Below are 54,810 nucleotides of genomic sequence, written 5' to 3' on the forward strand. Positions count from 1 at the left end.
CGGCAACCAACCCGACGGCAGTGACCCTCGAACGCCCGCGAGCGCCGACGCGCCCTGCATCACCGCGTCTGGCGCGATACTCACCTTCACAGCAACGACCTCACAATCCTCGATGGGATGTTGTCCTCCACATCTCAGACTGCAATGTAGCGCGCGATCCAGGCGTGCCCTCCAATAGAGGCCATCGGTCGCGCGCCAAGATGTCGCCACTGACCCCGCCCCGCCGGGTACCGCCCCGGGCCCGGCGTGACGGGGCCGAGGACGATCAGGCGGCCGCGCGGCTGAAGTAGTGGCCCGCGGCCAGGTCGTCGAGGAGCCCCGCCTCGGTCGGCTCCCAGCCCAGACGCTCGCGAGTCAGTGCGCTGGATGCCGGGACGTCGAGGGCGAAGAACGCGCCGATCCAGCCGAAGTGCGCATCCACGTCGTCCGGGTCGATGGATGCGACCGGCACTCCGGAACCACGGCCGATGGCTTCGGCGATCGCCCGGGCGGGCACGCCCTCCTCCGCGATGGCGTGCACGACGCGAGCGGCGTCCGGGTTCTCCAGGGCGCGCACGACGAGTCGCGCGGCGTCGTCGCGGTGCACCGCCGGCCAGCGGTTCGCGCCGTCGCCGACGTATCCGGCCACGCCCTTCTCCCGGGCGATGCCGACCAGCGTCGCCAGGAAACCGTGGTCGCCTGTGCCGTGGACGGTGGGGGCGAAGCGTAGCGCGATCGGGCGGACGCCGCGATCCGCGAATCCGAGGGCCAGTGCTTCCGCCCCTCCGCGCGGCGCCTCGGACCCGGTGAAGGGGGAGGCGTCCTCTTCGGTCACCACCTGGCCGGGACGGACAAGGGCGACGCCGGAGGCGAACAGCAGCGGCTTGCCGGTGCCCGCGAGCGCCTCGCCGAAGGTCTCCATGGCCGCGCGCTCCGAGCGCCCGGACGCCGCGAAGTTGCTGAAGTCGTGCTTGAAGGCCAGGTGGATGACCGCGTCCGCGTTCTCCGCTCCCGACCGGAGACTGCCCAAGTCGTCGAGCCCGCCGGGCACGGGCTCCACTCCGGCCGCGCGCAGCCGCGCCGCCGACTGCTCCGACCGGGCGAGCCCGCGGACCTGGTGACCCGCGGCGACGAGTTCGGGCACGACGCCCGATCCGATCCATCCCGAGGCGCCTGTGACGAATACCTGCATGGTGTGCTCCTTCACGTGTCGTGCATCACCGTCGGATGGCAGTGATGTCAGAAACTGTCGTCAGCGTAGCACTCATGTCAGGATGTGTCATCACTATGATCGTCTTATGGGACGTTGGGAGCCGGGTGCGCGCGGGCGCCTGATGCGCGCTGCCCTCGAGCTGTACCTCGATCCCGGATACGAGCAGACGACGGTCGCCGACATCGCGGCCCGCGCGGGCGTGACGGAGCGCACGTTCTTCCGTCACTTCGCCGACAAGCGCGAGGTGCTGTTCGACGGCTCGGCCGAATTCCAGGCCACGGTGCTCGCGGCGATCGCGGCGGCCCCAGCGACGGCGTCGGTGCTCGCCGCGGCCGTGGCGGGGATGGATGCGGCGGCCGGTTACCTGCAGAGCAATCCCGACCGCGACTTCCCGCGCCGCCGCGCCGCGGTCATCGCCGCCAACCCCAGCCTGCAGGAGCGCGAGCTGCTGAAGCTCGCCTCCGTGACCTCGGCCTCCGCGCGGGCACTGACCGCCCGCGGCGCCGACCCGGCCGAGGCCGCCGTCGCTGCGGAGGTGGCGATGGCCGCCTTCCGGCTGGCTTTCGAGAGGTGGACCACCTCGGCGGAGCCCCTCGACCTGCGCGACCTCCTCGCGGACGCCATCGCCCGCTTCCGCGCCCTCTCCTGACCCGCCCCGACAGCCGCCGAGCGGTGAGTGGATGCGCGAATCCCTCCCGAATGGCGACAAGGTGTCACCACTCGGCACCTTGCTCCGCCGCGACCCGGTGGGAGGATGACGCTACACGCCCGGCTCGGGCGTCCGAGCGAGGGGACGACCGATGGCGGCAGACACCTGGGTGGACCGTCCTGACCTGGCGCCGCATCCCCACCACCATCACGGCTGGTGGTGGAAGACGCTGCTCGCCGGGCTCGCCCTGTGGATTCTCACGATCGTCGTCACGATCGCGACGTCCAACACCAACCTGATCCCCACGCTGATCCTGCTGGGCAGCTTCCTGGTGCCCTTCTGCGTCGTGCTGTTCGCGATCGAGCGGGTGACGGGCAGCGTCAGTTCGCTGCAGCTGGTCCTCGCGTTCTTCGTCGGCGGCATCTTCGGCGTGCTCGGCGCCTCGCTGCTGGAAGTCAACCTGCACCAGAGCTACTGGCTGTACCTACTTGTCGGCCTGATCGAGGAGCTCGTGAAGGGCATCCTGCTGGTCATCATCGGCTGGCGGGTGGTGCCGAAGACGGCGAAGCAGGGCGCCCTCCTTGGCGCCACGGTCGGTGCCGGGTTCGCCGCGTTCGAGTCGGCGGGCTATGCGTTCAACGCGGCCATCACCTCCCAGGGCATCGACCTGGTGTCGCTGCTGCAGACGGAGGTGCTGCGCGCCATCCTCGCGCCGGTCGGCCACGTGCTCTGGACGGCCGTGCTCGGCGCGGTGCTGTTCGGCGCCGCTCGGGGGCGCGACCGCTTCCGCTTCTCGATCTGGATCGTGGTCACCTACGTCGGCGTCGCGATCCTGCACGGGCTTTGGGATGCGGCGGGCGACCTGGCGGCCGTGCTCGCGCTGATCCTGAACGGCGGCGCGCTGGAGGAGCTCACGACCTCCGGCGGCCTCAGCACGCAGACCGCCTCGGCCGTGACCGCCCTGGCGGGCATCCTGTACATCGTCGTGCTGATCGTGGTCGCCGCCGGCGGCATCCTGACCCTGTGGCTCGTGCTGCGGCACTACCACCGTGCCGAACGGCGGAGGATGGCCGAGCAGCCGATCGTGTGAGGTGTCGGCGAGGGTTCAGGATGCGCTGCTCAGCACGACGCAGCACCGCCCAGCCTGAGGCGAGAGATGCGCGCGGTCGGGGTCGTCCTCGTGCCCGGCCAGCAGTCCGCGGAGCAGCGCGTGGTTGACGCCGCACACCAGGTCGGTGTGACGCTGGGCCAGCCGGTGGAACGGACAGTTGCGCAGCGTGGTCTCCGAGCCCTCCGAGCCCGCCTCGGATGCAGGCTCGTACCCGCGCTCGGCCAGGTCTTCCTCGAGTGAGCGGTCGGGTGACGCGCTCCGCCTGCCCTCCGCCTCCGCCGCCACCAGGAGCGCCTCTCGCAGCCGGCCGCTATCGTCGGCGGCGACCGCATCGGTCATCAACTCGGCGAGCAGCCGGTAGTCGCGGGGCGGGACGGACGCGGTCAGCTCGCGCGAACTGCGGATGTACCGCTTCGCAGGCCGTCCCGCTCCGGGGCCCCCGCGTCCCGCCTCGCGGGAGTACCCGGCATCGAGGAGGCCTGCCTCGGTCAGGCGGTCGAGGTGGTAGGCGGCCAGGGTGCGGCTCATCCCCGTCGCCGTCGCCGCCTCCTCCCTGCCGACCGGCGCGGTGCGGGAGGTCACATAGTCGTAGAGCCTCCGACGGGCAGGGTCCGACAGTGCGCTGAGCGCATCCAGGGCCGGATCGCGGCGGTGCTCGTCCATGCCCACACTCTAACAACAATGGATCTTGACAAAAAGCCCTGAGCGGTCGCACCCTGAGAGAAGATCGACGGCGAGAGGCTGAACGATGGGCGAGACGGTACTGGCACGCGGCGGGATCGACACGGTGGCGGCCGAAGTCGCGGCGGAGGCGTTCTTGGCGGCCCTCGGCGTGCCGCTCGACTCCGACCACTTGCGCGAGACGCCGGGCCGGATGGCGCGGGCCTGGGCCGAGATGCTGACGCCGCGGCCGTTCGAGCTGACTACGTTCCCCAATGACGAGGGCTACGACGAGCTGGTCGTGGCGCGCAACATCCCCGTGCGGTCGCTCTGCGAGCACCACCTGCTGCCGTTCACGGGAAGAGCCTGGGTCGCCTACCTGCCCGGCGACCGCATCCTCGGGCTCTCCAAGCTGGCACGCGTGGTGGAGCTGTTCGCCTGCCGTCCGCAGACGCAGGAGCGGCTGACGAAGCAGGTCGCCGACTGGCTGCAGGACCGCCTCCAGCCGCGCGCGGTCGGCGTCGTGATCGCCGCCGAACACTCCTGCATGACGCTGCGCGGGGTGAACGCGGTCGGATCGAGCACCGTCACCTCGACCCTGCTGGGCACCCTGCGCGACGACGCCCGCTCACGCGCCGAGTTCCTGGCCGTCACCGGCATCGCGCCCTGACGCCCGGAATCGAAGGAAGGACACCGATCATGACCGATCCCCTTGCCGCGCTGGCCGACGCCGGCGTCTCCATCTGGCTGGACGACCTCGGCCGGGGGATGCTGCGCTCGGGCCGCCTCGCATCCCTCGTCGAGAGCCGCTACGTGACCGGCGTCACCACCAACCCGACGATCTTCGCCGCCGCCATCGGAAAGCGCGAGTCGTATCAGGCGCAGCTCGACGACCTGGCCGCTCGCGGAGCGGAGGTCGGCGAGGCGTTGCGGGAGTTGACGGCTCACGACGTGCGCGACGCCTGCGACGTGCTCCGTCCCTGCTTCGACGCGACCGGCGGCGTCGACGGGCGCGTCTCCATCGAAGTGGATGCGCGGCTCGCGCACGACGCCGCTGGCATGATCGCGGAGGCGCGCTCACTGTGGTGGGCCGTCGACCGCCCTAACCTGTTCATCAAGATCCCGGCGACCCTCGAGGGGATCCCAGCGATCAGTGCGTGCCTGGCCGAGGGGATCAGCGTCAACGTGACGCTCATCTTCTCGCTCGCGCGGTACGGCCAGGTGATGGATGCGTTCCTCGACGGCATGCGGCAGGCCGTGCGCAACGGCCATGATCCGGCCGGCATCGCATCGGTCGCCTCGTTCTTCGTGTCCCGCGTCGACAGCGAGGTCGACAAGCGACTCGACGCGATCGGGACACCGGAGGCCGGGCTCCTGCGCGGCCGGGCGGCGGTCGCCAACGCCCGGCTCGCCTTCCAGGCCTACGAGAGGATGCTCGACGGAGACGAGTGGAGGCAGCTTCACGCCGCAGGCGCGCTCCCGCAGCGGCCGTTGTGGGCATCCACCTCCACGAAGGATCCGTCGTACCCGGACACCCGCTACGTCGTCGACCTCGTCACCCGCGGGGTCGTCAACACGATGACCGAGGTGACGCTCGACGCGATCGCCGATCACGGCGTCATCCCCGCCGACTCCGTGCGCGGGACGTACGACGAGGCACGCGCCGTGCTCGACGCGCTCGCCGTGGTCGGTGTCGACTACGACGATGTCGTCGCCGTGCTGGAGGGCGAGGGCATCGCGAAGTTCGCCGACGCCTGGAGCCGGCTGTCGGACGAACTCGCCGCGGCGCTCAGTCCTCGCTGAGCGCCTCCTGCGCTTCCTTCGGCAGCTTGCGGACCTTGGAGCGACGCTTGCGACGGTCCGGGATCATGGACCGCATCTCCTCCAGCCGGCCGAAGCACAGCAGGCGGTCGCCCGCCTCCAGCACGACGCCGTTCCGCGGGTTCGGGATGACGGACGCGCCGCGGTGCAGCGTGAGCACCGTGATGTCGCGCTCGCCCAGTCCGGAGTCGCGAAGAGACGTGCCGACGATGTCCGCATTGGTGTGCACGAGGAGCTCGGCCACCCCGTAGCCGGTGGAGACGCTGAGCCGCTGCCGTACGTCGATCTCGGGGAAGCCCACCTGATTGTCGATGAAGTCGATGATGGCGCCCGCTACATCCAGTCCCGTCGCCCGCTCGATGCCCTCGAGCCCCGGGGAGGAGTTGACCTCCATGACGAGCGGACCGTCGTTGCCTTCCAGCATGTCGACGCCGGCCACCCGCAATCCCATGATCTGCGCGGACCGCACCGCGGCCTCCTCGAACTCCGGTGTCAGCTCCACCTTCTCGACCGTGCCGCCGCGGTGCACGTTGGAGCGGAACTCGTCGCCGCTCGCCACCCGCCGCATCGCCGCGACGACCCGGTCGCCGACGACGAGGGCGCGGATATCGCGCCCGCGGCTCTCGGCGATGAAACTCTGGATGAGGACGTTCTGCTTCGTCGAGTGGAGCGTCTCGATGATCGACTCGGCGATCTTCGCCTCCGGGGCGAGGATGACACCGATGCCCTGGGTGCCCTCCAGCAGTTTGATGACTACCGGCGCACCGCCGACCCGCTCGATCGCCATGCGGACGTCCGCCCGGCTGTTCACGAAGGCCGTGCGCGGCATCCCGATGTTGTGGCGAGAGAGGATCTGCGTCGCGCGCAGCTTGTCGCGGGAGTTGGTGATGCCGTTGGCGGTGTTGGGCGTGTACACATCCATCTGCTCGAACTGTCGCACCACGGCCGTGCCGTAGTAGGTGATCGAGTTGCCGATGCGGGGCAGGACCGCGTCGTAGTCGGAGAGCAGGCGGCCCCGATATTGCAGGTCCGGTTCGTCGCCGGAGAGGTCGATCGCGAACCGCAGCGTGTTGAGCACCTTCACCGTGTGGCCTCGGTTCTCGGCGGCGGAGCGCAGCCGTTGCGTCGAGTACGCGTGCGGGGCGCGCGAGAGGATGGCGAGTTTCACGGGGGAGCTCCTGCGAAGATGGGGGGATGGCCGACACCCATCCAACCACCGACACGGTCGGCTGGCGCGAGTGGGCGAGCCTCCCCGGTGTCGGCGTGCCGTGGATCAAGGTGAAAGTGGATACCGGCGCACGCAGCTCCTCCCTCCACGCCTTCGATATCGAGGAGCTCCCCGGCGACCGGGTGCGGTTCCGGGTGCAGCCGTGGCAGGACTCCGAGCAGGATGCGGTGCTCACTGAGTGCGCCGTCCATGACCGCCGTGTGGTGCGCAGCTCCTCCGGGCACACCGAGGAGCGGATCGTCGTGCTCCTCGATCTGGTGCTCGGCGGCCGTCCGGTCCGCGCCGAGACGACGCTGACGAACCGCGACCAGATGGGCTTCCGCATGCTGGTGGGCCGTGAGGCGCTGCGCCAGGGGTTCGTGGTGGACCCGGCCCGCTCCTTCCTCGGCGGCCGGGCGCCCCGAGAGATCCGTCGCCGCAACCGCGGCCGGGAGCTCAGCTGAGGCCCAGCTCCCGCCGCGGTGTCCTCCGCATGGCCGCATTAAAGGCGTTCGAATCTCGACTCGCTTTGACGGTTGTTCCGCACAGCCAGAGCGATTTGGAGGGGTATCGCTCTGGGTGCGGTCGATGCACTTGCTGGGGTCATCAAGCGTCCTGGGAGCAGCCGGAGGGTGCCAGCGCTGTAGCTTTCGGGCAATCGGCTGGAGGGTTCGGAAACTCCTGGCGGGACGCCCATCCACCGGAAGGACGAAATTGCGAAGAACACCGATTACGAGCGGGCAGACCGCCTCCACCATGAGCGAACATCGGCTGACTCGAAGACAACGGGCGGGAATCCTTCTTACCGCTGCGGTCGTGGGCCTCTGCTCCATCCCGATTACCGCTCAGGCGGCCGAGTCGCAATTTTGGAGTGGCGCGACAGTCGGCGGCCAGAGCAAGAGTAGCGGCCAGGCGACCATGAATGGAGCGCGGGGTTTCGCAGTCACTGCACGCACTTTCTCCATCTTGAACGTCTACTCATGGCAGGGCCAAATTGCCGGGGCAACATCGACGAACGGCAACTGGGCCACGTTCTCGCATCCAAGGATCGCGGGCGCCTTCTCTGGTTGCCATTGGGGTTCGAGTTCCGATGGTTCCGTGAAGGTAGGGATGACATGCAAATACTCGTACTGAAACCGAACGGTCTGCGCGTAGCGGGCTACGGCGTCCTCGCGACCGTCTTGGCCGTGGCCATCGGCTCTCTCATTGGGGTGGCCGGCGCTAAGGGAAGCGTGGATCCCATACCGAGGGGTAGCGAGAGCCTCGCACCGGCGAAGGTGGTCTCGTTACTGGGAACGACAGTCGCTGCGAAAACGCGCACGGTTTCCGCTATTCCGTCGGATGCTGTTCTCGCCATGCATGGCGTCGACGGCGTTGACGCGTCGAGCGTGCGATTGCTCGGGACGGGCGACGGCACCGAGTTTTGGGCTGCCGCCGATAATGCTGGAAACATCTGCGTCATCACCCATCTGGTTGAGCAGGACGTCTACGCGTCCGCCTGCAATACCCCCGAGGCTGCGGAGAAGAACGGGGTTTCGGTCGGCGCATTCGACGATCCGACAAGGCCCGGATACCGGGGCATAACTGCCCTGCTCCTGCCCGATTCGGCAGCGACTAGTCCAAGAGCGTTGTCCCGCTCCGTCACTCCGTGGGCTGCGCTCTCACCCAATCTCGTCGTTTCGGATACTGCCGACATCCAGCCAGGCAAGGCGTACGAATTCGGCCGGGTCTCACGAAGTGACGAACCCGTCGAATTCGTGCTCGACTAGGTGCGGTTGCACGGATCGGTTTCTTGCAGGTCAGGAGCCGATCCGTGCAAGGAGATTGGGAGAGATCTTCACCCAGGGACGCTCGGGACTGCCACCGTATGACTCTGCGTAGTACCGCACGAGAAGCCCCGGAACGGACAACCCGAAGGTTGCGCCACTTCCGCATCCTTCAAGAAGGCGCTCACCGTCCTTCGATGCGACAACGCACGCCACGAGCTTGTGATCCAGCGGCTTGGCGGCGTAAAAACTGATGTTGTCGTGGCTCCCTACCAGCCGAGAACTGTCTCGCAGCACGGAGTCCGTCTGCACCGACTCCGGCAGTGCGTCCTTCTCCGAGCGTTCGACATCGAAGGGGCTGTAGCTCGACACGCACCCCGTCAGTAGTGCGGTCAACGCTCCGAAAACCACCGAGATCAGGACAATTCGTTGTGTTCCGCGAAGGAGCGTAGCCATGCGTCGACGATACTGTGGGGGCCAGCACGGCGGGACACACGTGACCTCAAGAGCTTAGCCCCAGCTCCCGCCGCCAGTGGGCGAGGAACTCGGCACCCGCGTCGTCGTGGATGGCGTCGCCGATGGTGATCACCTCGTAGGGGCGCTTCAGGACGCCGTCGGCCGGGCGCACGTCCACGTGGGCCACCTCGTAGCCGGCGTCGTGCACGAAGTCGGCCATTTTGTAGTCGCTGCGTGAGTCGCCGACCGAGCGCCAGCGCCGCGGGAGAGGCCCGCGCGCCGCGAAGTAGTCGAAGGCGCGCTGAGCGCCGCGGTCCTTGTCGAGGAGAACCGACTCGATGTCGGTGGAGATGATCGTCGGGTCGATGCGGAACGGTACCTGGTCGTCGGCGTCCGGCGCGACGCGCTCGCCGTAGCGGAGGCCGACGCCCAGGCCGGTGAGCAGGTCGAACGCCGCATCCTGGAACCGCGCCTGCGCCTCGGCGTACGTGTCCGCATCCACGTCGGTGCGCTGCTCGACCGAGATCATCGCGCGCTTCGTCTCGTCGAAGAACATCGTGTCGGCGAAGCGGTCGCGCACCAGCCCGCGGATGCCGTCGACCGCTTCGGGCGTGAAGGCGACCGTCTCATCCACGGTGACCTCGCCCATCCCGTCGCCCGTGATCGGAGCCCAGGCGCCGCCCTTCTCGAAGACGCCGAACATCCGCGCGCCGTGCTGGTCGAGCGCGTCACCGAGCCCGGCGTCGCAGAGCGGGTTCACCACCTGGTTGCGGATGAAATCGCCCGAGCGACCGGTGATGAACGCGATCGGCACGCCTGCCGCCGCCATGGAGACCAGGTCGGTGACGATGCTGCGGATGGCGATGGTACGCGTGACAGGACTGGCGATGGGACCGTCGACGTCGAAGAGGAGACCGAGATTGTGCACAGTCCATTCTCCCCACTGCGACAATGGACGCATGTCGCATCCCGTCCCCGCAGCTCGCCCGCTGTGGCACCCGGATGCACCTAGCACCGTCGCGCAGGCCGACAACCTGGAAGTGCTCGCGGCTCTGCCGGACGCCTCCTTCCGGCTGATCTACCTCGACCCGCCGTTCAACACCGGCCGCCCGCAGGCCCGGCAGACGCTCACTTCTGTGCGGTCGGAGGGCGGAGCGGGCAGCGTGATCGGCTTCAAGGGCCGCAGCTACGAGCGCATCAAAGGGGATCTGCTCAGCTACGACGACCGCTTCGAGGACTACTGGGGGTTCCTGGAGCCACGGCTGATCGAGGCGTGGCGGGTGCTCGCCGACGACGGCACCCTCTACCTGCACCTCGACTATCGCGAGGCGCACTACGCCAAGGTCCTGCTGGATGCGTTGTTCGGTCGCGAGTCGTTCCTCAACGAGATCATCTGGGCGTACGACTACGGCGCGAAGCCGAAGAACCGGTGGCCGGCGAAGCACGACACGATCCTCGTCTATGTGAAGGATCCGTCGGCCTACTACTTCGACTCCGCCGCGGTGGACCGGGAGCCGTACATGGCGCCAGGCCTCGTGACTCCCGAGAAAGCGCAATTGGGCAAGCTCCCGACGGACGTCTGGTGGCACACCATCGTCTCCCCGACCGGGCGCGAGAAGACGGGCTACCCCACGCAGAAGCCGGAGGGAGTGCTCCGCCGGATCGTCCAGGCGTCGAGCAGCGAAGGCGACTGGGTTCTCGACTTCTTCGCAGGCAGCGGCACCACGGGCGCCGTCGCGTCCGCCCTGGGTCGTCGTTTCCTGCTCGTCGACAGCAATCCGGCCGCGATCGCGGTCATGCGCGACCGGCTCGCCGCCAGCGATCCCATCGTCCGCTTCGTCGACTGAGGGGCGCTCTCTCCACACCTCCCCGGCGTTCATCCGGAATTCTCAGGGCGGTGTGTGGAAGGGTGGATGCACTATGCGATCGACCCTCCGAGCACTGCCCTTCCTGTGGGGTGCGCTGGTGTCGGCGGGGCTGTTCGCGGCCGTCTACCTGATCTTCGTGCGGAGCTACATCGGCCAGGTGATCGACGAGCGCGCCTTCGCAGGGGCGGACGCCTGGAAGGGCGCTGTGATCGACTTCGCGCAGAGCTTCCTCGACGCGCTGCCCGTCGCCTCCGTCGTCATCGGGGCGATCGTCGCGGTGATCATCGTGCTGGTGCGCCGCAATTGGCTGGTGTTCGCGATCGCCGTGGGCGCCGCCATCGGCGCGAACGTGAGCACGCAGCTGCTGAAGTACACCATCCTGTCCCGGCCCGAGAAGGGGGTGGATGTGGGGCTCGCCAATTCGCTCCCGTCCGGGCACACCGCGGTGGCGGCGTCGGCTGCGCTGGTCGTCTTCCTGTTGGCGTCGCCTAGGTTCCGCCCGCTCGCGGCCGTGATCGGCTCGGTGTTCGCCATCGCGGCCGGAGCGTCCACGCTCGTGGAGCAGTGGCACCGCCCGAGCGACGTGGTGGCGGGGATGCTGGTGGTGGCGTTCTGGGGGTGCCTGGCCGGAATCGTGCTGTCGTGGTTGCGGCTGCCCGGTGCCGAGCCGCCGGTGCGCAGCAAGCTGTGGCCGCTCGTCTGGATCGGAGCGGTCTGCGGGATCGGGTCCGTCGTGGCGCTGCTGGTGACCTACTTCTCGGCGCAGACGGGCACCGAGCACCTGTTCATCGCGTATGCGGGTGGGGTCGCGGCGATCGTGGCGACCGGGTTCGTGCTGGCCGCTGCGGGCAACCGGCTATACCGGCGGCTGGCGTGAGCGGGACGATCAGCCCTCGCCGCTGAAGAACGCCGAGAGGTCTCGGGTCAGCTGCTCGGGGGCCTCCTCGGCGACGTGGTGACCCGAGTCGATGCCGTGCCCTCGCACATCCACCGCCCAGTCCCGCCAGATGGCGAGCGGGTCGCCGAACAGCCGCTCGAGGTCGTCGCGCAGTGACCAGAGAACGAGGGTGGGGACGGTCAGTCGCCGTCCGGTGCTGCGGTCGGCCTCTTCGTCCGCGCGGTCGACGGTGAGCCCCGCCCGGTAGTCCTCCAGCATGGCCCGGACGACCTCCGGCCGGTGGATCGCCTCCCGGCGCTCGGCGAAGTTCTCCACGCCCATGGCCTCCGGATCCCCGTGGTACCAGGCGTCCGGGTCGGCGTTGATCACGCGCTCCGGCACCTCCGGCTGGGCGAAGAAGAACCAGTGGTACCACTCGGTGGCGAACTCGGGTGTGATGCGGTCGAGATGCTCGACGATCGGCAGGCAGTCGAGCAGCGCGACGCGCCGCACGACGTCGGGGTGGTCCATCGCGAGCCGGAACGCCGCGTAGCTGCCGCGGTCGTGCCCGACGAGGTCGAAGCGGTCGTGGCCGAGAGTCCGCATGAGCGAGAGGATGTCGTCGGCCATGGCGCGCTTGGACGCCTGGGAATGATCCGGTCGCGGCACCGGCGCGCTCGAGCGGCCGTAACCGCGCAGGTCCGGGACGATGACGGTGAACCCGCGCTCCACCAGCAGTGGCGCCACCCGGTGCCAGGTCGCTCCGGTGCGGGGATGCCCGTGCAGCAGCACGAGCGGTGGACCGTCGCCACCGTGGCGGACGTGGATGCTCGCCTCGCCGACATCCACGTCGGCGATCTCGAAGCCGTCGAACATGCTCGGGAGGGTCAGGCCTTCTCGCGCAGGTTTCCGGCGATCTTCTCCAGCGATCCGTCGAGCGCCTGCTGCATCCCGTCGAACTCCTGCGTCGTGTGGATGGTCAGCTCGACGCCGTCATCGGTGAGGCGCAGCGAGCCGTGATAGTCGTGCGGGCCGGGGGCCGACCAGCGCACCTCGCGAGCGGCACGGTCCACGTCGAAGTTCGCCTCGGACGTGACCGTCTCGTCGGTGCCGTCGTGGTCGGCGTCCACATGGGCCGTCGTCTCGACCTTGCCGTCGGGGAGCTCGTGCGCCTCGGTCATGCGCGGGAAGTACGCGGGGAGGTTCTCCGGGTCGGAGACGTAGTCGAAGTACTCGTCGGCATCGCCCTCGAGGGGCCGCTTCGCAGTGTAGGTGGGCATGCCGCGACGGTACGCCCGTCGGCTCCGACCGCAAGCCGCCGCATCCACCGAGACGGCCGCGAGGGTCAGCGCGCAGACCACGGCGGCGCACAGCGTCAGCGGAGCCGCGCCGAGCGGGGCGACCAGCCCTGCCGCGGCGACGCCGATGGCGCTGCCGGCGACCTTGACGCCCGCGACCGTCGCGAAGACGCGGGCGGTGGCGCCGGGCGGCGAGTACTCCGTGCGCGCGGCGAGTGTCGCCGCGAACAGGACGGAGCTGACGGCGCCGACGACCGCGAACGCCACGCCGCCGGTGGCCGTGGCGGCCGCGGGGAACGGTAGCGCCAGCAACGGGAGCAGCAGTGCGGCCCCGGCGGCCGCCACGCCGAGGCGGACCAGCCGCTCGGGCGCGCCGGTCAGCGGACGCACGATGAGGAGCAGGGAGGCGACCAGGCCGCCTATGCCGTAGAGGGACATCAGCACGGCGGCGGAGGACGGGGATGCGCCCCGCTGCGTCGCCAGCGCGACCGCGATCACCGGCGCGGCGGCGAGGGCCGTGGCCGATCCGACGGTCGCGACGGTGGTCCGCCGAAGGGGAGGGATGACGACCAGCAGGCGCAGCACACCGCCGGTCGCGGTGCGCGGGGGTGTACGGGATGCGCCAGGAAGCCAGAGCACGGGAACGGCGGCAAGGGCCAGCAGGCCCGCGGTCGCGGCCAGGGCGCCGCGCGGGGTCAGGACCGTCGCCGCGACGGCGATCGCCGCGGGGCCGACGGCTCCCGCGACCCCGTAGGTGAGCGCGTCGATGGCCTGCCCTCGGCGTTGGCGCGGGCTAGCGGCATCGATGCCGGTGTCGATGTCGGTGTCGGCCGGCCGTTCTGTCGGTCCCTCCGCCGCGGCACGCGCGCGCGTCTCCAGCAGCGGAGCGAGCCGGCTGCTGAGGCCGCCGGTGACCAGCGGCCCTGCGCATCCCGCCGCCGCCAGGGCGACCGCGGCTGCGGCCGTGCTGACCGGCAGGAGGAGTGCCGCTGCGACGATGAACACTCCGTACCAGGCGAACGCGCCCGCGAGCACCGGACCGGGCCGGCGCCGCGCATCCAGGAGGCGTCCGGCGAGCGGGCCGACCAGGTGAGGGATGGTCAAGGCGCCGGCGAGAAGACCGCCGACGGCCGGACCGCCGGACGCCGTACCCGCGAGCACGGCCGCCACGATCGCGCCCGCATCGGCCGACCGTGCAGGCACCGCCGCGGCCACGTAGACGATGACTCCGCTTCGTCTGCTCACCATCGACACGTTGCCCTCCTCCGCGTCACCTGTCAAGATGGTGACGTGGCATTCGAGTTCGTGGCGGGCAATTTCGCCCTCGACTTCGTCGCGACCGTCGCCGAGCGGCGCACGACGGCGGTCGAGCGCGTCCCCACCCCGGAAGCGCTCGGCGAATGGTTCGCCGACGCAGGACTCGTGGATGCGCCTCCCGCCGTCACAGAGGCCGAGCACGCGGAGGCGCTGGCGCTGCGGGAGACGATCTGGGCGCTCCTGACCAGCGACCCCGCGCAGCCGCTCGACACTGCCGCCGTCCGCACCCTCGACCGCTACGCAGCGTCTAGCATCCCCGTCGCCGTGCTCGCCGCCGACCGTTCGGTCACCACCACCGGCGACTCGACGTCGTGTCTCGCGGCGATCGCGCGCGCGGCCGTCGACGCCTTCCGCCCCGAGAACGTCGCGCACCTCAAGTGGTGCGAGGGGACAGACTGCACGCGCCCGTTCCTCGACGCGTCACGCGCCGCGAACCGCCGCTGGTGCGGCATGGCCGGCTGCGGCGACCGCGCCAAGGCGGCGGCCTACCGCGCCCGCAAGCGCACCGCCCGCTCCTGAAGCGATCCCGCCCCACCGTCGAGTCCGCACACTTTGCACACGACACGCCGCTGAGCCGTGCAAACTTCGCGGACTCGATGGCGGGGGGGAGAGACCCGGCGCTCAGCTGCTCTGGCGCACGACGAGTTCGGTCGGGAGGAGCGTCACCCGCTCGACGTGCTCGCCGGCGAGCCGCCGGACCAGCACCCGAGCCATCGCCTCGCCCAGGCCGATGGAGGGCTGGTGCACGGTCGTCAGCGGCGGCGTCGACATCAGCCCGAAGCTGTCGTCGTCGTACCCGACCACCGCGATGTCGCCCGGGATGCTCAGGCCGGCCTCGTGGATCGCGGAGTACGCGCCCGCGGCCATCTGGTCGTTGGCGGCGAACAGCGCGTCGATGGGGCGGCCGTCCGCGAGCAGCCGGCGCATCGCCTCCAGGCCCGAGGCGGGCGAGAAGTCGCCGAACGCGACCATCGTGGTGTCGAGGCCCGCCGCATCCATCGCCCGCTTCCAGCCGTTGAAGCGGTCGAGGCCGGCGGGCATGTCCTGCGGGCCGGTGATGAGGGCGATACGACGGCGGCCCCGGTCGATCAGGTGCTGGGTGGCGACCTCGGCGCCGGCGACGTTGTCCACATCCACGTAGTACGACAGGTGCTCGGTCTCGCTGACCGGGCGTCCGCCGAACACCAGGGGGAGCGTGGTGCCGAGCTGCGCATACGAATGGTCGCCCGAGTGGTGCGAGACGACCAGGGCTCCGTCGACGTTCCCGCCCATCAGGTAGCGCCGCGTCTTGTCCGGCGTCGTCTCGGACGCGATGACCATGTTGAGCGTGTACTCGGTGTCGGCGAGGCTCAGCGCGACGCCCTGCACGATGGATGCGAAGAACGGGTCGGCGAAGACCTTCGCCGTCGACTCCGGAACGACCAGCGCGACCACCTGCGTGCGGCGCGACGCGAGGGACCGGGCGGCACGATTGGGGACATAATTCAGGTCGGCGATGGCGCGCTCGACCACCGCGACGACCTCCGCCGTGACCTTCGGCGACCCGTTGACGACGCGCGACACGGTCGCCCGCGACACGCCTGCGCGCGCGGCCACCGCCTCCAGCGTGGGCACGGCCCCGCCGGTGATCTGCTCGGTCGTCATCCGGTCTCCTCGTCGCTTGCGTCCATGCTAGACGCGGGACGCGGCGGCCTCCTCCACGATCTCACCGGCCCGTGCTTCCGCGATGATCCTGGCGAACGCGTGGCCGGAGTCCTTCACGGTGCGCTCCTGGGTCTCGTAGTCGACCCGGACGATGCCGAACCGCTTCGCGTACCCCCACGCCCACTCGAAGTTGTCGAGCAGCGACCACACGAAATAGCCCCGTACGTCGGCGCCCTCGTCGATCGCGCGTCCGACCGCGTCGATGTGGGCGAGGATGTACGCCTCGCGCTCCGAATCGTGCACGGCGCCGCCCGCTGAGACGGTGTCGTCGTACGACGCACCGTTCTCCGTGATGTAGAGCGGGGGCAGCGTCGGGTAGTCGCGGGTGAGGCGCACGAGCAGCGCGTGCAGGCCGTCCGGGTTGACCTCCCAGCCCATCGCCGTGGTCGGCAGGTGCCGCGACGGGAAGGTCACGTACTCGCTGCCGACGAACGGCGACGAGGTGGGCCGGGGAGTCGGCACGACGGCGGCGGGTTCCTCCGCCCCGAGTGGATGCCCGCTCACGTTGTCGTCGTGGTAGTGGTTCACGCCGAGGAAGTCGATCGGCTGCGCGATGGTAGCCAGGTCCCCGTCGAGCACGAGCTCCTCGAAGCGGTGCTCGCGCACATCCTGCAACACGTCCTCCGGGTAGGCGCCGAGGAGCAGCGGCTCCAGGTACATCCGGTTCCACAGTCCGTCGATGCGCCGAGCCGCCTCCCGGTCCACCGGATCGGTGGGATCGTTCGGCACCGCGGTGGTCAGGTTGAGGGTGATGCCCAGCTTCAACTCGGAAGCCGTGCCCCGCTCGTCCGCCAGCGACCGGATCGCCGAGGCGGCGAGTCCGTGCGCCAGGTGCTGGTGATGGAGGGCTGCGAGCCCCGCGCGCGGCTCCTGACGGCCCGGTGCGTGCTCACCTCCCGCGTACCCGATGAGGGAGGAGCACAGCGGCTCGTTGAACGTCGTCCAGTGGTCCACCCGGTCGCCGAGGGCGTCGTACACCGCGACCGCGTAGTCGCGGAACCGATACGCCGTGTCGCGGGTCGCCCATCCGCCCTTCTCCTCGAGCGCCTGGGGCAGATCCCAGTGGTACAGGGTCAGCCAGGGCAGGATACCCGCGCCGAGCAGTTCGTCGACCAGCCGGTCGTAGAACGCCAGCCCCGCTGCGTTGACGAAGCGGTCGCCCGGCTTGACGCGCGCCCACGAGGTCGAGAATCGGTACGACTGCAGTCCGAGCGACGCCATCAGCGCGACGTCCGACGGCATCCGGTGGTAGTGGTCGACCGCCACCTCGGGGGTGTCGCCGCCGGCGATCGCACCGGGGACGCGTGCGAACGCATCCCAGATCGAGTCCTCCTTGCCGTCCTCGTGGGCGGCGCCCTCGATCTGTGCGGCCGCGGTGGCCGATCCCCAGAGGAAGCCATCGGGCCAGGTGCGGTTCATTCTCAACCTTTCACCGCGCCCGCCATGATGCCGGAGACAAGCTGCCGGCCGGCGAGCACGAAGAGGATCAGCAGGGGGATGGTGGCGAGCACGGCTCCGGCGAGCACGATCGAGTAGTCGACGTACTTGGCCGACTGCAGCTGGCTGAGCGCCACCTGCAGCGTCGGATTCTGCGGCGCGACGAGCAGCGGCCAGAGGTAGTCCGTCCACGCGGTCATGAACGTGAAGAGGCCGAGGATCGCCATCGCGGGACGCGCGGCCGGCACTCCGACATGCCAGAAGGTGCGGATCATGCTCGCCCCGTCGACACGGGCGGCCTCGATGAGCTCCTCGGGGATGACGTCGACCAGGTACTGCCGCATGAAGAACACGCCGAACGCGGTGACCAGCGTCGGCACGATGACCGCGCCGAGCGTGCCGGTCCAGCCGAACTGCTTCATCACCATGAACAGCGGGATGATGCCGAGCTGCGTCGGGACGGCCAGCGTGCCCACCACGAAGATCATCAGGCCTTCCCGTCCGCGGAAGCGCAGCTTCGCGAACGCGTAGCCGGCGAGCGTGGAGAACGCGACGACCGACAGCGTGATCACCGAGGCGACGATGATCGAGTTGCCGAGTGCGAGCCAGAAGGGCACGGTGTCCAGCACCTGGCCGATGTTCGTCCAGAACTGTCCGCCCGGCAGCAGCGGCGGCCAGGTGGAGGTCAGCACGGTGCTGTTGCTCGAGCCTGCGACGAACGACCACCACAGCGGATAGGCGCCGCCGATGAAGAGGGCGAGCAGGATGCCGTAGGTCAGGAAGCCGGGCCGGCGGTCGATGCCGAGCGCCCGTCGCTTGGGGGCACGGGCTGCGGCCGGGCGGGTGGGCGTGGTGCGCTCGGTGCGCGCTGTGGCGGTCACAGGTTCTTCTCCTCGCTCGCTGCGGCCAGGATGCGCGAGGCCTGCAGTCGTCTGGCGGTCCGTTTGCGATGCAGCCGCGACTCGGTGGAGGCGATCCGCCGCGAGATCAGGAAGTTGAGGACGCCGAAGATCACGATGAGCAGGAACAGCATCCACGCGATCGCGGACGCCTTGCCGAAGTTCTGCCGGTTGAACGCCATATCCCACAGGTAGAGCACGGTCGTCTGGTACTGCCGTTGCGGACCACCCGGCACGGCGCTCGACGGGTTGAACAGCTTCGGCTCTGTGAAGATCTGCAGGCCTCCGATCGTGGCCGTGATGATCACGAAGATCATGGTGGGGCGGATGCTCGGCAGCGTGATCGAGAAGAAGCGGCGGAACGACCCGGCGCCGTCGAGGGCGGCCGACTCGTGGATGTCGCGGGGCACCGCCTGCATGGCCGCCAGCAGGATGAGCGCGTTGTAGCCCGTCCAGCGCCAGTTCACCATGGAGGCGATGGCTACGTGCGACGGGAACGTCTCGGTCTTCCACATCACAGGGTCGACGCCGATGGCCTGCAGCATGTTGTTGATCAGGCCGTACTTCTCGTCGAACGCGCTCGAGAAGATCAGGGTCACCGCGACCGGGGTGACGACGTAGGGGAGCAGCACGCTCATCCGCCAGAACGTCTTCGAGCGGATGTTCTGGTCGAGGATCGCGGCGATGAAGACGGCTGCGATCAGCTGCGGGATGGCGGAGAGCAGGAAGATGCTGATGGTGTTGAACAGCGAGTTCCAGAAGAACGGATCGCTCAGCTCGGTCGCGTAGTTCTTGAAGCCGACCCACTCGCCCGGCCCTGTGAGCAGGTTCCAGTTGTTGAGCGAGACGACGAACGTGTAGATGAGCGGGAACAGCCCGACGAGGGCGAAGAGAACGAAGAACGGCGCGATGTAGAAGTACGGTGACGCCTTCACATCGAAGCGGTTCAGGCGCTGCTTGTAGGTGAGCTCGGTGCGCGGGGCACGTTTCCGCGGCGACGACGGTGCGGCGGCTGCGGCGTCATCCCGGGCGGTGGTGGCGGTGGTGGTCATGGTGGATCTCCCCGTGATGCGGGCCCCCGCCGTTCGGGTACAGCGGGGGCCCGGGTGTGGTTTCGGGTTACTTGTTGACGACCAGCTGGTTGAGCAGCGTCATCGCGTTGCTCCACGCCTGGTCGCCGTTCGCCTTGCGGGAGTCGAGCTCCTGCACGGACGGCCCGAAGACCTGAGACTGGATGACGGAGTCGTCCGGTCCCTTGTACTGGGCGACGACGCCCTTCGCGCGCTCGCCGAGGATCTGGCCGACGGGAGCGTTGTTGAAGAACTTCGTCAGGTCGCTCTCACCGGTCACACCGGAGTCGGTCTGCGCGGCGGTCACGGACGGGAACGTGCCCGCGGCCTGGAAGGTCTGGACCTGCGACTTGGCGGTGGTCAGCCAGGCGGCGAGGGCAGCGGCCTCCTTCGGGTGCTTCGACTGCTTCGGGACCGTCAGGAACGATCCGCCCCAGTTGGCTGCGCCGCCCGGGAACACGTTGGCGAAGTCCCAGCCGGTGGTGGCGTCTCCGCCGCCGGCCTTGACCTGACCCTGAACGACGCCGAGCATCCAGCCCGGGCAGACGAACGTGGCGAACGAGCCGTCGGTGAACGCCTTGCCCTTGCCCCAGTCCCACTGGGTCTGGTTGGAGGAGAGCCCGGCGGCAGCGCCGCCTGCGAGCTTCGACCACAGCGCCTTGAGGTCGCTGTTGTCCTCGATGTTGAGCTTGCCGTCCTTGGTGTAGTAGCCCTCATCCTGCTGGTTCACCATGGCGTTCCAGATGAACCCGGACTGGTCGTAGAACGGCTTGCCGGTCGCGGCGTGGTACTGCTCGCCGACCTTGAAGAAGTCGTCCCACGTGGCGTTCTCGCCGCCGAAGAGCTTCGCGACCGACTCGCGGTCGCTGGGCAGGCCCGCCGCGGCGAGGAGCTTGCCGTTGTAGCAGAGGCCCTCCGGCCCGATGTCGGTGCCGTAGCCGATGATGCGGCCGCTCTTGTCGGTGGCCTGCTTCAGCTTCCAGTCGACCCAGCGGTCCTTGATGTCGTTCGCGCCGTAGTCCTTGAGGTCGTTGAACTGGTCCGAGACCTGCATGACCTTGCTGAGCCAGCCTTCTTCGACCGCCTGGACGTCGGGGAGGCCGCTTCCGGCCGCCTGCTTCGTCTGCCAGTCGGTGAGGGCGTTGTCACCGGTGTCGATGTTGGTGGCCTTGATCTTGACCCCCGGGTGCTCCTTCTCGTACTGCGAGTAGAGCTTGTCGAAGCCCATCGTGCCGAACGTGGTGACGGTCAGCGTGACGGGGTCCGAGCTGGAACCGCTGCCGCCGCTCGATGAACAGCCGGCTGCGATGAGGGCGAAGGATGCCGCGCCGGCGACGGCTGCGGCGATCCTGGTGCGTCGTGAAAGCTTCACGGGTCACTCCTTTGTGCGTGTGTGGTGTGCGCCTGGTGCGCTTGAGAGCGCTCTCATTCGAAAGGCGTGAGAGCGCTCTCACGCGTTCGAACAGAATCTAGATCGTCGTTCCTGCTTCTGTCAAGTCTTTTGTGATCGCGCTCTCATCCGCGTCTTTCCGGCACATACGCGAAACGGCCGCCACCCGGGGAGGGTGACGGCCGATTCGGCGTGCGGGAGTCAGTCGATCGCGGGCCGCGGGCGCTGAGCCCGAGTGGATGCTGTATCCGCACCCGGCTCGACCAGCGCACCAAACTCGTTCGCTGCGCGGTTCGCGAGAAGCCCGACGTCGTAGTTCTCGGCGTCGTCGTCCTCGGCCGCCGACGCCAGAACGCCTGCCGGCGTGAGCGCCCGCTCCTTCTCGGCCTGGGCGTCCGCGGCGTCCGCCGCGTCATCCGCGGCCTCCTGCAGAGCCGACTTGGCACGCAGCGGCGGGGTCTTGAAGAACAGCGACAGCACGAATGCGATCAGCACCACGATCATCGCCACCCAGTAGACCGTCACGGCGGAGGCGTTGAACGCGACGAGGAACGGCTTGGAGAGCCGCGGGTCGGCATCGTTCAGGAACGACGTGTCGTTCACGTCAGCGCTGCTCGAGCCGCTGTCGGACGCCTTGAGCTTGTCCTCGACCGCCGGTGCGGCCTTGTCGACCACCGCCTGGCGCTGGTCCGCGTTCGAGAAGTCGATCGGCGCGGCAGGGACCTGCTGCTCGGCGACATCCTGCGGGATGCCCTTCGCGACCAGCGACTGCACGCCGGCTGCGTGGGCCGCGGTCTGCGCCTGCTTCTCGATCGGGGTGACGATCGGAGTGTAGATCTGCTGCATGATCTGCTTGTTCTCCGGCGCGCTGGCGACCGACGGGGTGAGCGCCGCATCCAGAGCGCTGGTCAGCGTCGGAGTGTCGACCAGGGCGGTCTTGATGTTCGACGGGAACACCGTGAACAGCAGCGAGAGCAGGACGGCCGTGCCCAGCGTTCCACCGATCTGGCGGAAGAAGGTGGATGCGCTGGTCGCGACACCCATATCCCGCAGGCCCACCGAGTTCTGGCTTGCGATGGTGAGCGTCTGCATCAGCTGGCCGAGGCCCAGGCCGATGAGGAGCATGGCGCCCGCGATGAACCAGTACGAGTCGTCGTACTTGATGAAGGTCAGGTAGAAGAATCCGCCCGCGAGCATCGCCGTTCCGATGATCGGGAACTGCCGGTAGCGGCCCGTTCGCGCGATGATCTGGCCGGAGACGATCGAGGAGATCATCAGACCCAGGATCATCGGCAGCAGCTGCAGCCCCGACTCGGTCGGGGTGGAGCCGAGCACCAGTTGCAGGTAGAGCGGAAGGGTCAGCATGGCGCCGAACATCCCGAAGCCGACGAAGACGCCGATGATGGTCGCCATGGAGAAGGTGCTCGAGCGGAACAGCTTGATCGGGATGAGCGCGTCGTCCTTCATCGCGATCTCGATGAGGATGAACGCGATGATGCCGACGCCGCCGATGATGTAGCAGGCGATCGACGCCGGGCTGTCCCAGCCCCACTCGCGGCCCTGCTCGGCCACCAGCAGGAGTGGCACCAGGGCGACGATGACCCCCGTGGCGCCCCACCAGTCGATGCGGGCGGACCCGCGTTCACGCTTGGGCAGGTGCAGGAAGCGCAGGACCATCGCGAGCGCGATCAGGCCGATCGGCACGTTGATCAGGAACACCCAGCGCCAGCCGGTGATCCCCAGGATCTGGTCCGCCCCGGCGAACAGGCCGCCGATCAGTGGGCCGATGAGGCTGGAGACACCGAAGACGGCGAGGAAGTACCCCTGGTACTTCGCCCGCTCGCGTGGCGCGAGCATGTCGCCCATGATCGCCAGCGGCATCGACATCAGACCACCGGCGCCGAGGCCCTGGATGGCACGGAAGGCCGCGAGCTCGACCATAGAGGTCGAGAACGAGGCGAGGATCGAGCCGGCGATGAAGATCAGGATGGCGATCACGAACAGCGGGCGCCGGCCGAAGATGTCGGACAGCTTGCCGTAGATCGGCGTCGAGATCGTCGAGACGATCAGGTATCCGGTGGTGACCCACGCCTGCTGGCTCAGACCGTGCAGGTCATCGCCGATCGTGCGGATCGCCGTTCCGACGATCGTCTGATCGAGGGCGGACAGGAACATGCCGGCCATGAGGCCGAAGATCACGAGCAGGATCGCGCGATGCGACATGATCGGTTGCGGGGCGGCTGGCGCCGTACTGGTCTGACTGGACATCTGTCTCCGTGTCGAGAGTCGGGTGAGGGGACGCCCGGCACGCGGAACGTCACACCGGTGTGGGGCAAAGAAAATTTTGCGGAGACTGCAAAGTTACACCCCGTGCCACCTATGCCACAACGCATTGGACCGGGCCACAGCCCGCGCGCGTTCGCCAGGGGCGAACGGCGGCTGACGCCCAGGTGTTCCAGGGCTGCCGAGGTGGTGCAAAACGAACGGATCTGGCCCCTATCCAGGTTACGCAAAAGGAGGAGGCGTACCGTGAAAGAGCAGATGTCCGACCGCCTCTGAAACCCCCTCGAAAGTTGTATGAGTTCTCTCAGCCGCACCCGCCGAATCTTTGCTGCCGCCGCCGTGGCGGCATCCGCTGCGCTCGTTTTCTCCGCCTGCGCAGGCGAGCCTTCTCCGGTGACGAAGGCCGTCGCCCAGGCTGCCGCCCCGACTCCGTCGCCCGCAGCGACGGTCGTCTCGTCGGTCCAGCCGGCCGCCGGTAGCGTCTCGGGCGGCACGGTCACCCTGACGGGCACGAACCTCGAGAAGGTCGCCGCCGTCCAGGTGGGCGGGCAGCCCGCGAGCGTCGCTCAGGCGACCGACGACAAGGTGGTCGTGAACGTCCCCGCCGCTGCCAACTTCCAGGCGGGCAGCGTGCCGATCACCGTCACCGACAAGAGCGGGAAGCCCGTCAGCACGACCGCGAGCACGTACGACTACCAGGTGCAGACGCCGGTCGACAAGCAGCTGGCCTACGCGCTGACCTACTGGAAGAACTACAACTCGAAGGAGTTCGGCGACCTCAACCCCGTGGGTGGAGACTGCGCCAACTTCGTCAGCCAGACCCTCCTCGCGCGCGGCTGGCAGATGAACGACGAGTGGTACAACCGCGACGCCGCCGCAGACTGGAGCCCGGCCTGGGGTTATGTGCCCGCGATGGACAACTACTTCCGAGAGAACGCCGCGCAGCTGGGGCTCACCGAGTACTCGTTCGACCAGCGCGACAAGATCAAGGTCGGCGACATCGTCATGTTCGACTGGAACGACAACAACTCGCTCGACCACGTGCAGATCGTGTCCGGAGTGCAGAACGTCAACGGTCAGATCAAGATCAAGATGGTGGGCCACAACGAGGACAGCGACTACCGCGACCTCGACGAGGCCATCACGGTGGACCACCCGGGCGGCATCGGCCACTTCTGGAGCCTGTCCAAGTAGGGCGGATGATTCCGGCCACACCTTCGTGGCCGCGACACGCGCGTGAGCTATGCTCAGCGCGTGACTCTGGGGGGTGCCCGCGTACGGCGGGCAAGTGGACTGCGCGCTGTCGTGACGGCGTGCGCCGTGATGACGGTGCTGGTTCTGACGGGATGCGCAACGGGGCCTGTTTCTGCGGCCGCGACGCACCGCTCGACGCCCCACCGGTCGTCGCCTACTCCGCGGCCGCCGCGTCCGACTCCGACCCCGTCCATCCCGCCGATCCCGCTCATCGTCGGGTTCGACAAGGCGGCGCAGTCTACCGATGACCCGGCCAGCCCCTGGGTCGTGGTCAACAAGCCGCGTGGGCTGAACCCGCTGCAGTTCGTGCCCGCCGACCTCACGTACCCGGACGTCCCGAACCTGAACCACCAGCCCATGCGCCAGGAGACGGCGGCGGCCCTGGTCAGCATGTTCCACGCGGGCAAGGCCGAGGCGGGCCTCGACTTCTCCGTGCAGAGCGCTTATCGATCCCTCGAGTCGCAGACCGGGGTGTACGACGACGACGTCGCGCGCAACGGCCAGGCCTACGCCGACACCGACACAGCGCGACCCGGCCACAGCGAGCACCAGACCGGGCTGGCGGTCGACATCAGCGCCGTCCCTGCGCAGTGCTCGCTGGACGCGTGCTTCGGCGACACCGCGCAGGGCCGCTGGCTCGCGGCGAACTCCTGGCGGTTCGGCTTCATCCTGCGGTATCCCGCCGACAAGGTCGCCGTCACGGGCTTCACCTACGAGCCGTGGCACTTCCGCTATGTCGGCGTACCGCTGTCCACGCAGCTGCACACCACCGGCGTGACCACCCTCGAGGAGTTCTTCGCCCTCCCCGGCGGCACCGCCTACCCCTAGCGGCGATTCGGGCCGAATGTGCACTTCGGCCCCGCCGAAGCGGTGATTCGTGCCGAATCCTCACTCGACCGCATGCTCTTCTCATGCGCGAGGCTGCCGCCTACTAGCCGCCAGCGTCGGAGATCAGCGACCTTGCGCCGGAGACGGGCGTCGGGACCACGCGAATCTCCATCGCCACCGCGGTCGGTCGGAGATTCGGGCCAATCTCTCCGACGCTGGCTTTGCGACGAATCGGCTGATCGTCAGCCGCCGAGCGCCTCGCCCACGATGCGCCTGGCCTCCTCCTGCACCTCACGCAGGTTGTCCTCGCCCACGAACGACTCGGCGTAGATCTTGTAGACGTTCTCGGTTCCTGAGGGGCGCGCGGCGAACCAGGCCGTCTCCGTCTGCACCTTGACGCCGCCGAGCGCGGCGTCGTTGCCCGGCGCGCGGCTGAGCTTCGCCGTGATCGGTTCGCCGGCGAGTTCCGTGGCGGTGATGGCGTCGCCGTCGAGCTTCGAGAGCGCGGCCTTCTGCTCGGGACTCGCGGGCGCATCCACCCGCTGGTACACCGGGTCGCCGAAGCGCTCGGTCAGCTCTCGGTACAGCTCCGACGGCGACTTGCCCGTCACCGCGCGGATCTCACTGGCCAACAGGGCAAGCAGGATGCCGTCCTTGTCGGTCGTCCACGCCGTCCCGTCGAATCGGAGGAAGCTGGCGCCGGCGCTCTCTTCGCCGCCGAAGCCGACGGTGCCGTCGATGAGCCCGGGCACGAACCACTTGAAGCCGACCGGGACCTCCCAGAGCCGGCGTCCGAGCGACTCGGCCACGCGGTCGATGATCGACGACGAGACGAGGGTCTTGCCGACCGCCGCATCCTTGCGCCACTCGGTGCGCGTCCGGAACAGGTAGTCGATCGCCACCGCGAGGTAGTGGTTCGGGTTCATCAGGCCGCCGTCGGGCGTGACGATGCCGTGGCGGTCGGCGTCCGCATCGTTGCCGGTGAGGATGTCGAAGTCGGCGCGACGGGCGACCACCGAGGCCATCGCCGAAGGGCTCGACGGGTCCATCCGGATCTTGCCGTCCCAGTCAAGCGTCATGAAGCTCCACGCCGGGTCGACGTCCGGGTTCACCACGGTCAGGTCGAGCTCGTAGCGGTCGGCGATCGCCTGCCAGTAGTTGACGCTCGCGCCGCCGAGGGGGTCGGCGCCGATGCGGATGCCGCTGTCCTTGATCGCGCGGAAGTCGATGATGTTCTTGAGGTCGGCGACGTAGTTCCCGCGGAAGTCGTACGTCTCGACACCGGACGGCTCCGCCATCCGCACCTCGGTCATCCCGTTCGCGATGATCTCGTTCGCCCGCTTGGCGATCCAGCTGGTCGCGTCCGTGTCGGCCGGTCCGCCGTGCGGCGGGTTGTACTTGAAGCCGCCGTCGGAGGGCGGGTTGTGGCTCGGGGTGACGACGATGCCGTCTGCCTGGTCGTCATGGCCGGCGCGGTTGTACCGGATGATGGCGTGCGAGACGGCCGGGGTGGGCACCCAGTCGTCGAACTCGTCGACCAGCACGCGCACCTCGTTGGCGACCAGCACGGCGAGCGCGGTCGTCGTCGCGAACTCGCTGAGCAGGTGGGTGTCGGCGCCGATGAAGAGCGGCCCGGTGATGCCCTGGCTGTTGCGGTACTCCACGATCGCCTGCGTGGTGGCGGCGATGTGGTCCTCGTTGAAGGCGGTATTCAGCGACGAACCGCGATGGCCGGAGGTGCCGAACACCACGCGCTGCTCCGGGATGTTCACATCCGGCTTCAGCTCGTAGTACGCGCGCCGCAGGGCGTCGACGTCGATCAGGTCGGAAGGCTGCGCGGGGGTGCCGGCTCGTTCGTCCATGCTCCTACTCTTCCACGGCGAAGGGGCCAGGCCAACGGCTCGATAAGCTGAGCGGCATGTCCACCGACCCGGCCGACGACCCCGTCGGCGCCCGCGCCGAGCTGCCCGCCTCCCTCGATGACGTGTACAGCTTCCTCGGGCCGTCGGGCACGTTCACGGAGGCGGCGCTCAAGCAGGTCCCGGAGGCGCGGGGCAAGCAGTGGCGTGCGGTCAATAACCTCGGCGAGGCGCTCGCCGACGTGGTGGAGGGCCGCAGCGTCGCCGCCATGATCGCGATCGAGAACTCGATCGAGGGCGGCGTCTCGGTTGCTCAGGATGCGCTGGCCACCATCCCGGGTCTCCGCATCATCGGCGAGTACCTCGTGCCGGTGAACTTCGTCCTCGTCGCCCGCCCGGGCACCACCCTCGCGGACGTGCGCACCGTGAACGCGCATCCCGTCGCATACGCGCAGTGCCACCAGTGGCTCGACCGTCACCTGCCCGAGCACGGGCACATCCCGGCGTCCAGCAATGTGGCGGCGGCCGCGTCGCTGTTCGAGGGGAGTGCCGCGGATGCGGCGGTCGCCCCTCCGGGGATCGTCGACCACCACGACGTCGTCGTGCTTGCCGAGAACATCGGCGACAACCCGAACGCGGTGACCCGGTTCGTCCTGGTGAGCACGACCCGCAGCGTGCCGGAGTCCACGGGCGCCGACAAGACCAGCCTCATCGCCGAGCTGCCCGACGACCGGCCCGGAAGCCTGCTCGACCTGCTCGAGCAGTTCTCCACCCGCGGCGTCAACCTGAGTCTCATCGAGTCGCGCCCGATCGGCGACGCCCTCGGCCGGTACCGGTTCGTGATCGACGCCGACGGTCACATCCACGACGAGCGGGTCGCCGACGCACTGCTGGGCCTCCGGCGGTTCAGTCCGTCGGTCATCTTCCTCGGCTCGTACCCGCGAGCGGACGGCCAGGCGGTGGAGTTCGACCAGCGCTACCGCGACGACGTCTTCACCGAGGCGCGGCAGTGGCTCACCTCCCTCATCGACGACGCCCCGGCGTAGGCTGCGCACAGGACAGCACTGCACAGTCGGGAGGTCATCATGGTCGCCGAGGAACGTGACGACACAGGTGGTGGCGGCTTCGATCCGCGCTACGACGCCACTTTTCAGCGCGGCTACCAGCCGCAGCCCGGTGAGCGGCCGCGCACCCGCGTCCGCGCCGACGCTCCGGATGCCGCGTACCGCCGACCGTCGTCGCTGCTGCGCGGCCGGGAGGCGCCGGCCGCTCCGGCGACCGCTGCGCCGGCAGAACCGGTGAGCCCGTACGAAATGGCGTCCCTCGCGCTCGCCGACGACCGCGCGACGACGGTGGGCGACGACCCCTCGGCGTACGCCAGTCCCTCGACGGCTAGCCCCGACTACACGCCCGGCTATGGCCCAGGAGAGGCGGCCGCCGGTGCTCCCGCTGCTGCCGGCCCGGGTTTCTGGGACCGGCTCGAACTCGACCCGCGGCGCAACCCGATCGTGCTGGCTCTGTGGCTGGTCGGCGGCGGGTTCGTCCTACTCGGCATCGTCCTCTACTGCATCTCCGTGACGTCGTCGTACAGCGGTCCGACCCCGAGCACCGACGTCGGCTCGCTCGTCTTCGCCCAGCTGGGGTGGATGCTTGCGAGCCCGCTGATCACGGTGGGGCTGCTCACCCTCGTCGGACTGCTCTTCCTGACCGCAGTGGCGGGCCGTCGCACCCGCCGTCAGAGCGCCACGGGTGACCGCATCGGTCCGGACCTGGAGGAGCTCTAGAGCGCGGCGGCCGGCACCTTCACGCGAAGGCCGAGTTCGTCGACCCGCAGGTCGAGGCCGAGCACCTCGCCGAACGCATCCCCGTCGAGCTCGAACGGCTCCGGCGCATCCACCTCCAGTTGCACGGACGCACCGCGCAGGTAGCTGAGGCGGGTGCGCACCGCGCGATCGGTGAAGCGGATGATGCGCCGGCCGACGCTCGACTTGCGGAGCACCCGGTTCTCCCACGTCACCTTCCGCCAGATGGCCAGCCAGCCGAAGACCGTGGCGGGCTGCAGGATCGCGACATCGAGCATCCCGTCGTCGACCGCGCCGTCCGGGATCAGTTCGATGTTCCCCGGCATCGTGCCGACGTTGGTGACCAGGATGGTGCTGACGTGCGCCGACCGCTCGTGGCCGTGGTCGAGGCGGTACCGGATGCGGACCTTCGACGACGTCGGAAGCGCTCGGAACGCCGCGTCGACGTAGGCCAGCCAGCCGAATCTGCGCTTCAGCGACGGGCTGGCGGTCGCGATCACGGCGGCGTCGATGCCCACGCCCGCCATGACCAGGAACGCGTGCTCGCTCACCGACCCGTCCGGCCGATGCGCCGAGGCGATGCCGAGGTCGATGCGCCGCGTCTCGCCCGAGAGGGCCACGGCACAGGCGTTCTCGACACTCGCGAACGGGATGCCGAGGTTGCGGGCGAGCAGGTTCCCGGTGCCTCCGGGGATGATGCCGAGGGTCGCGTCCCGATCGCGCAGTTCCTCGGCGACCGCCCGCACCGTCCCGTCCCCGCCCGCGGCCAGCACGAGCGTTGCGCCCGCGTCGAGCGCCTCACGGACCTGTGCCTGACCGCCTTCGTCCGGGGTGGTCTCGAGCCACAGCAGTTCGTGCCCGGTGGTCTCGGGGGTCGCCGCTTCGGCCGCGGCGACGGCCGCCTCAACGGCGGCGCGGACGCGGGGCACATCCACCCGGACCGGGTTGTAGACGACCGCGACGATGGTGCGCTGCTCCCCGCCCCGTCCGTTCACGAGCTTCACGCTACCTGTTCGGCAGCGGTCGATAAGCTGGTCAGGTGATCGATCCTGTGCTCCTCCGCGAGAATCCCGATGTCATCCGGCACTCCCAGGAGGCCCGCGGCGACTCCGTGCAGCTGGTGGATGAGGCCATCCAGGCCGACATCGAGCGTCGCGCCGCCATCACCGCGTTCGAGGAGCTGCGGGCCGAGCAGAACGCGTTCGGCAAGCAGGTGGCTCAAGCGCCCAAGGAGCAGAAGAAGGAGCTCGTCGCCCAGGCCCAGCAGCTCGCCGGTCGGGTGAAGGAGGCGCAGCAGGCCGCGAACGACGCCGATGCGCGCTTCGAGCAGCTGGTCCGCAGCATCGGGAACCCGATCGTGGAGGGCGTGCCCGCCGGCGGCGAGGATGACTACGTCGTCCTGAAGACGGTCGGCGACATCCCGGAGTTCGGCTTTGAGCCGCGCGACCACCTCGAACTCGGTGAGCTCCTCGGCGCGATCGACATGGTCCGCGGCGCGAAGGTCGCGGGCGCCCGGTTCTCCTACCTCCGCGGCATCGGCGCGCGGCTCGAGCTCGCGCTCATGAACATGGCGCTCGACAAGGCGCTGCAGAACGACTTCATCCCGATGATCACGCCGACGCTGGTGAAGCCGGAGATCATGCAGGGCACCGGATTCCTCGGCGCTCACGCCGACGAGGTGTACCACCTCGAAAATGACGACCTCTATCTGACCGGTACGAGCGAGGTCGCCCTGGCCGGCTACCACTCCGACGAGATCATCGAGGTCGACCAGCCGATCCGCTACGCGGGCTGGTCCACCTGCTACCGCCGCGAGGCGGGTTCGGCAGGAAAGGACACCCGGGGCATCATCCGCGTCCACCAGTTCGACAAGCTCGAGATGTTCGTCTATACCCGACCCGAGGAGGCGCAGGCCGAGCACGAGCGGCTCCTCGGCTGGCAGGAGGAGATGATGCAGGAGCTGGGACTCAGCTACCGGGTCATCGACACCGCCGCAGGCGACCTGGGCTCCAGCGCGGCGCGGAAGTACGACGTCGAGGCGTGGATCCCCACCCAGGGCCGCTACCGCGAGCTCACCTCCACGTCGAACTGCACCACGTTCCAGGCCCGCCGTCTCGACATCCGGTACCGGACCGAGAGCGGCAAGACCGCGCCGGTCGCCACGCTCAACGGGACGCTGGCCACCACCCGGTGGCTGGTGGCGATCCTGGAGACGCACCAGCAGGAGGACGGCTCTGTGCGGGTGCCGGAGCCGCTTCGCCCCTACCTGGGCGGGCTGGAACTGCTGGAGCCGACGCGTCGGTGAGCGATCCATCCCGGCTGCTGATCGCGCTCGACGTCGACGGCACGCTCATCCACGAGGACGAGTCCATCGGCGACGCCGTCCGTGCCGCTGTCGCGCGCGTCCGCGACGCCGGGCACGAGGTCATGCTGGCCACCGGCCGCAGCTGGGAGACCGCGCGGCCGGTCCACGAGAAGTTCGGGCTGACCAGCGAGTTCGTCGTCTGCGCGAACGGCGCTCTGACCATGAAACGGGATGACGCCCTCGAGGGCGGTTACCGCCGAGAGTTCATCGAGGTGTTCGACCCGACCGAGGTGCTGGAGACTATTCGTCCGCACCTGCCGAGCGGCAGCTTCATGGTGGAGGATCCGACCGGGTTCCGCCGCTACACCGAAGGCATGACCGACTGGGAGCTGGTGAACGCCGAGCAGGTGCCGTTCGAGGAGCTTCTGCGGCATCCCGCGACCCGCGTCGTCGTGATCTCGCCCGAGCACGACACGGAGGAGTTCCTCTCCATCGTCGACCGGATGGGGCTCCAACGCGTCACGTACGCGATCGGCTGGACCGCGTGGCTCGACATCTCGCCCGACGGCGTGAGCAAGGCCACGGCGATGGAGCGGGTGCGCCACGCCCTCGACATTCCCCGCTCGAACGTCGTCGCCGTCGGAGACGGGCGGAACGACATCGAGCTCCTGACCTGGGCCGCCGAGCAGGGACTCGGCGTCGCGATGGGGCAGGCGCCCGACGAGGTGAAGGCGGTCGCGACGAGGGCCACCGCGCCGGTCGTCGACGACGGCCTGGCCCTGGTGCTCGACGCGCTCTGACCTCGGCTGGGCGGGCCGATTGCCGGAAAGACGCGCGCCCATCCAGAGCATTGCCAGCCTCTCGTGCCAGAGTTTAAGACGGCGTGTGCTCTTTCGGGCATGCGCCTCTGAACGCGAACACGCCCGGCCGGAAGGAAGTGAATGAACGAGATGCCCACGCGCGCCCAGGTGCGCGCGAAGGAGAAGGCGGCAGGACCAGCGGTCCGCCACGGACGACTGAAGCAGCACCGTCCCTTCACCGCTCTTCTCAAGATCGTCGTGGCGGTCATCGCCGTCTTCGGCGTGACGGGCGTCTCGCTCGCGGCATACGCGGCGGTGGATGTGGTCGCCAGCGTGAAGAAGTCGGTCAAGCTGGTCGACACCAAGGGCAACACCGTCACGCCGGGTGTTGGCGCCATGAACGGCGCGTTCAACGTCCTGCTCGCCGGCAGCGACAGCGGCGGCGGCAACTCCGCCTACGGCGATCGCGGCGAGAACCTCAACGACGTGACGATGCTGCTGCACGTCTCCGCCGACCACAAGAACGCGACCGTCGTGAGCTTCCCCCGCGACATGTACGTGTCCATCCCGTCGTGCCCCGACCCCAAGGGCGGCAGCTTCGACTCGATGAGCCGCCAGAAGATCAACAACTCCCTCAGCTACGGCGGCCTCGCGTGCACCGTGCTGACGGTCGAGAAGCTGACCGGCCTCGACATCCCGTACGCCGGTGTCATCCAGTTCGACGGCGTGATCGAGATGTCGAACGCCGTCGGTGGCGTGCCCGTCTGCGTCGCCGGCGACATCGAGGACCCATACACGGGCCTGGATGTGAAGGCCGGCCAGAACGTACTGCAGGGCCAGCAGGCACTCGCCTTCCTCCGCACCCGCCACGGCGTCGGTGACGGCTCGGACCTCGGCCGGATCAGCAACCAGCAGGTCTTCCTGTCGTCGCTCGTCCGTACCGTGAAGAGCGCTGACGTGCTGAGCAACCCGGTCAAGCTGTACGGCCTGGCGAAGGCGGCGACGAGCAACATCACCCTGTCGGACAGCCTCAACAATCCGACCACCATCGTCTCGATGGCCATGGCGTTGAAGAACATCGACATCAGCAAGGTCGTGTTCGTGCAGTATCCCAACCACTATGAGGGCGACGGCGTCGCGCCGACGAAGGATGCTGCGCAGCAGCTGATGAGCGCGCTGCAGAACGACCAGCCGGTCGCGCTCACCGGCGACACCGGTGTCGGTTCGCAGGCCGACCCGAACGCGCCCGCCACGCAGACGCCCGCGACGCAGGCTCCCACGACCGAGGCTCCGGCGACGCAGGCGCCCGCCACTGACGCGCCCGCCACGCAGGCTCCTGCGACCGGCGCCGACGGCTCGGTGGAGCTGCCTTCGGACGTGCACGGCCAGACCGCTGCGCAGTACACCTGCTCCAAGCCGTTCCAAGACTGAGGTCCGTCTCGACGCACGTGCGTCGTTAACGACGGAACGCACCGGTCGCTCGCAGCGCCCGGTGCGTTCCTGAACCGAGTCGGGATCAGCTGTTCTTGGCGATGGTGTAGTGCACCTGGCCGGCGGTTCCTTCGAGGCTGACCTTCCACTTGGTGCTGGTGTAGACCGTGCCCTTGGCAGTGAAACCGGCGCCCACGAGCTTCGTGCCGGCGTCCTTCACCGCGTTCGTGCGGCCGGTCTTCAGGGCCAGCTGGAAGTCGCCGGTGGCCTGGTCGCCGGTCGCTTTGGCCTCGTTGTAGTCCGTGAGGAACGGGATGTCGGACGGCAGGGAGGCCAGGTTGGCGTCCTTGCCGTCGACCGAGAAGCTCCAGCCGCTGCTGTCAGCGGTGGAGGTGGAGGTGGTCTTCACATCGTCAGAGGTGACGCTGGCGCAGCCGGAGAGCGACGCGACGGCGAGAGCGGTGACGGCGGCGGTAAGCAGGAGGGACTTCTTGAGTGACATTCGGGTTTTCCTTCGTAAACGATGGGGACCGGTAATTCGGCCCCCGGTATTAAGACGCCGAATGCCGGCAATCGTGACGGAGCCCCAGGTTCGTTAGAATCGGGCGACGCCGGTCACTCCGGCGTGGGAGGGCTGTCCGAGCGGCCGATGGAGCCAGTCTTGAAAACTGGTGGGCAGAAATGTCTCGTGGGTTCGAATCCCACGCCCTCCGCGAAATGTGTTTGAGCTGCGGCATAGGTGACGCGGCGACTCGGAAACGCTGGCCGGGGAAGCGCAGGTGAACGGTCGCGAACGGGCTACAGCGGCCGCTGCAGTTCCGCGGTCCGCTGCACGAGCGCGGCGTCGTGACGACGGCGGAACAGCCAGATCACATCTCGGCCGAACGACTCCACCAGCAGGGCCAGCGCCAGGATGACGAGCAGTGTCGCGGCCACCGGCGCAGCACCCGACGCGGCGAGGGCGAGGGCGATGCCGGCGACCGCGGTCACGACCTTGCGCCAGTAACGGGCGGGAAGCGTGCGATTCAGCCACGGCAGCATCCAGCCGGCGGCCACGAACGCGTACCGCAGCAGTCCGATGGCGAGCACCCAGGGGCCGAGGGTGCGGGCGACGAAGACGCTGAGCACGAGCAGTAGGAACGCGTCGACCTCCATGTCGAACCGTGCCCCGAGTTCGCTGACGCTGCCGGTCCGGCGCGCCACCCAGCCGTCGACGGCGTCGAGCGCGAGCGCGGGCACGACGACGGAGGTCAGGAAGCCGGCGTCGAGCAGCCCCGAGAAGGACGCGATCACGAGCGCGAAGATCAGGCCGACGAGCGACGAGCGCAGGGCGGTGACGATGTTGGCGGCGCCGAACCGGGCCGCCCGGCGCCGGACCAGGCCGTGCAGGAGCAGCGCAGTGGAGGTTGACAGGTACGCGGCCAACGCCGCCCAGCCCGCCACGGTCGGGGGCGCGGCGCCGGTCGCGACGGCGAGTGCCTGCCCGGCGAGAGCGAGCGCGCCGCCGCCGGCCGCCCATCCTGTCGCCTCGATGTGAACTCTTTCCACGTCTGCCTCGTGTTCTCGTGTGTGACGCCCTCGCTGTGTAGCACGAGATGCGGGCGCCGCAGGTTCACAGCCGCAGGTTCACGGAAAGAGGACGACGTGTCGGAGGCCACAGCCTTCTGGATCGATCGCCCGGGCGTCGGCGCGCTCCGCACGGAGCCGCTTCGCGCGCCGGGGGACGGCGAGGTGCTGGTGCGCACCCTGCACACGGGGGTGAGTCGAGGGACCGAGGCGACCGTGTTCGGCGGGCTCGTGCCCGCGAGCGAGCACGAGCGGATGCGTGCGCCTTTCCAGGAGGGAGACTTCGCCGGGCCGGTCAAGTATGGCTACCTGAACGTCGGTCGGGTCGAGCAGGGGCCGGAGGCGCTTATGGGCCGCGTCGTCTTCACTCTGTACCCGCACCAGTCTGCGTTCGTGGTTCCCGAGGCCGCGGTCATCGCGGTCCCGGAGGACGTGCCCGCCCGGCGCGGGGTGCTGGCCGGCGCCGTGGAGACCGCGGTCAACGTCCTGTGGGATGCGGCGCCGCTCGTCGGCGACCGGGTCTCGGTGATCGGCGGCGGGATGATCGGGTGCTGCGTCGCTCGGCTGGCCGGCAGCATCCCGGGAGCCGAGGTCACCCTGGTCGACTCGGACCCGAGCCGTCGGGCGGTCGCCGAGCAGCTGGGGGTGCGTTTCGCCGGCCCCGACGCGGCTCCGCGCGGGCAGGATCTGGTGATCGACACGAGCGGCGCGGAGGCGGGGCTGCGACTCGCGCTGGAGACCGTCGTCGACGAGGGCGAGGTCATCGAGGCCAGCTGGTTCGGGGATCGGTCGGTCACCCTCCCGCTCGGCGCCGACTTCCACTCGCGGCGGCTCACGATCCGCTCGAGCCAGGTCGGGTCCGTGTCGCCGCGTCGCCGCGATCGGCGCAGCACGACCGATCGGCTCCGGCTCGCGCTCGACCTGCTCCGGGACCCGGCGTTCGACGTTCTCCTGACCGGGACGTCCTCCTGGCGCGACCTGCCCGAGGTGATGGCCGGTCTCGCCAAAGCGCCGGACGGCGCGCTCTGCCACACCATCGACTGGAGGGATGCCTGATGCCGTACACGGTGACCGTGCGCGACCACATGATGATCGCGCACAGCTTCACGGGAGAGGTCTTCGGGCCGGCGCAGCGGCTGCACGGCGCCACCTTCGTCGTGGATGCGACGTTCGGCGCCGACGAACTGGATGCGGACGGCGTGGTGGTCGACATCGGCCGCGCGTCGGCGGCGCTCGCCGAGATCACCGGGTCGCTGACCTACCGCAACCTCGACGAGGAGCCGGAGTTCGCTGGGCGGAACACAACGACCGAGGTGCTCTGCCGGGTCGTCGCTGACCGCCTGGCCGATCGGGTCGCGGCGGGGGAACTCGGCGGCGGGTCGCCCTCCTCCCTCACCGTCACCCTCCACGAGTCGCACATCGCGTGGGCGAATTACTCGAGGTCGCTGTGAGCGAGCGTCCTCGGCTGTGGTTCGCGGTCCCGGAGGGGGTCGACGAACCAGCGCGCGTGAGCGGCGGCAACGTCTACGACCGCCGGATCGTCGACGGCCTCCGCGCGGACGGGTGGGAGGTGCGGATGCTGGGCGTCCGCGATGCCGTCGACGGGCTGCAGCGCGCACTCGCGGGAGTGCCGGACGGCACCCTGCTCCTGGTGGACGGCCTCCTCGCCGGCCCCGAACCGGACGCGCTGCTCCGCCACGGCGACCGGCTGCTGCTCGCGCTGCTGGCGCATATGCCGCCCGGGAACGACGACAGCGCCGCGGCCGACGCATTACGCAGCGCGTTCCGCAGCGCGCGGCTCGTCATCGCGACGAGCGCCTGGACGCGGTCCGAACTGATCGCGCAGGACGCCGTCGCGCCCGACCGGATCGTGGTCGCGCATCCCGGCGCCGACGTCACGGCCGGGGCCGAGTCCCGCCCCTCCGCGGACGGCGGCCGACTGCTCTGCGTCGGGGTCGTCGCGCCGCACAAGGGGCAGGACGTCCTGGTGGAGGCGCTGAGCAGCCTTCGGGAGGTGCCCGCCTGGTCGTGCACATTCGCCGGATCGCTCGACGTCGATCCCGATTTCGTGGCCCGGCTGCGGGCAACCGTCACGGAGGCGGGCCTGGCCGAGCGGGTCGACTTCGCCGGCGTGCTGACCGGATCGGCGCTCGACGAGGCGTCCGCCCGCGCCGACCTGCTGGTCGCACCGTCCCGCAGCGAGAGCTTCGGGATGGCGGTCGCCGACGCCCTCGCCCGCGGCATCCCCGTGCTGGCGTCGGGCGTCGGCGGCATTCCGGAGGCCGTCGCCGGCAACCGGGGCGCTGTGACCGTCCCGCCGGGCGACTCGTGGGCGCTCGAACGGGTGCTGCGTCGGTGGTGGGGCGACCCGGAGTGGAGGGCCGAGCTCACAGGGGCCGCGCGGGAGGGCCGCGGCGCGATGCGGACCTGGGCGGACGCCTCGGCGATCGTCGCGCGGGCACTGCAGGACGCGGCCCACGGTCGTCATCCCGGCCGGGTCGGATCGCTGGTGCGGCCATGAGCGGCGTGCTGGAGGTCAGCAGCGAATGGCTCGCCCGGCGCGAGGCGCAGGATGCCCGCGCGCGCTCGCTGGCGCTGGCCGAGGCCGCCGCAGCGCTACTGCCTCCTGGGCCGGTGACCGTGCACGATCTCGGTAGCGGCACCGGCTCGATGGCGCGTTGGCTCGCGCCCCTGCTCCCCGGGCCGCAGACCTGGGTGCTGCACGACTGGAACGCCGACCTCACCGCACACGCCCACCGCGGCTACGCGCCGCGCGACCGCGACGGCTCGGCGGTGGCCCTCCGCTCCAGCGTCGAGCCGCTCGAGCAGCTGACCGCCGCGCACCTCGCCGGCGGTTCGCTGGTCGCCGCCTCCGCGCTGCTCGACGTGCTCACGGCCGGGGAAGCCCACGCCATGGTCGACGCCTGCGTCGCCGCCCGGGTGCCCGCGCTGCTCTCCCTCAGCGTCACGGGAGACGTTGAGCTGCAGCCGCTCGACCCGCGCGACCGGCGATTCGCGACCGCGTTCAATGACCACCAACGGCGCGAGGTCGAGGGTCGGCGGCTGCTCGGCCCGTACGCCGGGCGCATCGTCGAGGGGCTGTTCTCGCTCGCCGGCTGGAACGTACGCCGCGCGCACACAACCTGGCGGCTCTCCGACCGCGACCCGCGGCTGCTCACCGAGTGGTTCGACGGCTGGGTGGAGGCGGCGGAGGAGCAGGACCCGCGCCTCCTGGGCGAGGCGTCCGGCTACCGCGAGCTCCGTCACGCGCAGCTCCGGCGGGGCGAGCTCTCCGCCGTCGTTTACCACCTCGACCTGTTGGCGTGGCCGCGATGACCCGCCTGGCCGCCGCCGGTGTACGAATCGGAGGGATCGTCCGATCGCGACGCTTCCTGCTGATCGCGCGGTACGTGGTGGCCGCGACTGCGCTCGCGGCGGTCGTCGTGCGCGTCGGAGCCGGGCCGTTCCTGCATGGGCTGTTGAGCCTCCGTCCGCCGCTCATCGTCGCGGCGCTCGCGCTCGCCTTCGTCGGGACGGCCGCGGCGGCGTGGCGGTGGCACGTCGTCGCCGGCCGTCTCAGCGTCGGTCTCGGCTGGAGGCGTGCGGTTGGGATGTACTACCGGTCGCAGTTCCTCAACACCGTGCTCCCCGGCGGTGTGCTCGGCGACGTCCATCGGGCGGTCGATCACGGCCGCAGCACCGACAGCCTGGGCAAGGCGGCGCAGGCCGTCGCGGGTGAGCGGATCGCGGGGCAGGTGGTGCAGTTCATCCTCACCGTCGGAGTGCTGCTCGCCGTCGGCGGGACCTTCGGCGGCGCGCTGTTCCCCGGGATCGGGATCGGCCTCGCCGTGCTCGCAGTCGTGGTGGCCGCGGTCACGGCGGTCGTCGCGGCCGTGAGCGCCCGCTCCCGCGGTGCGCTCGGACGAGCCGTGAGATGGATGCGCACCGCTGCGGGAGACCCCGCCGCCGTCCTGCAGATCGTCGCGGCCTCGGTGATCGTCGTCGCCTGTCACGTCGCGACCTTCGCGCTCGCGGCGGTCGCGGTCGGAGCGCAGGTCCCACCCGCGCGGCTGGTGACGCTGGCCGTCGTGGTGCTGCTCGCAGCCTCCATCCCGGTCAACATCGGCGGTTGGGGTCCCCGCGAAGGCGTCGCCGCGTGGGCGTTCGCCCTCGGCGGCTCCACCGCAGCCACCGGTGTCTCGGCCGCAACCCTGATGGGCGTTCTCGCCATCGTCTCCGTCATCCCGGGCGTGCTCGTGGCGGCTCTCGCCCCCCTGATCTCGAGGAGGACCTCTCGTGTCCGATCGTCCCTACGTGACCGTCAACTGCGCCGTCTCCCTCGACGGCTACCTCGACTCGGCCGACCCGCCGCGCCTGCAGCTGTCGAACGCGGCCGACTTCGACCGGGTGGATGAGCTGCGCGCTCGCAGCGACGTCATCCTGGTCGGCGCCAGAACCGTGCGCCGCGACAACCCGCGGCTGCTGGTGCGCAGCACCGAGCGGCAAGCCCGGCGCGAGGCGTCGGGTGCCGAGCGCTCGCCGTGGAAGGCGACCGTGACCGCCACCGGCGACCTCGACCCGCAGGCCGCGTTCTTCACCGAAGGCGACTTCCGCAAGCTCGTCTACTGTCCCCGGCAGGAGGAGCGCCGTATCGGCCGGCGCCTCGGCCACGTCGCCGAGGTCGTCGGGCTCGGCGCGGAGGTCCGGATGGCCGACCTGCTCGACGACCTCGGCGGTCGCGGGGTGCGCCGGCTCATGGTGGAGGGCGGCGGCGTGACGCTGACGCAGTTCCTCGCGGAGGGGCTGGTCGACGAGCTGACCGTGGCGATTGCGCCCTTCTTCGTCGGCGACCGCCGTGCCCCGCGCTTCGTGGGCGATGCGGTGCTGCCGTGGTCGGCCGAGCGTCATGCGACGCTCGTGGAGGTGCGCCCGATCGACGACGTCGTGCTGCTGCGGTACGCGCTCTCCGGTCGGTTCGAGGGCGCGGCCGCCGCGGTGGCGGACCGTCGCGCCAGCGGCGACCGGGGGGTGGACGCATGACCCCGGGACGCAGGACGCCCCGCCCGCGTCTCCGGCGTGCCCTCGCCCGGCTGCTCGACGTGCTCTCGGTCGTCGTCGTGGTCCTCGCTGCCCTCGCGCCCGGACTGATCGCCACCGACTCGGCGCTCGCGCTGGTGCGCATCCCGCTGGAGGCCGTGCTCGCCGTCGCGCTGCTGGTGCTCCTGCCCTGGCGGACGGCGCGACACGTGGTCGCCCTGGTCGTCGCCGTCCTGCTGGTGCTCGCCGCCCTCCTGAGCGCTCTGGACCGGGTCTTCACCACCACGGTCGGCCGCCCCTTCGACCCGGTGAGCGGCTGGCCGGAGCTGTCCGACGGCTACGGCGTCGTCAGCGACTCCACGGGGCCGGTGGGCGCCGCGGCGCTGCTGGTGCTGGCCGGCGTCGTCATCGTCGCCACTGTCGCGCTGATCGCCGCCGCGCTCCTACGGGTCACGCGCCTCCTCGGCCGGTACCGCCGTGCCGTGCTGATCGCCGCGCCCGCGGTCACCGCCGGCTGGCTGGTCGTCGCGCTGTTCGGCGTGCAACTGGTTCCCGGCGAGCCGGTCGCGGCCGCCGACACCGTCACGACCGGGATCGACAAGACCCGGGAGGCCGTGGCGACCGCGCGGGACCAGGCAGCGCTCGCGCACGCCGCCGGCTCGGACCCCTACGCCACGCTGCCCGGGTCCGACCTCCTCACCGGGTTACGCGGCAAGGACGTGATCGTCGCGTTCGTCGAGAGCTACGGGCAGACGGCCGTGCAGGGGTCCACCTTCTCTCCGGGGGTGGATGCGGTCCTCCGTCGTGGAAACACGGAGCTCGCCGCGAAGGGGTACTCCGAGCGGAGCGCGTTCCTCACCTCCTCGACCTTCGGCGGCATCAGTTGGCTCGCGCACTCGACCCTGCAGACGGGCCTGTGGATCGACTCCCAGCAGAAGTACGACCAGGTCACCGCGAGCGACCGCTTCACCCTCAGCGCGGCATTCCGGAAGGCCGGCTGGCGAACGGTGAGCGACGTCCCCTCCGACACCAAGCCGTGGCCGGTGGGCAGCTCGTTCTACCACTACGAGCAGCAGCTGAACGCGACCAACGTCGGCTACCGGGGTCCGCGGTTCAGCTACGCGCGCGTCCCGGACCAGTACACCTGGGCGTACTTCCAGCAGCACGAGTTGGCGAAACGGCACGCGCCGGTCATGGCCGAGATCGACCTCGTGTCCTCGCATACACCGTGGACGCCGCTGCCCAAGCTCGTGCCCTGGAGTTCGATCGGCGACGGGTCCGTCTACGACCCGCAACCGGCGCAGGGCCTCCCGCCGAGTGTGGTCTGGCAGGACCCGAAGCACGTCCAGCAGCTGTACGGGGAGTCGGTGCAGTACTCACTGAACTCGCTGTTCTCGTTCCTGACCACGTTCGACGACCCCAACCTGGTGCTGGTCGTACTCGGCGACCACCAGCCCGCCAGCGTGGTGAGCGGCGCGGGCGCCAATCACGACGTCCCGATCAGCGTCATCGCCAAGGACCCGACCGTGATGAGCCGCATCTCGTCCTGGAAGTGGGACCCGGGGATGCTGCCGTCGCGCACGGCGCCGGTGTGGCGGATGGATGCCTTCCGCGATCGGTTCTTCTCCGCTTTCGGGTGAACCATCTGGGAGCGTGTCTCGTGTTCTCGATGGGAGGCCTCCACCGCGGGGGCCGAATGGAAGCAGGTGTCCCTCATGACCGAACGCAGCCGCGGCCCCGTGCTGGCCTTGCGCATCCTCAGCGCGATCCTCCTCGCCCTGGTGGGAGGCATCCATCTCGCCTTGCTCTTCGTCGGAGTGGGCGGCCTGCTCGGCGTGCTCTTCGTGCTCAACGGTATCGCGGGACTGGTGCTCGCGATCGGCATGCTGCTCACGCGGGGCATGCTGCTGCGCATCACGACGGTGCTCGGCCTGCTGTTCCTCATCGCGAGCCTCGCCGCGCTGCTCCTTGCACTCACGGTCGGGCTGTTCGGGATCACGGAGTCGTGGGACTTCACGCTGGTGCCCCAGACGGTCATCGTTGATGCGATCGGTATCGTCGTCCTGGCGATCACGACCGCCGTCGTCTTCCGCGCCCCCCGCGCGTCGCGCGTGGCCTGAGCACGCTGTCGCGCCGCCGCCCTCCGCTCCTCTGGAGCAGGCTTCAGCTGTTCACCCGGATGATCTCCTCCTGGTACGGAGCGATGACCGACCCGGAGATGCGCAGGTCGAGCAGCAGGAAGGGGCGCTCGTCGGCGGGTCGCGCGGTCCATTCGCCGAGCGCATCCAGGTCCTCCAGGGTCCGGACGACGACCGCTTCCGCTCCCATTGCCCGCGCCACGCCGGCGAAGTCGACTTCGGGGATGAGCATGGGCTCCTGCGCCAGGCCCTTGAGACCGTAGAGGTTCACCTCGGCCCCGTACGCGCCGTCGTTCCAGACCACCGCGAGGCCGCGCCCGCCCGCGACGCGGATGGCGGACTCGAGGTCGGACAGGGCCATCAGCCCGCCGCCGTCGCCCGTCGTGAGCACCACGGTCGCATCGGGCACGCCCAGGGCGGCCCCGGCCACGCTGGGGAAGCCGAGGCCGATCGACTGGTACGCGGTACCGACCATGATCATGCGATCCGGACTGGCGACAGGCCAGTACATGTTCGCCCAGCCGATGAAGTGCCCACCGTCGGAGACGACGACCCGGTTCTCCGGCAGGAGCCCGCCGATGCGTGTAGCGGCCGAGCGAGGATCGAGACGGCCGTCCGCCGCCAACGGCTCTCCTGGGTCTTGCGTGCGTGCCGCGGCGACGTCGACCTGTTCGCGCCACGCGCTGGCTGGCGTACCTACCGGCGGAAGGCTGTCGAGCAGCCGGCGGGCGATCACCTCCGCGTCACCCCGCAGGTAGCTCCTGACCTGCGGATGGGTCGCCGAGGGGGCCACATCCACCTGGATGACCTGGGTATCGGGTGCGAACAGGCTGCCGAAACGCATCGTGAACTGGTTGAGCCCGGCTCCGAACACGACGGCGACATCGGCTGTCCCCACGAGCCGCATCGCCTCCTCGGCGCCGAACCCGCCCGTCACGCCGAGGTCGTAGCGGGCGTCGGGAAAGACGCCGCGACCGAGGGCGGTCGTCGCCGTCAAGGCACCCGTCGCCTCGGCCAGCTCGCCGAGCGTTCGGCCCGCACCTGCCAGCCAGGCACCGCGGCCGGCGAGCAGTAGCGGTCGCTCCGCCTTCGCGAGGGCAGCGGCCGCCGCCTCGATCCGGGCCGATGTGTACGCGTCGGTCGGTGACAGAGGGGTCGGCAGGGCAAGTGAGGGGGCGGACGGGATCGGTCCGGCGTCGGAGGTCGCCACGTCGTACGGGATGGCGAGCACGCTCGGCGACCGATACGCCAGAGCGTGCTCCACGGCGATCGCGGTGGTCGCGACTGCGTCGGCCCGACCCACCGTGTAGGTACGAGCCCCGACGGCCGCCGCGAGGGCGACCTGATCGACATCCCACGGTCGTGGGCCGGAGGTGGGCTCGTCCCCGACGACGAGGATGAGCGGGATGCGCGCCTGCGCCGCCTCGGCCAGCGCCGTCAGCGTATTCGTGAAACCGGCGCCGTAGGTGACCGTCGCGACCGCGAGTCTCCCGGTGGCGCGATGGAACGCATCGGCGGCGACGACCGCGCCCGCTTCGTGACGCATGGCCGTGTAGCGGACGTCGCCCTGGCGCACCAGCGCGTCGAGGAAGTGGGCGTTCCCGTTGCCCATGACGCCGAAGGCGTGCTGGGTGTGTGCGGCGAGCGCAACGGCGACGTGGGCGGATACCGAGGGCATGCTGAAGCCTTTCGAGACGTACGGAGAGCGGATTCCGTATGTGTCTCGCACGCCGGCGGCGGCGGCTTCGTGCCCATTTTTCGAGCACCGGCGACACGCTGGTCGTCGGACAACGGGATTCTATCGCGGCGCGCTGCCTTCAGGCCTGGCCCGGCCGGTCGAATTCGGTGCCCAGGTCGCCCTGCGCCGCGGCGGATCCACTCCGGCCGCCGCCGTAACCGCGCAGCACGAACGCGAAGCCGACCGCCAGCACGGCGCCGGCCACCGGGCCGGCGACGTAGACCCAGTAGTGACTGAAGTCGAGAGAGACGAGGTCGGGGCCGAAGGTGCGTGCGGGGTTCATGGACGTTCCCGAGATCGGGCTCGCCCAGAGTCCGGCCAGCGCGATGTAGCCGCCGACCGCCAAGGCGCCGACGACACCGATGTTCTGCGCCCCCGAAGCCGTGCCCAGGATGACGCTGACCAGTCCCAGGGTGAGGACCAGTTCCATCCAGAAGGCTTGGATGCCGTCCGCGCCCTCGGCCGGATAGTTCGATCCGTACGATGCGGACACCCCCACGACTGCGTGCAGGAACCAGGCCGCGAGGGTCGCCCCGAGCAGTTGCATCGCGATGTAGCCGGGGACACGCCACCACGGGAAGTCGCGCCGGAGCGAGAACGCGAGCGTCACCGCCGGATTGAGGTGCGCGCCGGACACTTTGCCCATGAACAGGATGATCGCCATCACCATGAGCCCCGGGGCGACGACCGCGGCCTGCCGGCTGATGCTTCCCGGGAAAGCCTGGCCGATCATCCCGCCGCCCGCCGCGACCAGCACGAGGAAGAACGTGCCGAACAGCTCCGATACGAGCCGGCGCCATTCCTGCTTGGAATCGCTGAAGTCGGTCATCGGATCGATGACCTCGGTCTGGAACCACTGGTCCAAGCGTCCGCGCAGCTGGGCCTCGCGTGTCATCGGTGCCTCCCTCGTCGGGCGGGCGTTCCCTGGATGCCTGCTCGCGCAGACACTAACCCCCGCGCGGACCGCCGCGATAGCACGCACTGCGCCGGGCATTCGGTGACTTCGCGATACGATCGGCAGCATCCACCGGCTCGAACCGAGCTCGGATCCGACGCCTCCTCGACCGACGGGATTCGTATGACCGACAGCCCTGCCCCGCTCTTCCAACTGCTCGCGGCACAGCTTCTGGAGGACCCCGACCTCGACGTCTCGGTCACCGCCACCGGGCTCCACGTGCACGGGCGGCTCTTCGCCTACCAGGACGGCACGGACCTCGTGATCGACCTGCCCGCCGGCCGCGCGAACGACCTTGTGGAGCGGGAAGTCGCCACCCCCGTTCCCGCCGGCCGCAGCGATGCGAAGGGGTCGTGGGTGCGGGTCTCCGACCCGGAGGACTGGCCCGAGCTCGCCTCCGAGTCGCACCAGTTCGTCGGGGAGCCGGCCGTCGGCAAGGACTCCTGACGATGACGGACGGCGTCGCTCCGGCACCGGGCTGGTATCCGGACCCGTATGGTTCCGGCGCCGTTCGGTGGTGGGACGGCGTCCGCTGGACGGACCAGCTCGCGTCCCCGCCGCCCACCCCGGCCGCGCCGGTGTACGGAGCGCCGACGCGTCGGCCGCTGCCCGCCGATACGCCGATCTACACCGTCTGGATCTGGTTGGTCGCCGTGCTGCCGCTCCTGACCGGCCTCCTCCTCTTCCTGCTGCATCCGCAACCGCTGTTCCGCGAGGAAGCGGGAAGCACCACCCTGCACATCACCAACCCGTTCGCGCTCCTCGGCGGGCCGATGTACTTCGTCGTGATGGGGATCAACTGGCTGATCGCAGCCGCGCTGATCGTGTTCTCCTGGCTCGACTACCGGGAACTCGCCCGCCGCGGTGTCGAGCGACCGTTCCACTGGGCGTGGTCGTTCCTCACCCTCGTGTATCCGATCGGCCGCAGCGTCGTCGTCCGCGGTGTCGCCGGGGGGCGTGGCCTCGCCCCGATGTGGGTGGCGATCGCGGCCTACGTCGTCGCTTTCGCGCTGGCCGCCATCTGGACGGTCATGCTCGTCGCGCAGATCATCGGCACCGCCTCACTGAACGTTCCGACTGGCGCATAAGCGCACATTCGGCACCGACTTCCTCTTCCCCGTCGCGATTTTGCGAGGTACTCTTTCCTCGTCTTCCCGCCCAGACCCCGCGTCGACGACTACTTCGACTCGTCCGCAGAGGTCACCGGGGGCGGCCTCTTCGGACCCGTGGAGCCACGCACGGCTCCCGACGGGCGCGGAGGCATGTGGACCCGAGGGCATGCTTCCCGCCCGTCTCCTCTGTGTGCCGTCCATCCTGAACGGAAGGTGTCAGGACGCTCCGGCATCGTCCGTTATGATGGTCGTCGTGCGTTCGCTCGCGAGCGCGCTGGAGACGTCGCATAGTTCGGCCTAGTGCACCACCCTGCTAAGGTGGAGTCCCCGTAAGGGGACCGAGGGTTCAAATCCCTCCGTCTCCGCCCGTTGAAACCCCCGGAATCCCAGTGATTCTGGGGGTTTTTCACGTCGTGGAAGTCGGGCTTGCCCACACACCAAAACCCCGACAACTGATTTCGCTGCGAAGGCGATGTCCCGCGGGAGGCGAGCCACTCTTGGGGGTTCCCTCCCACGCGCTCAGTCGCCTACGCCCGCAGCCATTCGTGGAGCTGGCGGGTGGCCGCGCCGAGCGCTGCTTCGGCGGCCGGCTGGGTGGAGGCGGGAACAATGGAGGTGCTGAGCGCGACGACGACGAAACGTGAGCCATCGCTGTGTTCGAGGACGCCGGCTTCGTGCCGAAGGTTCAGGAGGGTGCCGGTCTTCGAGGACCATCGCGCGTCATCGGAGGCCAGGTCCGGTGCCAGCCGGTGACGTAACATGTTGCCGCCCAGGTGCTCGCGGAGGCGTGCGCCGGCTTCGTGGCTCACCCCTCGCTCGTTCCAGATCGCGACCAAGAGGTCCGCGAATCCGCGAGCCGTCAGCGTGTTGGTCCTCGCTATGTCGAGCTGGCGTATGGGATGGCCCTGCGTGGGGGTGCTGGCCCGGATCGCCAGCGCCTGTGCCAAGTGGGCCTCGGCAGGAGTGAACCGCTCGAGTGGCGTGTCGCTGAGCTCGGAGAACGGGTGCCGCACCGTGATTCCGCGGATCCCCATGCGGCTGAGATCAGCCATCACCTCATCGGCCGGCACGAGCCGCAGCAGGGCATCGGCGGCGCCGTTGTCGCTGATCGTGAGGGCGAGTGACACAAGGTCATCGACGGCGATGGTCGCGGGATGGCGGAACCTGCCGGTGCCCGGGGTGCTTTCGGCCGGATCCCCCGGAGGGACCGTCACCTGCATGCCGCCGTCGACGCGTCCGTCAGCGACCCGTTCGAGCACGGAGAGAGCGATCGGCAGCTTGGCGAGTGAGGCCGCGGGGGTGACGACATCATCGTCGATGGTGATCTGCTGTCCGGTGTCGAGCTCGCGCACGACGATGGAGGCGCGCAGACCCGCCTCGGCCAGCTGCCCCCGGACGCCCGCTATCCGTCGTTCGTCACGCATCCGTGGTCTCCGGATCCCGCGAAACGACCTTCGCTCCGAGCGCGCCGGCGATTTCGTCCTCGAGGTTCTCGCGAACCGCACGCACGTCGTGGGCGCTGTCGCCCGCGAGTGTGAAGCCGCGGTTGACGTCCAGTCCGGTGAAGGGTCGCCAGTGCAGCGCGAGATCGAGTGCTTCCGCCTCCGTGCAGAGGAGCAGGTCGCCCTCGGCGAGCACTGCTGCGAGGGCTGACGTGGTCGAGGTGTCGACCTGGATCTGACCGGGGGTGAGTCCGCCGGCGAATGCAGCGCGAGTGAGGACGTCGCGGATGTGAGGTAGATCGTCTTCGGGGCCGATATGGATGGAGGAGCCGGCGATACCGTCTCGCGGCGCCCGTATGTGCCGGCTCGGACGCAGGCTTTCCAGTCGCAGCGGGCGATCGGAGGGGCGCCTACCGGCCGCCCCGAGTTCTGCGACCCAGAGGGCCTGGTCGGAGGGCACGGCCAGCGCGGCGACGCGCACGCTCAGCGTGGAGATGAGCTGTGCGCGGCGTTGAGGCGGCGCCGCCACGAATTCGATGCGGAGCCCTGCTTCTCTGGCAGCCGCGTCTGCGACGGCCAGGTCGCGGGTCGTGCAATCCTCTGGAACGCCGATCGTCACCGGTCGAAGCCGGGCCCGCTCGACATCGAGCTCGAGCTCATCGGCCAGCAGCACCAATCGGCGGGCCGCCCCCAGCACGTCGCGCCCGAACGGAGTGAGCACGGCCGCGCGGGCGTTTCGTTCAAGAAGCGGCGAACCGAAATGCTTCTCCAGCGCCAGGATGCGTCTGCTCGCCACAGACTGGGCGATGCGCAAGGCGGCGGCTGCCCGGGTGACCGATCCACGCTCGTCAACCTCGAGCAGCACCCGGCAGGCCGCGACCATATCCATCGTTGCAGCCTAGATCAATGCGCTTTGCGCATGATTCGGCGCGAAACGGTCTTCGACGGGATGTGGGTAACGCGTGAGGCTGGGCCCATGAGACCTCGCAATCGAATCCTCCGCATCTCCCTGGCAGCGCTGACTGCGACACTCGCCGCCGGCCCGCTGTCGACCGCCGCCCTGGCTCCCGCCGATGCCGTTTCCGCGGTCAGCGACGCCCCGCAGGTGACAGGCTCTGCCGCCACCGCACGGGTTTTCGCCGCACTCGAACGCTCCCATGACGCGACTCTCGGCGTGCAGGCGGTCGACACCGTCACCGGCCGCAGTGCGTCCTACCGTCCTGATGTGCGCTTCCCCTTCGCCTCGTCCAACAAAGTCTTCATTGCAGCGGCCGTGCTGGCGCGCTCCTCGTCTTCCGAGCTCGACACCGTCGTCCACTACACGCAAGGCGATCTGCTGGACTACGCGCCGATCACGAGTCGGTTCGTCGATACCGGCATGACCGTGCGCGAACTGCTCGACGCCATGCTCCGTTTCAGCGACAACACGGCAGCGAACCTGCTCGTCGCTCGCCTCGGGGGGCCTCAGTCGGTCGAGCAGTGGCTGCGCAGCATCGGCGATCGGACCACGAATGTCGACCGTCTGGAGCCCGAATTGAACCAAGCCGTGCCCGGCGATCCGCGCGACACAACCACTCCAGCCCAGTTCGCCTCCGACCTGCGCGAGGTCGTTCTGGGCCGGACCCTGGATACCGCCGATCGCGTCCTGCTTCGCAACACGATGCTGGACAACACGACCGGGGACGCCACGATCCGTGCCGGCGTCGACGCCGCGTGGCCCGTGGCCGACAAGACAGGCACGGGAGAGTATGGCGTCCGCGCCGACATCGCGGTCGTCTACCCGATCGGCCGCGCACCGGTCATTGTCGTCACTTTCTCGCGGAAGGACACCCCCGACGCTGTGCCTGACAACGCACTCCTGGCCGAAGCGACCAGGATCGCGGTGGCGGCGCTTCGTCGCTGAGGCGCCTAGCGACTCGATTGCAGGGCGGCGGTGGTGCAGGCATCGGCGAGAGCATGGGTCAGGAGTTGCTGGGCGCGGAGGAGAGTGTCACCGCGATAGTTGCTCAGGAACTCCTCGACGAACGCCGCGGGATCGCTACCGACGATCGTTGTGACCGGCGCCGTCAGCGCGGCGCACTGCTCGAACAGGTCGGCGAGATCCTCGAACATTCGGGCGGCCTCATCGCCCTCTGCGCGTCCGAACGCCAGCAGGTACTGCTCGATCGCTTCCACGACCGCACGATAACTCTGCGGCAATGTCGTGACGCGGGCCCGATAGTCGCTCCAGCGACCATCGTCGATGTCTATGGCCCGCAACTGGGTGATCAGCATGTCGACTCGCTCTCTTTGCTCCAAGCCTGTTATCACTGGAGAGCTCGATCAACGATGGATCCGGCTATGGTCGTTTACCTGTACGTTCACGATGGGGTGGTCCATGGAGCTGCGAGATATCGAGATCTTCCTCACGCTCGCGGACGAGTTGCACTTCGGCCGTACCGCCGACCGGATGCACATCTCCGTCTCCCGCGTGAGTCATGTCATTCGTAGCCAGGAGATCGCACTCGGTGGCAACCTGTTCGACCGATCCAGTCGTCGAGTTGTCCTCACCCCGATGGGCGAGACACTGAGAGCGGGACTGCAGCCCGCCTACCAAGCCCTCCAGCGGGCCATTGCCGACGCTGCAACCCTCGCGCAGCGGTCAACGGAAACAATCACGATCGGCGCCATGGGCGCGCAGATCCACGACCTCGAGCCGGTCCTCCGCGCGTTCCGGGAGTTGCGCCCCCTCGCCGACGTCCGCTTTCGAGAGGTGTTCTTCACCGATCCGTTCGACCCGCTCCGCCAGGGTGAAGTCGACCTCGTGACCGCGTGGCTGCCCGTCCAGGAGGAAGGTCTCTCTGTCGCATGTGTGCTGCGCGAAGAGCCCCTGAACCTCATCGTCCCCTCACAGCACCCGCTCGCCAGCCGATCAGCGGTCAGCGTCGAGGACCTGGCAGACCTCGTCGTCCCGGCGATCCGCGGTCCCGCCGAGTGGCTTGCGACGGTGTTGCCGATGAGGACACCGTCTGGGCGCGAAATTCGCCGTGCCCACGAAGTCACGACGTACTCCGAGGTTCTCGCCCTCGTGGCCGGGGGCGAGGCGGTGTGCCCCGTCCCCGACGAGGGGCGCCGCTACTACCCCTGGCCGGGCGTGTCCTACGTGCCGTTCTCTGACGCTGAGCCTGTTCGGTGGGCACTTATCTCTCGACGAGGACGGGTGCGGCCCATCGTCGAAGACTTCGTTCAGGTTGCCGGTCGCCTGAGAGCGAGTGTGCCGCGGGGATCTACCCGGTGATCGCCTGTGCTGCGCGCCGTCGCTGGATCACGCGCTGCACAATCAGGGTCGCCACCCCTCCGAGTGTGATCGCGGCGAGGTTGATGACCAACTGGATGAGCGCACCGACGGACTGCTCGGTGGCCCCGTAAGCGAAGGCGACGGCGGCGTTCGCGGCGGCCGGAATCGTCGTCACCGAGATCAGCACTCCGATGAGCGCGCCCGACTTCGCGGTGGAGAGAGACAGTAGGCCTGCGATGCCGGCGAGGAATCCGACCACCCAGCTGAGCACGTTCGGTCTCCAGATGAAATCAGTCAGAGGCCGGGAGCGCAGCAGGTCGGCGGGTGACATCAGGTGGAGCACTGTGAGCAGCAAGGTGAACAGGATGGTGATCGCGATAGCGACGGCGAATCCGACGGCGAGTGCCAGGACGGATTGAGCGATCATCCGACGTCGCCACCGTACGAGGCCCACTGAGAGCGCGGCAAGCGGGCCGAAGTCTGGGCCGACGACCATCGCGCCGACGATGAGGATGGGTTCGTCGAAGACCACACCGATCGCACCGATCATCGTGGCGACGGACATGAACGTCAGAAAGGTGGGAGAGAGGCCGGTCTCTTCATGAGTGCGCTGCTCGATCTCTTGCCACACAACCGCGTCTGCGGCGTGCCCGGGGGTGGCGCGGCTTGCGCGCTTCGCCGCATCCGAGATCTCGACGCCGATGTCGTCGACGGAGATGGAGCCCTCGTGCTGCACCCCGAGTTGCTGAAGCTGGTCGAGCAGGGTGCTCAACCCTTCGCGGGCGACATCGCAGAGCACCAGGTCGCCGACAGGTCGGGTAGCGGCATTCGGGATGCGAACGATGTTGGTCGTCGCCACGTTGTCTTGGAGGATCGTGAGCACCTGGTCGACGAGGTTGGCGGGGGCGATGATTCGCAGATGCTGCACGTGGCCAGTGTCACCGCAATCGAGCCGCGCGTCTGGCGATCGGGGGCGTGTCGGTGAACGGGGCCGCGCGTACGTCCCGTGAGTGTCGTCCTGGTGCTAGCGTCGCCCGCATGACTGTCACCTCCCTCCTCGACATGCGCTTTGCTGCTGACCACCTTGAGGACGGACCGCGAGCGCTGCTCGACATCCTCGCGGACACGCGCGCGTTCGACGGCTGCCTCGGGGTGCAGGTCGTCACGGACGTCACAGACCCCGCACACGTGCTTGCGGTCGAGCGCTGGGAGTCGCTCGAGCATGACGAGGCCTACCGCGCCTGGCGGGCTGGGCCCGGCGCTTCGGGACTAGGCGACTACTTGGCCGGCCCGCCAGCACTGACACGGTTCACGGACACCGTCTCGCTCTGACTCGCGGCTGATCAGCCCACCCCTGTCATCCGGTCGCCGACCAGGCTCACCAGGTAGCCGCCCGCGAATACCCACCAGCGCCGGCTTGTCGAGGTCGAGATCCACAGCTTCGTGCCCGTCTGCCGGTCGTACGCCGTGAGGTCGCCACTGGAGAAGGAGGGAGCGTAGGTGTTCGCGGGCCCGAAGAGAAACGATGACTCGCCCGTCACATCCGGCACCGGCTGAGGTGCGCCCGTCGATGCCGAGAAGGTACAGGTACTGGTGCCGTCATGCACGATGATGATGGCGTCGTGCACGGTGTCCAGCAAGACGGTGCCGAGCGTCGGTGCGGACCCGAGAGTGCCCGGCGCCAGACCGCATCGTGCCGTGGATACGGACCAGCGGGCCGCTCCGGAGTCGGCGTCCAGGATGGTGAGCTCGGTTGTCGACACCACTGCGATGAGATCGGTGGGGGCGTCAATGTTCGAATCTGCGCCGGCAACGCCTGCCGATGAGCGCACGGCGACGACGGCGGAGCCCGGTGGGACCTGTCTGGTCCACGTCGTCCCTCCCGACGGGTCAAGGCCGGTGAGCTCGACGGGCTGTCCCGAACTGTACCGGGACACCACCGCCGGATGGGTCTCGGTGTATACGAGGGCGTTGGCGCTCCATCCGGGATCCAGCACACCGGTCTGGAGATCGATACGCGCCGGGTCATACGGATAGCCCTCGGCATTGGGCGCGTTCAACTCGATGCTGACGGGAAGGAAATTCGTGTCTCCCGCCATCGCGTAGACCCAAGCCGACTTTCCGGCGATGCGAGTGGACCAGAGAGGCGTGCGGGTGTCGCGAGGATCGACCCGGACGAGCGCATGCGGAATGCTCATGACGATGTCGCCTGAATCGCCCGGCACCGCCACCGCATTGAGGAGGATGTCGGATTTCTGGCCGGCGAAGTCGGCCAAGGTCTGGCCGGTGGCAAGGTCGATGACGTCGTGCGGTCCGCCTCCTAACGTCGGGTCGGCGACGAGAACCCGTCCCGAGGTGCCGAGCACTATTACGTCGACGTCGTAGATCGGCTCAGCATGCCAAGCCCACTCCCGCGTCCAAAGGGCCGTTCCGTGCCGGGTGTCGACGAGAGACAGCGAGACGTGCTGCAGGTCGTCCACGCAATCGGGGCTGCCGTCGCCCACGACATGAGCTCCCAATTGAACGAGTGCGAGGCCGTCGGCGATGTCGTAGACGTGGTGCTGCTCACAGAGCCGTCCCGTACCCGGGAGGTCCAGCGACCACGGGGCCGCGCCGAGCTCGTCCACATCGTGGCGCTCGATCGGCGTGGTCTGGACGGCGATGGAGCGACTGTACGGCGTCTCTGTCGGCGTCGGCGTCGAGGTCGGGGCGGGGGTGAAGCTCGGCGTGGGGACCGGCGCAGGCGCGGGCTCCGGCGACCCGAAGTGGAGGGCGCCGCTGAGCGCCAGGGCTGCGGTTCCCCCCGCGAGGAGGACCGCCGCTCCGACGAGGCCACCGACGACAGCGAAACGCATGCGCGAGGGACGCGCCGGTGCAGTGGCGACGGTCTCATGGAGGATGTCGCGGAGGATGGCGCTGCGCGCCGGGTCGAAAGCGGGGCCGGTGGCGGTCATTCTGCACCTCCTTCGAAGGCGGGGCGGATCGGTTCGGAGACGAGCGCGAGATCGCCGAGACGGCGCTTTGCACGGGAGAGCCGGGACTTCACGGTCCCGACGGGGACACCGAGCGTGCGTGCCGCTTCAGCGAGCGGAAGCTCCTCGAGCACGCAGAGCGTGATCACGTTCTGATCGGCGGTCGACAGGGTGGCGAACGCATTGCGGACGCGCCGGTCCCGTTCCACGTTGTCGAGCTCGTCGGCGACGCTGTCGGCGTGGTCGGGCTGGTTGCGCGGTTCGGACATCCGCGCGAGCGCCGCGCGGTGGCGGCGCGAAGTGCGTTCGAGGTTGTGAACGGTGTTGTTGGCAGTGACCAGCAGCCAGGCGATGATCGAGCCGTCGACAACGCGAACGACGTCGCGGCGCCTCCACGCCTCGAGGAAGACCATCGCGGTGACGTCCTCAGCGTCATGCGGGCGGCGGACAAGCCGAAGCGTGTGGCCGAAGACACGGTCCCGGTGCTTGTCGAACAGGGAGGTGAACGCGTCAGGGTCCCCGTCTCGCGCCCGGGACCAGGCGTCTGCCTCGTCCGATCCAGCGTTGTACATATCCCCTAGTGTCCGATCGGGCGGAAAGGTTCCATCATCAGTAGCCGTGCTCGTCCATCAACAGCTGGGTCACCGCGCCGGCGGCCGGTGGCAGAGGAAACAATATCCGGGCGGAGCCGGTCGGTGTGCCGACGACGGAGTTCGCGACGACGGTGCTCGGGGCCGCTCAGCCGTTGCCATGCCCGCCCGGTCGGGTCCATCATGCCGGGGTGACGAGTCGGGATGAGCCGAGAGGTCGCGGGTCATGAACCCGGCGGCTCGTCGAGTGCAGCGCGTCTACCTGACCTTGATGCTCGGCAACACGCTTGCCGCGTCGTTGATCTGGGGCATCAATACGCTCTTTCTGCTCGACGCCGGGCTCTCGAACTTCGAGGCATTCGCCGCGAACGCGTTCTTCACCGCCGGCATGGTGATCTTCGAGATCCCGACGGGCGTCGTCGCCGACACGGTCGGACGGAAAGCGTCGTACCTGCTGGGCACGATCACCCTGTCGGTGACGACCGGCCTGTACTGGATGCTGTGGCTCTGGCACGCGCCGTTCGTCTGGTGGGCGATCGTGTCGGTGCTGCTCGGCCTCGGCTTCACGTTCTTCTCCGGCGCGGTGGACGCGTGGCTCGTCGACGCGCTGGCGTTCGCCAAGTACGCAGGGAGTCTCGAGGCCGTGTTCGGCCGTGGCCTGGTCGTCATCGGGATCGCGACGTTCGTCGGATCGGTTCT

Annotated in this window: 55 protein-coding genes and 2 tRNA genes (1 of these 57 only partly in view); 32 read left to right on the plus strand and 25 right to left on the minus strand. The window is 69.3% G+C overall.

All coding sequences use genetic code 11. The annotated features are described in order from the left end of the window. Nucleotides 1-265: 265 nt before the first annotated feature. Nucleotides 266-1,171 (minus strand): SDR family oxidoreductase, encoded by a 906-nt coding sequence (locus AB4Z18_RS18795; RefSeq protein WP_441784292.1) that lies wholly within the window; start codon nucleotides 1,169-1,171, stop codon nucleotides 266-268. A gap of 106 nt (nucleotides 1,172-1,277) precedes the next feature. Here AB4Z18_RS18795 and AB4Z18_RS18800 point away from each other — a divergent pair, with 106 nt between their 5' ends. Both AB4Z18_RS18800 and AB4Z18_RS18805 read left to right on the plus strand, forming a co-directional pair. Beyond that, a complete protein-coding gene (locus tag AB4Z18_RS18800; RefSeq protein WP_441784293.1) occupies nucleotides 1,278-1,841 on the plus strand; it encodes a helix-turn-helix domain-containing protein in 564 nt (187 codons plus the stop codon). 151 nt (nucleotides 1,842-1,992) lie between these two features. Then, nucleotides 1,993-2,931 (plus strand): PrsW family intramembrane metalloprotease, encoded by a 939-nt coding sequence (locus AB4Z18_RS18805; protein ID WP_441784294.1) that lies wholly within the window; start codon nucleotides 1,993-1,995, stop codon nucleotides 2,929-2,931. A gap of 15 nt (nucleotides 2,932-2,946) precedes the next feature. On the opposite strand, the gene AB4Z18_RS18810 is transcribed toward AB4Z18_RS18805, so the two are convergent. After that, complete coding sequence (locus AB4Z18_RS18810) at nucleotides 2,947-3,615, minus strand: helix-turn-helix transcriptional regulator (RefSeq protein ID WP_441784295.1); 669 nt, start codon at nucleotides 3,613-3,615, stop codon at nucleotides 2,947-2,949. Between the two features lie 85 nt (nucleotides 3,616-3,700). On the opposite strand from AB4Z18_RS18810, the gene folE reads away from it, so the two are divergent. Both folE and tal read left to right on the plus strand, forming a co-directional pair. Beyond that, a complete protein-coding gene (folE, locus tag AB4Z18_RS18815; RefSeq protein ID WP_441784296.1) occupies nucleotides 3,701-4,282 on the plus strand; it encodes a GTP cyclohydrolase I in 582 nt (193 codons plus the stop codon). Nucleotides 4,283-4,311: 29 nt separating this feature from the next. Continuing rightward, on the plus strand, nucleotides 4,312-5,415 hold the full coding sequence (gene tal, locus AB4Z18_RS18820) for a transaldolase (RefSeq protein ID WP_441784297.1): 1,104 nt from the start codon (nucleotides 4,312-4,314) through the stop codon (nucleotides 5,413-5,415). Here tal and rimK read toward each other — a convergent pair. Further along, the gene (gene rimK, locus AB4Z18_RS18825) at nucleotides 5,402-6,601 is read right to left on the minus strand and encodes a 30S ribosomal protein S6--L-glutamate ligase (RefSeq protein WP_441784298.1); all 1,200 of its coding nucleotides are present in this window, start codon (nucleotides 6,599-6,601) and stop codon (nucleotides 5,402-5,404) included. The two genes, tal and rimK, sit on opposite strands and share 14 nt — an antisense overlap. A gap of 26 nt (nucleotides 6,602-6,627) precedes the next feature. On the opposite strand from rimK, the gene AB4Z18_RS18830 reads away from it, so the two are divergent. Then, on the plus strand, nucleotides 6,628-7,104 hold the full coding sequence (locus AB4Z18_RS18830) for an ATP-dependent zinc protease family protein (RefSeq protein ID WP_441784299.1): 477 nt from the start codon (nucleotides 6,628-6,630) through the stop codon (nucleotides 7,102-7,104). A gap of 516 nt (nucleotides 7,105-7,620) precedes the next feature. After that, nucleotides 7,621-8,409, plus strand: coding sequence for a hypothetical protein (locus AB4Z18_RS18835; protein WP_441784300.1), 789 nt, complete (start codon nucleotides 7,621-7,623; stop codon nucleotides 8,407-8,409). Nucleotides 8,410-8,439: 30 nt separating this feature from the next. Here the strand turns inward: AB4Z18_RS18835 and AB4Z18_RS18840 are convergent, their stop codons facing one another. Both AB4Z18_RS18840 and AB4Z18_RS18845 read right to left on the minus strand, forming a co-directional pair. After that, a complete protein-coding gene (locus tag AB4Z18_RS18840) occupies nucleotides 8,440-8,862 on the minus strand; it encodes a hypothetical protein (protein WP_441784301.1) in 423 nt (140 codons plus the stop codon). A gap of 46 nt (nucleotides 8,863-8,908) precedes the next feature. Beyond that, complete coding sequence (locus AB4Z18_RS18845) at nucleotides 8,909-9,790, minus strand: hypothetical protein (protein WP_441784302.1); 882 nt, start codon at nucleotides 9,788-9,790, stop codon at nucleotides 8,909-8,911. Nucleotides 9,791-9,821: 31 nt separating this feature from the next. Here AB4Z18_RS18845 and AB4Z18_RS18850 point away from each other — a divergent pair, with 31 nt between their 5' ends. Further along, nucleotides 9,822-10,709, plus strand: coding sequence for a DNA-methyltransferase (locus tag AB4Z18_RS18850; RefSeq protein ID WP_441784303.1), 888 nt, complete (start codon nucleotides 9,822-9,824; stop codon nucleotides 10,707-10,709). Between the two features lie 73 nt (nucleotides 10,710-10,782). After that, a complete protein-coding gene (locus AB4Z18_RS18855) occupies nucleotides 10,783-11,607 on the plus strand; it encodes a phosphatase PAP2 family protein (RefSeq protein ID WP_441784304.1) in 825 nt (274 codons plus the stop codon). Between the two features lie 9 nt (nucleotides 11,608-11,616). On the opposite strand, the gene AB4Z18_RS18860 is transcribed toward AB4Z18_RS18855, so the two are convergent. Continuing rightward, a complete protein-coding gene (locus AB4Z18_RS18860; RefSeq protein WP_441784305.1) occupies nucleotides 11,617-12,483 on the minus strand; it encodes an alpha/beta fold hydrolase in 867 nt (288 codons plus the stop codon). An 11-nt stretch (nucleotides 12,484-12,494) separates the two neighbouring features. Continuing rightward, nucleotides 12,495-14,159, minus strand: a complete 1,665-nt coding sequence (locus AB4Z18_RS18865; protein ID WP_441784306.1) for a hypothetical protein — start codon at nucleotides 14,157-14,159, stop codon at nucleotides 12,495-12,497. Between the two features lie 36 nt (nucleotides 14,160-14,195). Here AB4Z18_RS18865 and AB4Z18_RS18870 point away from each other — a divergent pair, with 36 nt between their 5' ends. Continuing rightward, on the plus strand, nucleotides 14,196-14,741 hold the full coding sequence (locus tag AB4Z18_RS18870; RefSeq protein WP_441784307.1) for a CGNR zinc finger domain-containing protein: 546 nt from the start codon (nucleotides 14,196-14,198) through the stop codon (nucleotides 14,739-14,741). Between the two features lie 102 nt (nucleotides 14,742-14,843). Here the strand turns inward: AB4Z18_RS18870 and AB4Z18_RS18875 are convergent, their stop codons facing one another. The 6 genes from AB4Z18_RS18875 to AB4Z18_RS18900 all read right to left on the minus strand — a co-directional run bounded on the left by AB4Z18_RS18875 (nucleotide 14,844) and on the right by AB4Z18_RS18900 (nucleotide 22,990). Continuing rightward, nucleotides 14,844-15,866: a LacI family DNA-binding transcriptional regulator gene (locus AB4Z18_RS18875; protein ID WP_441784308.1), complete on the minus strand. Its 1,023-nt coding sequence runs from the start codon at nucleotides 15,864-15,866 to the stop codon at nucleotides 14,844-14,846. A gap of 27 nt (nucleotides 15,867-15,893) precedes the next feature. Next, nucleotides 15,894-17,345 (minus strand): GH1 family beta-glucosidase, encoded by a 1,452-nt coding sequence (locus AB4Z18_RS18880; protein WP_441784309.1) that lies wholly within the window; start codon nucleotides 17,343-17,345, stop codon nucleotides 15,894-15,896. 2 nt (nucleotides 17,346-17,347) lie between these two features. Next, nucleotides 17,348-18,244: a carbohydrate ABC transporter permease gene (locus AB4Z18_RS18885; RefSeq protein WP_441784310.1), complete on the minus strand. Its 897-nt coding sequence runs from the start codon at nucleotides 18,242-18,244 to the stop codon at nucleotides 17,348-17,350. Continuing rightward, nucleotides 18,241-19,314 (minus strand): carbohydrate ABC transporter permease, encoded by a 1,074-nt coding sequence (locus AB4Z18_RS18890; protein WP_441784311.1) that lies wholly within the window; start codon nucleotides 19,312-19,314, stop codon nucleotides 18,241-18,243. The genes AB4Z18_RS18885 and AB4Z18_RS18890 overlap by 4 nt, the downstream gene beginning before the upstream one ends. A 67-nt stretch (nucleotides 19,315-19,381) precedes the next feature. Next, nucleotides 19,382-20,704, minus strand: coding sequence for an ABC transporter substrate-binding protein (locus AB4Z18_RS18895; protein WP_441784312.1), 1,323 nt, complete (start codon nucleotides 20,702-20,704; stop codon nucleotides 19,382-19,384). Between the two features lie 219 nt (nucleotides 20,705-20,923). After that, the gene (locus AB4Z18_RS18900) at nucleotides 20,924-22,990 is read right to left on the minus strand and encodes an MDR family MFS transporter (RefSeq protein WP_441784313.1); all 2,067 of its coding nucleotides are present in this window, start codon (nucleotides 22,988-22,990) and stop codon (nucleotides 20,924-20,926) included. A 408-nt stretch (nucleotides 22,991-23,398) separates the two neighbouring features. Here AB4Z18_RS18900 and AB4Z18_RS18905 point away from each other — a divergent pair, with 408 nt between their 5' ends. Then, nucleotides 23,399-24,199: a DUF1287 domain-containing protein gene (locus AB4Z18_RS18905; RefSeq protein ID WP_441784314.1), complete on the plus strand. Its 801-nt coding sequence runs from the start codon at nucleotides 23,399-23,401 to the stop codon at nucleotides 24,197-24,199. A gap of 60 nt (nucleotides 24,200-24,259) precedes the next feature. Beyond that, nucleotides 24,260-25,087, plus strand: coding sequence for a M15 family metallopeptidase (locus AB4Z18_RS18910; protein WP_441784315.1), 828 nt, complete (start codon nucleotides 24,260-24,262; stop codon nucleotides 25,085-25,087). A 242-nt stretch (nucleotides 25,088-25,329) separates the two neighbouring features. Here the strand turns inward: AB4Z18_RS18910 and pgm are convergent, their stop codons facing one another. Beyond that, nucleotides 25,330-26,949: a phosphoglucomutase (alpha-D-glucose-1,6-bisphosphate-dependent) gene (gene pgm / locus AB4Z18_RS18915; RefSeq protein WP_441784316.1), complete on the minus strand. Its 1,620-nt coding sequence runs from the start codon at nucleotides 26,947-26,949 to the stop codon at nucleotides 25,330-25,332. A gap of 56 nt (nucleotides 26,950-27,005) precedes the next feature. Between pgm and pheA the strand changes: the two genes are divergently transcribed. Both pheA and AB4Z18_RS18925 read left to right on the plus strand, forming a co-directional pair. Beyond that, complete coding sequence (gene pheA, locus AB4Z18_RS18920; RefSeq protein WP_441784317.1) at nucleotides 27,006-27,992, plus strand: prephenate dehydratase; 987 nt, start codon at nucleotides 27,006-27,008, stop codon at nucleotides 27,990-27,992. A gap of 39 nt (nucleotides 27,993-28,031) precedes the next feature. Then, the gene (locus AB4Z18_RS18925) at nucleotides 28,032-28,730 is read left to right on the plus strand and encodes a hypothetical protein (protein WP_441784318.1); all 699 of its coding nucleotides are present in this window, start codon (nucleotides 28,032-28,034) and stop codon (nucleotides 28,728-28,730) included. On the opposite strand, the gene AB4Z18_RS18930 is transcribed toward AB4Z18_RS18925, so the two are convergent. Then, on the minus strand, nucleotides 28,727-29,743 hold the full coding sequence (locus AB4Z18_RS18930) for a diacylglycerol/lipid kinase family protein (protein WP_441784319.1): 1,017 nt from the start codon (nucleotides 29,741-29,743) through the stop codon (nucleotides 28,727-28,729). The two genes, AB4Z18_RS18925 and AB4Z18_RS18930, sit on opposite strands and share 4 nt — an antisense overlap. 44 nt (nucleotides 29,744-29,787) lie before the next feature. Here AB4Z18_RS18930 and serS point away from each other — a divergent pair, with 44 nt between their 5' ends. From serS to AB4Z18_RS18945, 3 genes are all read left to right on the plus strand, one after another. Further along, a complete protein-coding gene (serS, locus tag AB4Z18_RS18935) occupies nucleotides 29,788-31,053 on the plus strand; it encodes a serine--tRNA ligase (RefSeq protein WP_441784320.1) in 1,266 nt (421 codons plus the stop codon). Further along, nucleotides 31,050-31,853 (plus strand): HAD family hydrolase, encoded by an 804-nt coding sequence (locus AB4Z18_RS18940; protein ID WP_441784321.1) that lies wholly within the window; start codon nucleotides 31,050-31,052, stop codon nucleotides 31,851-31,853. Before serS ends, AB4Z18_RS18940 begins: the two co-directional genes overlap by 4 nt. Before the next feature lie 141 nt (nucleotides 31,854-31,994). Further along, nucleotides 31,995-33,284 carry an LCP family glycopolymer transferase gene (locus tag AB4Z18_RS18945; protein WP_441784322.1) on the plus strand — a complete coding sequence of 430 codons (1,290 nt, stop codon included), beginning with the start codon at nucleotides 31,995-31,997 and terminating at the stop codon, nucleotides 33,282-33,284. A gap of 85 nt (nucleotides 33,285-33,369) precedes the next feature. Here AB4Z18_RS18945 and AB4Z18_RS18950 read toward each other — a convergent pair whose 3' ends face one another. Next, a complete protein-coding gene (locus AB4Z18_RS18950) occupies nucleotides 33,370-33,786 on the minus strand; it encodes a hypothetical protein (RefSeq protein WP_441784323.1) in 417 nt (138 codons plus the stop codon). 126 nt (nucleotides 33,787-33,912) lie between these two features. Here AB4Z18_RS18950 and AB4Z18_RS18955 point away from each other — a divergent pair. Continuing rightward, a tRNA-Ser gene (locus tag AB4Z18_RS18955) sits at nucleotides 33,913-33,997 on the plus strand. Nucleotides 33,998-34,082: 85 nt separating this feature from the next. Here the strand turns inward: AB4Z18_RS18955 and AB4Z18_RS18960 are convergent. Continuing rightward, a complete protein-coding gene (locus AB4Z18_RS18960; RefSeq protein WP_441784324.1) occupies nucleotides 34,083-34,832 on the minus strand; it encodes a CDP-alcohol phosphatidyltransferase family protein in 750 nt (249 codons plus the stop codon). Nucleotides 34,833-34,928: 96 nt separating this feature from the next. On the opposite strand from AB4Z18_RS18960, the gene AB4Z18_RS18965 reads away from it, so the two are divergent. From AB4Z18_RS18965 to AB4Z18_RS19000, 8 genes are all read left to right on the plus strand, one after another. Next, the gene (locus tag AB4Z18_RS18965; protein WP_441784325.1) at nucleotides 34,929-35,906 is read left to right on the plus strand and encodes a zinc-dependent alcohol dehydrogenase; all 978 of its coding nucleotides are present in this window, start codon (nucleotides 34,929-34,931) and stop codon (nucleotides 35,904-35,906) included. Continuing rightward, entirely contained in the window at nucleotides 35,906-36,301 is a 396-nt protein-coding gene (locus tag AB4Z18_RS18970) for a 6-pyruvoyl trahydropterin synthase family protein (RefSeq protein ID WP_441784326.1), read from the plus strand. The genes AB4Z18_RS18965 and AB4Z18_RS18970 overlap by 1 nt, the downstream gene beginning before the upstream one ends. After that, on the plus strand, nucleotides 36,298-37,371 hold the full coding sequence (locus AB4Z18_RS18975) for a glycosyltransferase family 4 protein (RefSeq protein ID WP_441784327.1): 1,074 nt from the start codon (nucleotides 36,298-36,300) through the stop codon (nucleotides 37,369-37,371). The genes AB4Z18_RS18970 and AB4Z18_RS18975 overlap by 4 nt, the downstream gene beginning before the upstream one ends. Then, nucleotides 37,368-38,186: an SAM-dependent methyltransferase gene (locus AB4Z18_RS18980; RefSeq protein ID WP_441784328.1), complete on the plus strand. Its 819-nt coding sequence runs from the start codon at nucleotides 37,368-37,370 to the stop codon at nucleotides 38,184-38,186. The genes AB4Z18_RS18975 and AB4Z18_RS18980 overlap by 4 nt, the downstream gene beginning before the upstream one ends. After that, a complete protein-coding gene (locus AB4Z18_RS18985) occupies nucleotides 38,183-39,265 on the plus strand; it encodes a lysylphosphatidylglycerol synthase transmembrane domain-containing protein (RefSeq protein WP_441784329.1) in 1,083 nt (360 codons plus the stop codon). The genes AB4Z18_RS18980 and AB4Z18_RS18985 overlap by 4 nt, the downstream gene beginning before the upstream one ends. After that, a complete protein-coding gene (locus AB4Z18_RS18990) occupies nucleotides 39,147-39,890 on the plus strand; it encodes a RibD family protein (RefSeq protein ID WP_441784330.1) in 744 nt (247 codons plus the stop codon). Before AB4Z18_RS18985 ends, AB4Z18_RS18990 begins: the two co-directional genes overlap by 119 nt. Then, the gene (locus AB4Z18_RS18995; RefSeq protein ID WP_441784331.1) at nucleotides 39,887-41,527 is read left to right on the plus strand and encodes a CDP-alcohol phosphatidyltransferase; all 1,641 of its coding nucleotides are present in this window, start codon (nucleotides 39,887-39,889) and stop codon (nucleotides 41,525-41,527) included. Before AB4Z18_RS18990 ends, AB4Z18_RS18995 begins: the two co-directional genes overlap by 4 nt. A 75-nt stretch (nucleotides 41,528-41,602) precedes the next feature. Continuing rightward, entirely contained in the window at nucleotides 41,603-42,007 is a 405-nt protein-coding gene (locus AB4Z18_RS19000) for a hypothetical protein (protein WP_441784332.1), read from the plus strand. 43 nt (nucleotides 42,008-42,050) lie between these two features. Here AB4Z18_RS19000 and AB4Z18_RS19005 read toward each other — a convergent pair whose 3' ends face one another. After that, complete coding sequence (locus AB4Z18_RS19005) at nucleotides 42,051-43,703, minus strand: thiamine pyrophosphate-binding protein (RefSeq protein ID WP_441784333.1); 1,653 nt, start codon at nucleotides 43,701-43,703, stop codon at nucleotides 42,051-42,053. Nucleotides 43,704-43,842: 139 nt separating this feature from the next. Continuing rightward, nucleotides 43,843-44,658, minus strand: a complete 816-nt coding sequence (locus tag AB4Z18_RS19010) for an MIP/aquaporin family protein (protein ID WP_441784334.1) — start codon at nucleotides 44,656-44,658, stop codon at nucleotides 43,843-43,845. A 183-nt stretch (nucleotides 44,659-44,841) separates the two neighbouring features. Here AB4Z18_RS19010 and AB4Z18_RS19015 point away from each other — a divergent pair, with 183 nt between their 5' ends. The 3 genes from AB4Z18_RS19015 to AB4Z18_RS19025 all read left to right on the plus strand — a co-directional run bounded on the left by AB4Z18_RS19015 (nucleotide 44,842) and on the right by AB4Z18_RS19025 (nucleotide 46,195). Beyond that, the gene (locus tag AB4Z18_RS19015; protein ID WP_441784335.1) at nucleotides 44,842-45,165 is read left to right on the plus strand and encodes a hypothetical protein; all 324 of its coding nucleotides are present in this window, start codon (nucleotides 44,842-44,844) and stop codon (nucleotides 45,163-45,165) included. A gap of 2 nt (nucleotides 45,166-45,167) precedes the next feature. Then, entirely contained in the window at nucleotides 45,168-45,806 is a 639-nt protein-coding gene (locus AB4Z18_RS19020; RefSeq protein ID WP_441784336.1) for a DUF2510 domain-containing protein, read from the plus strand. A 300-nt stretch (nucleotides 45,807-46,106) separates the two neighbouring features. Beyond that, nucleotides 46,107-46,195: transfer RNA gene (locus AB4Z18_RS19025), tRNA-Ser, on the plus strand. A 162-nt stretch (nucleotides 46,196-46,357) separates the two neighbouring features. On the opposite strand, the gene AB4Z18_RS19030 is transcribed toward AB4Z18_RS19025, so the two are convergent. Beyond that, the gene (locus AB4Z18_RS19030) at nucleotides 46,358-47,254 is read right to left on the minus strand and encodes a serine hydrolase (RefSeq protein WP_441784337.1); all 897 of its coding nucleotides are present in this window, start codon (nucleotides 47,252-47,254) and stop codon (nucleotides 46,358-46,360) included. Next, nucleotides 47,247-48,161 carry a LysR family transcriptional regulator gene (locus tag AB4Z18_RS19035; RefSeq protein WP_441784338.1) on the minus strand — a complete coding sequence of 305 codons (915 nt, stop codon included), beginning with the start codon at nucleotides 48,159-48,161 and terminating at the stop codon, nucleotides 47,247-47,249. The genes AB4Z18_RS19030 and AB4Z18_RS19035 overlap by 8 nt, the downstream gene beginning before the upstream one ends. Before the next feature lie 87 nt (nucleotides 48,162-48,248). On the opposite strand from AB4Z18_RS19035, the gene bla reads away from it, so the two are divergent. Then, nucleotides 48,249-49,175 carry a class A beta-lactamase gene (gene bla / locus AB4Z18_RS19040; protein WP_441784339.1) on the plus strand — a complete coding sequence of 309 codons (927 nt, stop codon included), beginning with the start codon at nucleotides 48,249-48,251 and terminating at the stop codon, nucleotides 49,173-49,175. A 5-nt stretch (nucleotides 49,176-49,180) separates the two neighbouring features. Here bla and AB4Z18_RS19045 read toward each other — a convergent pair whose 3' ends face one another. Continuing rightward, entirely contained in the window at nucleotides 49,181-49,546 is a 366-nt protein-coding gene (locus AB4Z18_RS19045) for a DUF1048 domain-containing protein (RefSeq protein WP_441784340.1), read from the minus strand. Here AB4Z18_RS19045 and AB4Z18_RS19050 point away from each other — a divergent pair. After that, a complete protein-coding gene (locus AB4Z18_RS19050; protein ID WP_441784341.1) occupies nucleotides 49,521-50,549 on the plus strand; it encodes a LysR family transcriptional regulator in 1,029 nt (342 codons plus the stop codon). The two genes, AB4Z18_RS19045 and AB4Z18_RS19050, sit on opposite strands and share 26 nt — an antisense overlap. Here AB4Z18_RS19050 and AB4Z18_RS19055 read toward each other — a convergent pair. After that, on the minus strand, nucleotides 50,539-51,477 hold the full coding sequence (locus AB4Z18_RS19055) for a DUF389 domain-containing protein (RefSeq protein ID WP_441784342.1): 939 nt from the start codon (nucleotides 51,475-51,477) through the stop codon (nucleotides 50,539-50,541). The two genes, AB4Z18_RS19050 and AB4Z18_RS19055, sit on opposite strands and share 11 nt — an antisense overlap. Before the next feature lie 110 nt (nucleotides 51,478-51,587). Here AB4Z18_RS19055 and AB4Z18_RS19060 point away from each other — a divergent pair, with 110 nt between their 5' ends. After that, nucleotides 51,588-51,881, plus strand: coding sequence for a putative quinol monooxygenase (locus tag AB4Z18_RS19060; protein ID WP_441784343.1), 294 nt, complete (start codon nucleotides 51,588-51,590; stop codon nucleotides 51,879-51,881). 11 nt (nucleotides 51,882-51,892) lie between these two features. Here the strand turns inward: AB4Z18_RS19060 and AB4Z18_RS19065 are convergent, their stop codons facing one another. Further along, nucleotides 51,893-53,503, minus strand: a complete 1,611-nt coding sequence (locus AB4Z18_RS19065; protein WP_441784344.1) for a hypothetical protein — start codon at nucleotides 53,501-53,503, stop codon at nucleotides 51,893-51,895. Beyond that, nucleotides 53,500-54,093 (minus strand): RNA polymerase sigma factor, encoded by a 594-nt coding sequence (locus AB4Z18_RS19070; protein WP_441784345.1) that lies wholly within the window; start codon nucleotides 54,091-54,093, stop codon nucleotides 53,500-53,502. Before AB4Z18_RS19070 ends, AB4Z18_RS19065 begins: the two co-directional genes overlap by 4 nt. 244 nt (nucleotides 54,094-54,337) lie before the next feature. On the opposite strand from AB4Z18_RS19070, the gene AB4Z18_RS19075 reads away from it, so the two are divergent. Beyond that, a protein-coding gene (locus AB4Z18_RS19075; RefSeq protein ID WP_441784346.1) for an MFS transporter crosses the window boundary here: on the plus strand, nucleotides 54,338-54,810 show its 5' end (the start). It continues 841 nt past the right edge of the window; the window shows 473 of its 1,314 coding nt (coding positions 1-473); the start codon lies at nucleotides 54,338-54,340; its stop codon lies beyond the right edge, outside the window.

Origin of the sequence: Leifsonia sp. 2TAF2 (assembly GCF_052115085.1) — a bacterium.
Lineage (GTDB): Bacteria > Actinomycetota > Actinomycetes > Actinomycetales > Microbacteriaceae > Leifsonia.

Bases quoted from the DNA above. Each gene is read 5' to 3' on its own strand.
- AB4Z18_RS18995 (WP_441784331.1), top strand. From the start codon at position 39,887: ATGACCCCGGGACGCAGGACGCCCCGCCCGCGTCTCCGGCGTGCCCTC.
- AB4Z18_RS18925 (WP_441784318.1), top strand. From the start codon at position 28,032: ATGGTCGCCGAGGAACGTGACGACACAGGTGGTGGCGGCTTCGATCCG.
- AB4Z18_RS19000 (WP_441784332.1), top strand. From the start codon at position 41,603: ATGACCGAACGCAGCCGCGGCCCCGTGCTGGCCTTGCGCATCCTCAGC.
- pgm (WP_441784316.1), bottom strand. From the start codon at position 26,949: ATGGACGAACGAGCCGGCACCCCCGCGCAGCCTTCCGACCTGATCGAC.
- AB4Z18_RS19050 (WP_441784341.1), top strand. From the start codon at position 49,521: ATGGCCCGCAACTGGGTGATCAGCATGTCGACTCGCTCTCTTTGCTCC.
- AB4Z18_RS18880 (WP_441784309.1), bottom strand. From the start codon at position 17,345: ATGAACCGCACCTGGCCCGATGGCTTCCTCTGGGGATCGGCCACCGCG.
- AB4Z18_RS18810 (WP_441784295.1), bottom strand. From the start codon at position 3,615: ATGGACGAGCACCGCCGCGATCCGGCCCTGGATGCGCTCAGCGCACTG.
- AB4Z18_RS18985 (WP_441784329.1), top strand. From the start codon at position 38,183: ATGACCCGCCTGGCCGCCGCCGGTGTACGAATCGGAGGGATCGTCCGA.
- bla (WP_441784339.1), top strand. From the start codon at position 48,249: ATGAGACCTCGCAATCGAATCCTCCGCATCTCCCTGGCAGCGCTGACT.
- pheA (WP_441784317.1), top strand. From the start codon at position 27,006: ATGTCCACCGACCCGGCCGACGACCCCGTCGGCGCCCGCGCCGAGCTG.
- AB4Z18_RS18970 (WP_441784326.1), top strand. From the start codon at position 35,906: ATGCCGTACACGGTGACCGTGCGCGACCACATGATGATCGCGCACAGC.
- AB4Z18_RS18875 (WP_441784308.1), bottom strand. From the start codon at position 15,866: ATGACGACCGAGCAGATCACCGGCGGGGCCGTGCCCACGCTGGAGGCG.
- AB4Z18_RS18850 (WP_441784303.1), top strand. From the start codon at position 9,822: ATGTCGCATCCCGTCCCCGCAGCTCGCCCGCTGTGGCACCCGGATGCA.
- AB4Z18_RS18840 (WP_441784301.1), bottom strand. From the start codon at position 8,862: ATGGCTACGCTCCTTCGCGGAACACAACGAATTGTCCTGATCTCGGTG.
- AB4Z18_RS19045 (WP_441784340.1), bottom strand. From the start codon at position 49,546: ATGCTGATCACCCAGTTGCGGGCCATAGACATCGACGATGGTCGCTGG.
- AB4Z18_RS18900 (WP_441784313.1), bottom strand. From the start codon at position 22,990: ATGTCCAGTCAGACCAGTACGGCGCCAGCCGCCCCGCAACCGATCATG.
- AB4Z18_RS19035 (WP_441784338.1), bottom strand. From the start codon at position 48,161: ATGGATATGGTCGCGGCCTGCCGGGTGCTGCTCGAGGTTGACGAGCGT.
- AB4Z18_RS18950 (WP_441784323.1), bottom strand. From the start codon at position 33,786: ATGTCACTCAAGAAGTCCCTCCTGCTTACCGCCGCCGTCACCGCTCTC.
- AB4Z18_RS19070 (WP_441784345.1), bottom strand. From the start codon at position 54,093: ATGTACAACGCTGGATCGGACGAGGCAGACGCCTGGTCCCGGGCGCGA.
- AB4Z18_RS19030 (WP_441784337.1), bottom strand. From the start codon at position 47,254: ATGCGTGACGAACGACGGATAGCGGGCGTCCGGGGGCAGCTGGCCGAG.
- AB4Z18_RS18860 (WP_441784305.1), bottom strand. From the start codon at position 12,483: ATGTTCGACGGCTTCGAGATCGCCGACGTGGATGTCGGCGAGGCGAGC.
- AB4Z18_RS18800 (WP_441784293.1), top strand. From the start codon at position 1,278: ATGGGACGTTGGGAGCCGGGTGCGCGCGGGCGCCTGATGCGCGCTGCC.
- AB4Z18_RS19010 (WP_441784334.1), bottom strand. From the start codon at position 44,658: ATGACACGCGAGGCCCAGCTGCGCGGACGCTTGGACCAGTGGTTCCAG.
- AB4Z18_RS18835 (WP_441784300.1), top strand. From the start codon at position 7,621: ATGGCAGGGCCAAATTGCCGGGGCAACATCGACGAACGGCAACTGGGC.
- AB4Z18_RS19005 (WP_441784333.1), bottom strand. From the start codon at position 43,703: ATGCCCTCGGTATCCGCCCACGTCGCCGTTGCGCTCGCCGCACACACC.
- folE (WP_441784296.1), top strand. From the start codon at position 3,701: ATGGGCGAGACGGTACTGGCACGCGGCGGGATCGACACGGTGGCGGCC.
- AB4Z18_RS18890 (WP_441784311.1), bottom strand. From the start codon at position 19,314: ATGACCACCACCGCCACCACCGCCCGGGATGACGCCGCAGCCGCCGCA.
- AB4Z18_RS18795 (WP_441784292.1), bottom strand. From the start codon at position 1,171: ATGCAGGTATTCGTCACAGGCGCCTCGGGATGGATCGGATCGGGCGTC.
- tal (WP_441784297.1), top strand. From the start codon at position 4,312: ATGACCGATCCCCTTGCCGCGCTGGCCGACGCCGGCGTCTCCATCTGG.
- AB4Z18_RS19015 (WP_441784335.1), top strand. From the start codon at position 44,842: ATGACCGACAGCCCTGCCCCGCTCTTCCAACTGCTCGCGGCACAGCTT.
- AB4Z18_RS18805 (WP_441784294.1), top strand. From the start codon at position 1,993: ATGGCGGCAGACACCTGGGTGGACCGTCCTGACCTGGCGCCGCATCCC.
- AB4Z18_RS18945 (WP_441784322.1), top strand. From the start codon at position 31,995: ATGAACGAGATGCCCACGCGCGCCCAGGTGCGCGCGAAGGAGAAGGCG.
- AB4Z18_RS18830 (WP_441784299.1), top strand. From the start codon at position 6,628: ATGGCCGACACCCATCCAACCACCGACACGGTCGGCTGGCGCGAGTGG.
- AB4Z18_RS19020 (WP_441784336.1), top strand. From the start codon at position 45,168: ATGACGGACGGCGTCGCTCCGGCACCGGGCTGGTATCCGGACCCGTAT.
- AB4Z18_RS18855 (WP_441784304.1), top strand. From the start codon at position 10,783: ATGCGATCGACCCTCCGAGCACTGCCCTTCCTGTGGGGTGCGCTGGTG.
- AB4Z18_RS19060 (WP_441784343.1), top strand. From the start codon at position 51,588: ATGACTGTCACCTCCCTCCTCGACATGCGCTTTGCTGCTGACCACCTT.
- AB4Z18_RS19065 (WP_441784344.1), bottom strand. From the start codon at position 53,503: ATGACCGCCACCGGCCCCGCTTTCGACCCGGCGCGCAGCGCCATCCTC.
- AB4Z18_RS18980 (WP_441784328.1), top strand. From the start codon at position 37,368: ATGAGCGGCGTGCTGGAGGTCAGCAGCGAATGGCTCGCCCGGCGCGAG.